General features: G+C 61.7%; 55 protein-coding genes, 1 tRNA gene and 1 pseudogene (1 of these 57 cut by a window edge). 13 read left to right on the top strand and 44 right to left on the bottom strand.

Features of this window, described 5'->3' with window-relative positions:
- The 7 genes from ABHR75_RS04090 to ABHR75_RS04060 form a co-directional block, all read right to left on the bottom strand.
- Positions 1–1,368, bottom strand: the 5' portion of a protein-coding gene (locus tag ABHR75_RS04090) for a DNA topoisomerase I (protein ID WP_195624870.1). 1,227 nt of this gene lie to the left of the window's left edge; 1,368 of the gene's 2,595 nt are visible here — the first part of the coding sequence; the start codon lies at positions 1,366–1,368; its stop codon lies beyond the left edge, outside the window.
- Between the two features lie 54 nt (positions 1,369–1,422).
- Positions 1,423–2,106 carry a hydrogenase nickel incorporation protein HypB gene (hypB, locus tag ABHR75_RS04085; RefSeq protein WP_161115879.1) on the bottom strand — a complete coding sequence of 228 codons (684 nt, stop codon included), beginning with the start codon at positions 2,104–2,106 and terminating at the stop codon, positions 1,423–1,425.
- Between the two features lie 55 nt (positions 2,107–2,161).
- Positions 2,162–2,518, bottom strand: coding sequence for a hydrogenase maturation nickel metallochaperone HypA (hypA, locus tag ABHR75_RS04080; protein WP_117565013.1), 357 nt, complete (start codon positions 2,516–2,518; stop codon positions 2,162–2,164).
- A 6-nt stretch (positions 2,519–2,524) separates the two neighbouring features.
- Positions 2,525–3,316: a twin-arginine translocase subunit TatC gene (gene tatC, locus ABHR75_RS04075; protein WP_022093860.1), complete on the bottom strand. Its 792-nt coding sequence runs from the start codon at positions 3,314–3,316 to the stop codon at positions 2,525–2,527.
- A complete protein-coding gene (locus tag ABHR75_RS04070) occupies positions 3,316–3,903 on the bottom strand; it encodes a twin-arginine translocase TatA/TatE family subunit (protein WP_195624869.1) in 588 nt (195 codons plus the stop codon). The genes tatC and ABHR75_RS04070 overlap by 1 nt, the downstream gene beginning before the upstream one ends.
- Positions 3,904–4,057: 154 nt before the next feature.
- The gene (locus ABHR75_RS04065) at positions 4,058–4,372 is read right to left on the bottom strand and encodes an STAS domain-containing protein (RefSeq protein ID WP_117769921.1); all 315 of its coding nucleotides are present in this window, start codon (positions 4,370–4,372) and stop codon (positions 4,058–4,060) included.
- 66 nt (positions 4,373–4,438) lie between these two features.
- Entirely contained in the window at positions 4,439–5,743 is a 1,305-nt protein-coding gene (locus tag ABHR75_RS04060; RefSeq protein ID WP_346963708.1) for an aspartate aminotransferase type Ic, read from the bottom strand.
- A gap of 150 nt (positions 5,744–5,893) precedes the next feature.
- Here ABHR75_RS04060 and ABHR75_RS04055 point away from each other — a divergent pair, with 150 nt between their 5' ends.
- Entirely contained in the window at positions 5,894–6,148 is a 255-nt protein-coding gene (locus ABHR75_RS04055) for a hypothetical protein (RefSeq protein ID WP_040359778.1), read from the top strand.
- A gap of 86 nt (positions 6,149–6,234) precedes the next feature.
- On the opposite strand, the gene nhaA is transcribed toward ABHR75_RS04055, so the two are convergent.
- The 7 genes from nhaA to ABHR75_RS04020 form a co-directional block, all read right to left on the bottom strand.
- Positions 6,235–7,593 (bottom strand): Na+/H+ antiporter NhaA, encoded by a 1,359-nt coding sequence (gene nhaA, locus ABHR75_RS04050; protein WP_346963707.1) that lies wholly within the window; start codon positions 7,591–7,593, stop codon positions 6,235–6,237.
- 267 nt (positions 7,594–7,860) lie between these two features.
- Complete coding sequence (locus tag ABHR75_RS04045; RefSeq protein ID WP_118226883.1) at positions 7,861–8,784, bottom strand: manganese-dependent inorganic pyrophosphatase; 924 nt, start codon at positions 8,782–8,784, stop codon at positions 7,861–7,863.
- A gap of 166 nt (positions 8,785–8,950) precedes the next feature.
- Positions 8,951–9,904 (bottom strand): ROK family protein, encoded by a 954-nt coding sequence (locus ABHR75_RS04040; RefSeq protein WP_346963706.1) that lies wholly within the window; start codon positions 9,902–9,904, stop codon positions 8,951–8,953.
- Positions 9,905–10,145: 241 nt separating this feature from the next.
- The gene (locus tag ABHR75_RS04035) at positions 10,146–10,478 is read right to left on the bottom strand and encodes a PTS sugar transporter subunit IIA (RefSeq protein WP_346963705.1); all 333 of its coding nucleotides are present in this window, start codon (positions 10,476–10,478) and stop codon (positions 10,146–10,148) included.
- Positions 10,479–10,487: 9 nt separating this feature from the next.
- Entirely contained in the window at positions 10,488–10,790 is a 303-nt protein-coding gene (locus ABHR75_RS04030; protein WP_117735519.1) for a PTS sugar transporter subunit IIB, read from the bottom strand.
- Positions 10,791–10,940: 150 nt separating this feature from the next.
- The gene (locus tag ABHR75_RS04025; protein WP_138113361.1) at positions 10,941–12,293 is read right to left on the bottom strand and encodes a PTS sugar transporter subunit IIC; all 1,353 of its coding nucleotides are present in this window, start codon (positions 12,291–12,293) and stop codon (positions 10,941–10,943) included.
- Positions 12,294–12,428: 135 nt separating this feature from the next.
- Positions 12,429–13,829 carry a glycoside hydrolase family 1 protein gene (locus tag ABHR75_RS04020; protein ID WP_346963704.1) on the bottom strand — a complete coding sequence of 467 codons (1,401 nt, stop codon included), beginning with the start codon at positions 13,827–13,829 and terminating at the stop codon, positions 12,429–12,431.
- A 301-nt stretch (positions 13,830–14,130) separates the two neighbouring features.
- Here ABHR75_RS04020 and ABHR75_RS04015 point away from each other — a divergent pair, with 301 nt between their 5' ends.
- Entirely contained in the window at positions 14,131–14,850 is a 720-nt protein-coding gene (locus ABHR75_RS04015) for a GntR family transcriptional regulator (RefSeq protein WP_346963703.1), read from the top strand.
- A gap of 74 nt (positions 14,851–14,924) precedes the next feature.
- Positions 14,925–15,857, top strand: coding sequence for a type I phosphomannose isomerase catalytic subunit (locus ABHR75_RS04010; protein WP_416378049.1), 933 nt, complete (start codon positions 14,925–14,927; stop codon positions 15,855–15,857).
- Positions 15,858–16,145: 288 nt separating this feature from the next.
- On the opposite strand, the gene ABHR75_RS04005 is transcribed toward ABHR75_RS04010, so the two are convergent.
- Complete coding sequence (locus tag ABHR75_RS04005) at positions 16,146–19,049, bottom strand: ATP-dependent helicase (protein WP_346963702.1); 2,904 nt, start codon at positions 19,047–19,049, stop codon at positions 16,146–16,148.
- 356 nt (positions 19,050–19,405) lie between these two features.
- Positions 19,406–20,386, bottom strand: a complete 981-nt coding sequence (locus ABHR75_RS04000; protein WP_346963701.1) for an undecaprenyl-diphosphate phosphatase — start codon at positions 20,384–20,386, stop codon at positions 19,406–19,408.
- Positions 20,387–20,634: 248 nt separating this feature from the next.
- Here ABHR75_RS04000 and ABHR75_RS03995 point away from each other — a divergent pair, with 248 nt between their 5' ends.
- Positions 20,635–21,072, top strand: a complete 438-nt coding sequence (locus tag ABHR75_RS03995) for a universal stress protein (protein WP_099432243.1) — start codon at positions 20,635–20,637, stop codon at positions 21,070–21,072.
- Positions 21,073–21,162: 90 nt separating this feature from the next.
- On the opposite strand, the gene ABHR75_RS03990 is transcribed toward ABHR75_RS03995, so the two are convergent.
- The 6 genes from ABHR75_RS03990 to purH all read right to left on the bottom strand — a co-directional run bounded on the left by ABHR75_RS03990 (position 21,163) and on the right by purH (position 27,298).
- A complete protein-coding gene (locus tag ABHR75_RS03990) occupies positions 21,163–22,452 on the bottom strand; it encodes a HipA domain-containing protein (protein ID WP_138374526.1) in 1,290 nt (429 codons plus the stop codon).
- Positions 22,443–22,688 carry a helix-turn-helix domain-containing protein gene (locus ABHR75_RS03985; protein ID WP_138374527.1) on the bottom strand — a complete coding sequence of 82 codons (246 nt, stop codon included), beginning with the start codon at positions 22,686–22,688 and terminating at the stop codon, positions 22,443–22,445. Before ABHR75_RS03985 ends, ABHR75_RS03990 begins: the two co-directional genes overlap by 10 nt.
- A gap of 116 nt (positions 22,689–22,804) precedes the next feature.
- Positions 22,805–23,848 carry a sensor histidine kinase gene (locus ABHR75_RS03980; RefSeq protein ID WP_346963700.1) on the bottom strand — a complete coding sequence of 348 codons (1,044 nt, stop codon included), beginning with the start codon at positions 23,846–23,848 and terminating at the stop codon, positions 22,805–22,807.
- 9 nt (positions 23,849–23,857) lie between these two features.
- The gene (locus ABHR75_RS03975; protein ID WP_346963699.1) at positions 23,858–24,529 is read right to left on the bottom strand and encodes a response regulator transcription factor; all 672 of its coding nucleotides are present in this window, start codon (positions 24,527–24,529) and stop codon (positions 23,858–23,860) included.
- A 179-nt stretch (positions 24,530–24,708) separates the two neighbouring features.
- Entirely contained in the window at positions 24,709–25,416 is a 708-nt protein-coding gene (locus tag ABHR75_RS03970) for a hypothetical protein (RefSeq protein ID WP_346963698.1), read from the bottom strand.
- 274 nt (positions 25,417–25,690) lie between these two features.
- Entirely contained in the window at positions 25,691–27,298 is a 1,608-nt protein-coding gene (gene purH, locus ABHR75_RS03965; RefSeq protein ID WP_138113377.1) for a bifunctional phosphoribosylaminoimidazolecarboxamide formyltransferase/IMP cyclohydrolase, read from the bottom strand.
- Between the two features lie 277 nt (positions 27,299–27,575).
- Here purH and ABHR75_RS03960 point away from each other — a divergent pair, with 277 nt between their 5' ends.
- The gene (locus ABHR75_RS03960; RefSeq protein ID WP_138113379.1) at positions 27,576–28,217 is read left to right on the top strand and encodes a GNAT family N-acetyltransferase; all 642 of its coding nucleotides are present in this window, start codon (positions 27,576–27,578) and stop codon (positions 28,215–28,217) included.
- Positions 28,218–28,355: 138 nt separating this feature from the next.
- Here ABHR75_RS03960 and ABHR75_RS03955 read toward each other — a convergent pair whose 3' ends face one another.
- Positions 28,356–30,299 (bottom strand): DUF2207 domain-containing protein, encoded by a 1,944-nt coding sequence (locus tag ABHR75_RS03955; protein WP_055310398.1) that lies wholly within the window; start codon positions 30,297–30,299, stop codon positions 28,356–28,358.
- Positions 30,300–30,919: 620 nt separating this feature from the next.
- Between ABHR75_RS03955 and gluQRS the strand changes: the two genes are divergently transcribed.
- Positions 30,920–31,816, top strand: coding sequence for a tRNA glutamyl-Q(34) synthetase GluQRS (gene gluQRS / locus ABHR75_RS03950; protein ID WP_229025884.1), 897 nt, complete (start codon positions 30,920–30,922; stop codon positions 31,814–31,816).
- Between the two features lie 15 nt (positions 31,817–31,831).
- Here gluQRS and ABHR75_RS03945 read toward each other — a convergent pair whose 3' ends face one another.
- Both ABHR75_RS03945 and ABHR75_RS03940 read right to left on the bottom strand, forming a co-directional pair.
- Entirely contained in the window at positions 31,832–32,557 is a 726-nt protein-coding gene (locus tag ABHR75_RS03945; protein ID WP_055310396.1) for a metallophosphoesterase family protein, read from the bottom strand.
- An 85-nt stretch (positions 32,558–32,642) separates the two neighbouring features.
- Positions 32,643–32,882 (bottom strand): hypothetical protein, encoded by a 240-nt coding sequence (locus ABHR75_RS03940; RefSeq protein WP_346963697.1) that lies wholly within the window; start codon positions 32,880–32,882, stop codon positions 32,643–32,645.
- A 358-nt stretch (positions 32,883–33,240) separates the two neighbouring features.
- Here ABHR75_RS03940 and ABHR75_RS03935 point away from each other — a divergent pair, with 358 nt between their 5' ends.
- Genes ABHR75_RS03935 through ABHR75_RS03925 form a run of 3 tightly spaced genes read left to right on the top strand, consistent with a single transcriptional unit; the run spans position 33,241 to position 35,851 of the window.
- Positions 33,241–33,783, top strand: coding sequence for a UBA domain-containing protein (locus tag ABHR75_RS03935; RefSeq protein WP_022093856.1), 543 nt, complete (start codon positions 33,241–33,243; stop codon positions 33,781–33,783).
- 18 nt (positions 33,784–33,801) lie between these two features.
- A complete protein-coding gene (locus ABHR75_RS03930; protein WP_346963696.1) occupies positions 33,802–34,572 on the top strand; it encodes a response regulator transcription factor in 771 nt (256 codons plus the stop codon).
- A complete protein-coding gene (locus ABHR75_RS03925) occupies positions 34,556–35,851 on the top strand; it encodes a sensor histidine kinase (protein ID WP_346963695.1) in 1,296 nt (431 codons plus the stop codon). Before ABHR75_RS03930 ends, ABHR75_RS03925 begins: the two co-directional genes overlap by 17 nt.
- Before the next feature lie 75 nt (positions 35,852–35,926).
- On the opposite strand, the gene ABHR75_RS03920 is transcribed toward ABHR75_RS03925, so the two are convergent.
- Both ABHR75_RS03920 and ABHR75_RS03915 read right to left on the bottom strand, forming a co-directional pair.
- On the bottom strand, positions 35,927–36,301 hold the full coding sequence (locus ABHR75_RS03920; RefSeq protein ID WP_117802785.1) for a VOC family protein: 375 nt from the start codon (positions 36,299–36,301) through the stop codon (positions 35,927–35,929).
- An 11-nt stretch (positions 36,302–36,312) separates the two neighbouring features.
- A complete protein-coding gene (locus tag ABHR75_RS03915; RefSeq protein ID WP_006235903.1) occupies positions 36,313–36,600 on the bottom strand; it encodes a PTS sugar transporter subunit IIB in 288 nt (95 codons plus the stop codon).
- Between the two features lie 163 nt (positions 36,601–36,763).
- On the opposite strand from ABHR75_RS03915, the gene ABHR75_RS03910 reads away from it, so the two are divergent.
- The 3 genes from ABHR75_RS03910 to ABHR75_RS03900 all read left to right on the top strand — a co-directional run bounded on the left by ABHR75_RS03910 (position 36,764) and on the right by ABHR75_RS03900 (position 39,245).
- Entirely contained in the window at positions 36,764–37,387 is a 624-nt protein-coding gene (locus tag ABHR75_RS03910; RefSeq protein ID WP_138113391.1) for a hypothetical protein, read from the top strand.
- Positions 37,388–37,418: 31 nt separating this feature from the next.
- Positions 37,419–37,503: transfer RNA gene (locus ABHR75_RS03905), tRNA-Leu, on the top strand.
- Between the two features lie 440 nt (positions 37,504–37,943).
- Positions 37,944–39,245: an ATP-binding protein gene (locus ABHR75_RS03900; RefSeq protein ID WP_346963694.1), complete on the top strand. Its 1,302-nt coding sequence runs from the start codon at positions 37,944–37,946 to the stop codon at positions 39,243–39,245.
- 145 nt (positions 39,246–39,390) lie between these two features.
- Here ABHR75_RS03900 and ABHR75_RS03895 read toward each other — a convergent pair whose 3' ends face one another.
- The 6 genes from ABHR75_RS03895 to larC2 all read right to left on the bottom strand — a co-directional run bounded on the left by ABHR75_RS03895 (position 39,391) and on the right by larC2 (position 44,808).
- Complete coding sequence (locus tag ABHR75_RS03895; protein ID WP_346963693.1) at positions 39,391–40,392, bottom strand: Ppx/GppA phosphatase family protein; 1,002 nt, start codon at positions 40,390–40,392, stop codon at positions 39,391–39,393.
- A gap of 20 nt (positions 40,393–40,412) precedes the next feature.
- A complete protein-coding gene (locus tag ABHR75_RS03890) occupies positions 40,413–41,174 on the bottom strand; it encodes a hypothetical protein (protein ID WP_346963692.1) in 762 nt (253 codons plus the stop codon).
- Between the two features lie 196 nt (positions 41,175–41,370).
- The gene (eno, locus tag ABHR75_RS03885) at positions 41,371–42,660 is read right to left on the bottom strand and encodes a phosphopyruvate hydratase (protein ID WP_346963691.1); all 1,290 of its coding nucleotides are present in this window, start codon (positions 42,658–42,660) and stop codon (positions 41,371–41,373) included.
- 190 nt (positions 42,661–42,850) lie between these two features.
- Positions 42,851–43,711, bottom strand: coding sequence for a nucleoside triphosphate pyrophosphohydrolase (gene mazG / locus ABHR75_RS03880; RefSeq protein ID WP_346963690.1), 861 nt, complete (start codon positions 43,709–43,711; stop codon positions 42,851–42,853).
- A 2-nt stretch (positions 43,712–43,713) separates the two neighbouring features.
- Positions 43,714–44,262: a phosphodiesterase gene (gene yfcE / locus ABHR75_RS03875; RefSeq protein WP_346963689.1), complete on the bottom strand. Its 549-nt coding sequence runs from the start codon at positions 44,260–44,262 to the stop codon at positions 43,714–43,716.
- A gap of 60 nt (positions 44,263–44,322) precedes the next feature.
- On the bottom strand, positions 44,323–44,808 hold the full coding sequence (larC2, locus tag ABHR75_RS03870; protein ID WP_230308443.1) for a nickel pincer cofactor biosynthesis protein LarC2: 486 nt from the start codon (positions 44,806–44,808) through the stop codon (positions 44,323–44,325).
- A gap of 309 nt (positions 44,809–45,117) precedes the next feature.
- On the opposite strand from larC2, the gene ABHR75_RS03865 reads away from it, so the two are divergent.
- Entirely contained in the window at positions 45,118–46,029 is a 912-nt protein-coding gene (locus tag ABHR75_RS03865; protein ID WP_346963688.1) for a PHP domain-containing protein, read from the top strand.
- 27 nt (positions 46,030–46,056) lie between these two features.
- Here ABHR75_RS03865 and hisE read toward each other — a convergent pair whose 3' ends face one another.
- The 11 genes and pseudogenes from hisE to ABHR75_RS03810 all read right to left on the bottom strand — a co-directional run.
- A complete protein-coding gene (hisE, locus tag ABHR75_RS03860) occupies positions 46,057–46,374 on the bottom strand; it encodes a phosphoribosyl-ATP diphosphatase (RefSeq protein WP_006235893.1) in 318 nt (105 codons plus the stop codon).
- A gap of 46 nt (positions 46,375–46,420) precedes the next feature.
- A complete protein-coding gene (hisI, locus tag ABHR75_RS03855) occupies positions 46,421–46,750 on the bottom strand; it encodes a phosphoribosyl-AMP cyclohydrolase (RefSeq protein ID WP_055285578.1) in 330 nt (109 codons plus the stop codon).
- Between the two features lie 142 nt (positions 46,751–46,892).
- Complete coding sequence (gene hisF, locus ABHR75_RS03850; protein ID WP_196022729.1) at positions 46,893–47,675, bottom strand: imidazole glycerol phosphate synthase subunit HisF; 783 nt, start codon at positions 47,673–47,675, stop codon at positions 46,893–46,895.
- Between the two features lie 3 nt (positions 47,676–47,678).
- Complete coding sequence (locus ABHR75_RS03845; protein ID WP_346963687.1) at positions 47,679–48,422, bottom strand: 1-(5-phosphoribosyl)-5-[(5-phosphoribosylamino)methylideneamino]imidazole-4-carboxamide isomerase; 744 nt, start codon at positions 48,420–48,422, stop codon at positions 47,679–47,681.
- Positions 48,419–49,120, bottom strand: a complete 702-nt coding sequence (locus ABHR75_RS03840) for an imidazole glycerol phosphate synthase subunit HisH (RefSeq protein WP_346963686.1) — start codon at positions 49,118–49,120, stop codon at positions 48,419–48,421. The genes ABHR75_RS03845 and ABHR75_RS03840 overlap by 4 nt, the downstream gene beginning before the upstream one ends.
- A gap of 44 nt (positions 49,121–49,164) precedes the next feature.
- Entirely contained in the window at positions 49,165–49,752 is a 588-nt protein-coding gene (gene hisB, locus ABHR75_RS03835; RefSeq protein ID WP_195568490.1) for an imidazoleglycerol-phosphate dehydratase HisB, read from the bottom strand.
- Entirely contained in the window at positions 49,753–50,868 is a 1,116-nt protein-coding gene (gene hisC, locus ABHR75_RS03830; RefSeq protein ID WP_346963685.1) for a histidinol-phosphate transaminase, read from the bottom strand.
- Position 50,869: 1 nt separating this feature from the next.
- Positions 50,870–52,309 carry a histidinol dehydrogenase gene (gene hisD / locus ABHR75_RS03825; protein WP_346963684.1) on the bottom strand — a complete coding sequence of 480 codons (1,440 nt, stop codon included), beginning with the start codon at positions 52,307–52,309 and terminating at the stop codon, positions 50,870–50,872.
- A gap of 105 nt (positions 52,310–52,414) precedes the next feature.
- Positions 52,415–54,130, bottom strand: a complete 1,716-nt coding sequence (gene hisG, locus ABHR75_RS03820; RefSeq protein WP_346963683.1) for an ATP phosphoribosyltransferase — start codon at positions 54,128–54,130, stop codon at positions 52,415–52,417.
- Positions 54,131–54,456: 326 nt separating this feature from the next.
- On the bottom strand, positions 54,457–55,293 hold the full coding sequence (locus ABHR75_RS03815) for a sugar phosphate isomerase/epimerase family protein (RefSeq protein ID WP_346963682.1): 837 nt from the start codon (positions 55,291–55,293) through the stop codon (positions 54,457–54,459).
- A gap of 73 nt (positions 55,294–55,366) precedes the next feature.
- Positions 55,367–55,555: pseudogene (locus tag ABHR75_RS03810) on the bottom strand (SIS domain-containing protein); the annotation flags it as partial.

The following is a 55,555-nucleotide window of genomic DNA, read 5'->3' as shown; positions in this document are numbered from 1 at the left end:
GTTCTCGATGGTCGCGGGACCCATAAGCGTCGCCAGGAAGCGGCGGGCGATGAGGTCGTAGAGCTTGCGCTGACCGCCGTCGAGCGTGGACGGATCGCCCTCGCCCGTGGGGTAGATAGGCGGGTGGTCGGTGGTCTCGACTTTACCGCGCGTGGGCTTCATGGGACCAGCGAGTACCTTTTTGCACACGGGCGCCAGCGCCGGGTTGATCTTTGCCAGGTCACTCACCACGGCGCCCAAATCGAGCGTCGCGGGATACACGGTGTTGTCGACACGCGGGTAGCTGATGAGGCCCGCCATGTAGAGAGACTCGGCGATGCGCATGGTACGCGCAGGCGAGATGCCCTCGGCTGCGGCGGCAGCCTGCAGCGAGGTGGTCGCAAACGGCGTGGGCGGCTGCTGCTTGCGCGAGCGCTTGGTCACCGCGGCGACGGTTGCCGTCGCGACGCCGTCAACATGGCCGTACGCCGTCTCAGCAGCATCCTTGTCGGTAAAGCGTGCCGTCTTGTGCGCAATCTTAAAGCGGTCATCCTCGGCAGCGCCCTGCGCAGCACCCATGCCGCGAATCTGCCAATAGTCCTCGGGCACAAACGCCATGCGCTCGCGCTCGCGCTCGACCACCAGGGCAAGCGTCGGCGTCTGCACGCGGCCGGCAGAGCGCACGTTACCAAAGCCGCCAAACTTGGCGAGCGTCAGGTAACGCGTGAGCACCGCACCCCAAATGAGGTCGATGTGCTGGCGGCTCTCGCCGGCGTCGGCCAGATTCTGGTCGAGCGAGACGAGATTATCGAAGGCCTGCGTGATCTCGGCCTTGGTAAACGAAGAGTACTGGGCGCGGGCGACCGGCAAGTCCGGCGCAACCTCGCGCACCTTGTTGAGGGCGTCCGAACCGATCAGCTCGCCCTCGCGATCGAAGTCCGTGGCGATGATGACACTGTCGGACTTCTTAGCCAGGTTCTTGAGCGAGCGAATGAGCTCCTTCTCGGCCGGTAGCTTAATGACGGGCGCCCAGGTGAGGTAGGGCAGGCTCTCGAGCTTCCAGCCCTTGATGGAGATACCGTCGGCAAGAAACGGCTTACGCTTGGTGTCGTAGGGCGGACGAGCCAGGCCATCGGGCATGTCGGCCGGCAGCATCTCGCCGTCCTCGGTCACCGAATACCAACCCAGCTTTTTATCGAACAGCACGCTGTCGCAAAAATCGGGCGCAAGGATGTGACCGGCGAGACCGATCGTCACACACTCCTCGCCCTTCCACTCAAAACGGTAGATGGCGGTGTTGTACACCTTGTCCTTTTTGGGTTTGCCCGTGGACAGACGCTCGGCGATCTGACGCGCGGCGTCGTTTTTCTCGGCGATGATGAGCTTCAAAAGAGGCTCCTATCTCGTGTCTCTGCGGCTACGCCCGCCCGTATGGCGGCCGATTTACGCCCTTGCTTGCTCGATCTGCCCGATGAGCCAATCGCACCAGGCATCCATGCCCTCGCCCTTGCGCGCGCTCACGGCAAACCGCGGCGCCTGCGGATTGAGGTCATCGAGTGTCCTAGTATACCTATCCATGTCAAAATCGAAAGCCGGGGCCACGTCGACCTTATTGAGCAGCTGCGCGCCGGCGTGCTGGAAGATGCCCGGGTACTTGATGGGCTTGTCGTCGCCCTCGGGCACCGAGAGAATCATGATGGACAGGTTCTCGCCCAGGTCAAAGTCGACCGGGCAGACCAGGTTGCCCACGTTTTCGATAAAGATGACGTCGATATTTTGAAGACCCACCGCCTGGTCGAACGCGTCAACGGCCTCCATGATCATGTTGCCCTCGAGGTGGCACAGGCCACCCGTGTTGATCTGGATGGCGGGCATGCCGGCTTCCTTCATGGTGATGGCGTCGACATCCGAGGCAATATCGCCCTCGATGACGGCACAGCGCAGGCCAGCCTTGTCGCGCAGGCGCTCGTTGGTGCCCAGGATCGTGGTGGTCTTGCCCGAACCGGGGCTCGACAGCACATTGATCACATAGGTGTTTGTCTCTTTAAATCGCTGTCGCAGCTGATCTGCCAGGCGCTCGTTGCGCGACAGAATCGGCGACGCGATATCAATCGTTTTCTCAGCCATACTCGGCACTCCTTACTTTGGCCCCTTTATACCCCATCACCAGATGGCTAGCGGGCTAATCGTCGGGGGTTTCGATTTCGATACTTGCGATGTCGAGCTCGCGGCCGTGCAGCAGACGCACGTTGGCGCCGCCACATTGGGGACAGCGGCAATGGAAGCGATCGTGCTCAAAGACCTCCCCGCAGTCCAGACACTCGCTTTGTGGATGGACTTCCTCCACGGCAAGCTCGCAGCCTCGCGTGAGCGGGTCCTCATCGCGAAATGTCTCCCACGCAAAGTCGAGCGCCTCGCGCACAACTTCGGTCATATCCCCGATACGCAGCGTTACCAAAACGGCGCGCGAGGCCCCCGCCCCACGCGCCGCGCGAATCACTGTATCGAGTATGCCGTTGACAATGCCAACCTCGTGCATACCGATTTACTCCTCGTCGTCCTCATCGTCCGAGAACAGGTCCAGACGGCTCACAAACAAGCCCTCCTTGCCCTCGCGCGCGGTAATGACCACGCGGGCAATGGCGAGCGAAATCTCGTAGAGCGAGAGCAGGGCACCATACATGAGGCCCAGCGTAACGGGCGAGCCGTCGGGCGTAATCACAGCCGAGCCCACAAGCAGGCCCACGTACACGTAGCGCCAGGCGCCGCGGAAGGCCGCGTAGGACACGATGTGGAAGACGGACAGGTAGAAGATGATGAGCGGCAGCTCAAACGCCACACCAAAGCCGATCATAAAGAGCAGCTCCATGTTGACGTAGTTCTCCAGGTCGGGCAGCGCGGTTGCGACGGCAGAGGTCTCGCCGATGAGCCACTCAAAGCCTGCCGGGATAATGATGAAGTAGCAAAAGATTGCGCCCAGGAAGAACAGCACCGTCGAGGCGAGCACCGTAGGCACAACCCACTTGCGCTCGTTGGGACGCAGTGCCGGCAGGAAAAATGCCAGAATCTGCCAGATGATCATGGGCGTGCACATGACCACGGCCATCTTGATGGCCAGCGAGAAGCGCAGGCCAAAGCCGCCGAGCGTGGTGGTGATGTAGAACTTACCGTCCGGCACAAAGGAGCGGATGGGGTCTTCCAGGATGTCGAGCACCACGGGCGTGGCGAAATACAGCACGATGGCGGCGGCAAACACCGACACGACCACGATAGTCAGGCGGCGACGGAGCTCTCCCAGGTGATCGAAGAGCGGCATGCGCGCAGGTCCGATAGGCATTACTCATCGCCTCCCTTCGAGGCGTCGGCGGTGGCAGCCTCGTCCTCGGCCTCGAGCTCGCGAGCGAGCTGGTCGACGACGGCCTTGCGCTTGCGGGGACGACGGGCGTAGAGGTCAGCCGTCGTGGGCTCTGCCGGCTCGGGCTCGGACTCTGGCTCTGCAGCAGGCTCGGGCTCGACGACAGGCTCGGCGGCAGCGGCAGGCTCGGCGCCCTCGGCCTCGGACTCCTCAGCAGCACCCTCGCCCTCGGCGGCAGCCTCGCTCGCGGCCTTCTCGGCGGCAAGGCGGGCACGGCGCTCGGCAAAGGTCTCCTTCTTTGCGGGCGCAGCCGTCTCGACGGCATCCTCGTCTGCATCGGAATCGTCATCGACGGCAGTCTTCTTGGGCTTGACCGGTGCCGAAGCGGCCTCACTTACCGGATCGATAATCTCGGACTGAACAACGGCCGTCATCTTTTCCTGCGTCTCGCGGAACTGACGAATGGCACGGCCGATCGTGCGGCCCATCTGTGGGAGCTTATCCGGGCCAAACAGCAAAAAGCCGAAGACCACGATGATCGCGAGCTCACCCTCTCCAATACCAAACACACATACCTCCAAGGCTCGATGTGAGTCGAGCCCGCACCGCGCCATTCGGCCGGAACTCGTCTATTCATTCGGTCAAGTATAGCGCCCGGACGCCAAAACGTCCGAGCGCATCACAAACATATGCCAAACGGCACGCCCTTTTTGGGGGCAAAGATTATGCCGCCGTGATCGAAATCTCCTGGTCGACGCCCAGCAGCTGAACCACGCGCATCACCTGGGGCTGCACATTAGTGCAGCTAAAGCGCTTACCGTGGTCGACCGCGTGGTGCGCGGCGCCCACGAGCACGCCAATGCCCGTCGAATCGATGTAGCTCACCTGGGCAAAATCGAGCTCAACGGCCTCAGTGGGCTGCTCGAGCGCCAGGTCAATGGCATTGCGCAGGCTATCGGCGTTAGAGATATCGATCTCGCCGGTCACCTTAATGGTGTAGATCTCCGGTGTGGGGTTGGTGGAAATACCCAAATCCATGTATACGCTCCTTTACGTATCGAAAGTGCGGATAGTACTGGGCGCGGACTTGCGGGGCCCTAGGCGTTAGGCGCGCTCGGCACGAGCAAGCTCGGCAGCGACGAGCTTGACGGCCAGCACCAGTACGTCGAGTGCTGCCTCCAGGTCCTCGACCGTGGGATAGCTCGGCGCGATGCGGATGTTGGTATCGCGCGGATCCTTGCCATAGGGCCAGGTGGCACCGGCCGGCGTGAGCTTGACGCCCAGGTCGGCGCAAAGCGCGGCGACCTTCTGGGCCGAGCCCTCGGGACCATCGAAGCTTACAAAGTAGCCGCCGCGGGGGTGCGTCCAGGTGGCACAGCCCGTATCGCCCAGGCCCTCGGTGAGCTTGCGCTCAACGGCCTCAAAGCGCGGACGCAGGAACTCGGCATGCTTTTTCATGTGCTCCTTGACCGCCTCGATGGTGGGAAGGAAGCGCACGTGGCGCAGCTGGTTGAGCTTGTCGGCGCTGATGAGGCCGGCCTTCAGGCGCTTGGAGAACTCCGCGATAACCGCGGGGCTCGCACCGATAAAGCCGATGCCGGCGCCCGGGAAGGTGATCTTGGACGTCGATGCAAAGGCCACCACGCGGTCCTCGGTGCCCGCCGCGCGAGCGAGGTCAAAGATGTTGGCGAGCTCGTCGGTCTCGTCGTACAGGTCGTGCACGCAGTAGGCGTTGTCCCAGAAGATGCGGAAATCGGGCGCGGCCGTGGGCATCTCGACCAGGCGACGCACGGTGTCCTCGCTAAAGGTGATGCCCGTGGGGTTGGAATACTTGGGCACGCACCAGATGCCCTTGATGGAGTCGTCGGCGGCAACCAAGTGCTCGATCTCGTCCATGTCGGGGCCGTTGTCGGTCATCGCGACGGGGACATTCTCGATACCCAAGTCGGCAGTGATGCCAAAGTGGCGGTCGTAACCGGGAACAGGGCACAGGAACTTGACCTTCTTGCCGTCATGCGCGGCCTCATAAGCCTCCCAAGGCTCGCTACCGCACGAGCCGCAGCGCCAGAACATGCCGGCGATATCGTGCTCGATCAGCAGGCTCGACGAACCCAGTACGAGCGTCTGCTCGGCGGGGCAACCCAGGAACTCCCCCGCCAGCTTGCGTGCCGAGGGAATGCCCTCAAAGCAACCGTAGTTGGAGCAGTCGACGTTGCCGTCGTGCAGATCGGCATCGGCATTGAGGATATCGAGCATGGGGCGAGAGATGCCCACCTGGGAGGGCGACGGCTTGCCGCGGGCCATGTCGAGCGCCAGGCCCTTGGCCTTGACCTCGGCGACCTCGGCTTTGAGCGCCTCGATGGCGACATCGAGTTCGGTGGTTTCCATCTTCTGGTAGATCGTCTGCATGGGTGCGACCTTTCGCGAAGCGGGACGTTGCAGTTCGTCTAAGTATAGACCGCCACTGCCGCAACGGTATGAAGCCGTGATAGATTAAGTCCATCGCAATGAATTACGACATCGCCGCGCATGCCGGCGTGGGGCGCCCAAGGAGGCACTATGGAGTACGGATCGTTCCAGGCCGAGGAATTCGGCGACCTGCAGCGCCTGGTCGACGGACTGTTTTATGACCGCCGCGCCATCGACCGCCTGGATCTCATCGTGCAGGCCGAGATCTTGGACCTCGCGCCCGACCTCATGGAAATCGTCAACCTTTTGCCGCCCGGCTACTACGACCGCCAATCGCTTTGCGACCAGCTCAACTCCGCCTTGGCCGCCCACGGCTGGGGCGCCGTCTACGGCACCGTGGAATAAACCTAGTCATTTAAGAACGTCCCCAATGACTAAAACGCCGCTTGTGACGGTGTTCACGGGCGGCGTTTTCAAACTTGTTTGTGCTTTTACTCGTTCTTGGGCGCGGGGTGTTTGCAGACCACACTCATGTAGATCATGCCGAGCACGGCCGCGGTGACCGAACCGGCAAGAATGGCAGCCTTGGCGGCAAGAACCTCAAACTCGGCCGTCGGGAAAGCGAGGCCGCTGATGAGGATCGACATCGTAAAGCCGATGCCGCCCAGAATGCCCACACCGGCAATCATGTGCCAGTTGACGTTGCGCGGCAACTGGCAAGCCTTGAGCTTGACCAGGGCAAATGTCATGCCAAAAATACCAATCGGCTTGCCCAGCAGCATGCCAAAGTACACGCCGAGCGTCACCGGGTCGGTGAGCAACGTGCTCATATCCACGCCTACCAGGCGAACCTGTGCGTTCACGAACGCAAAGATCGGCAGAATCACAAAGTTGACCGGTGTGGAGATCAGACGCTCCATGCGGATGAGCGGCGGGGTCACGCGGTGCATGACGCGCTCGACCCTGGTGGTCGAGACGGTAAAGTCATGCTGGCCCAAGATGTGCGCCTCGTCGTCGTAGCGGTCATCGAGCAGCGGCAGGCACTCGCCCAACCAATCGGTGAGGCTATCGAGCTTGACGCCGCACTTGGCCGGGATGGTAAAGGCCAAGATGACGCCAGCAAGCGTGGCATGTACGCCGCTCTTGAACATGCAGAACCACAACAGCAGGCCCAGTACCGAATACGGGGCAAGGCGGTAATGCTGCGTCTTGTTGAGCCACACGAGCGCGCAGGTCACAAGCGCGGCGGCGCCCAACCAAAACGGATTGGGGCTCTGGCCGTAGAAGATGGCGATGGCGGCGATGGAAATGAGGTCGTCGGCGATGGCGAGCGTCGAGAAGAACACGCGCACGCCGTTGGGCACGCGATTGCCCAAAAGCGACAGCACGCCCAGCGCAAAGGCAATATCGGTTGCCATGGGAATGGCCCAGCCGTTGTGCGCGCCGGCATGGTTAAAGATCAGATAGATGCAGGCGGGAACGACGACGCCGCCCACGGCCGCCAGCATGGGAAGCATAGCCTGGCGCGGGTTTTTGAGCTCGCCAACTGTCATCTCGTACTTGAGCTCAATGCCCACCAACAAAAAGAAAATCGCCATGAGGAAGTCGTTGACGAATAGCTCGACGGTGAGACCGGCCGTAAGGTTGCCCAGACCCACATACAGCGGGGTCTCCAAAAAGTGATGGATGGCCTCATAGGCATCGGTATTGGCGCAAATGACGGCGGCGATGGCGGCGAAGACCATGACGGCGGCGGAAATCGTGCCGTTCTCGGCGATGCGCTCCCAGATGTCGTGACGTTCAAAGCGCTTGCGCTCACGAACGTTGAACAGCTGCTCAGTTGCTGCCATGGGCGGCTCCTTTCACGGGAAAGCTCCCGTCTTAAAAAAGCACGGCCCGCCCAAGTGGCGGCGCCGCGCTCTAACGTATTACGCTTGCATCTAGCCTACCCTGCACGACAAGCACGCAGGCATGGCCGAAAAGCGGAACCACAGGTTGAACATTATTTGTTCAACGGCACGGGCATACCTGTCCAAGAGACGACGCGGCGCCGTGCACAAAAAACGACCGGAGCGCGGGGCGTCCGCGATCCGGTCGTGGCGTTTGGTCAACTAAACCTAGCAGGCGGCCATGATGGGGGCTGCGACCTGCTTCTTACGGGAGAGGACGCCCGGCATCCAGACGCCGTCGTGCTCGTCGGCAATGCCCAGGCCCTTCTGAGCGGCCTCGGTCTCGCCCTCGAGCAGGACCTGCGAGCCTTCCTCCATGATGTCGGTGATGCACAGAACGATGCCGTCGGCACCCTTCTCGGCGGCGTAGGCGCGCATGGCCTCGCGAATCTCGTCGATCATGCCGAGTGCGCGGGTCTTGTCGACAGTCTCGTACTGGCCGATGAGCAGCTTCTTGCCGGCGGGCTCGAACATCTTGATGTCGTTACCGACCATCTCGGCTGCGGTGAAGGAGCCGGACGGACGGGTGAGGAAGACCTCCATGCCAAACTTGACCGGGTCGACGCCCACCTGCTCGCCGAGCTTGGCGGCGACGGCGCGGTCGACATCGGTGGTGGTGGGGCTCTTGAGCATGAGCGTGTCAGTCATCATGGCCGAGAGCAGCAGCTTGGCCTGAACGTCGGAAAGCTCAACGCCGAGCACGCCGGCGAGCTTGGTGACGATGGTGCAGCTGGAGCCCCAGGGCAGGCAGATGTAGTGCAGCGGGCCGGCGGTCTCGAAGTCGCCGATGCGGTGATGATCGACAACGCCAAAGACCGTGGCGTCCTTAAGGCCGGCGACGGACTGGGCAGACTCGTTGTGGTCGGTGAGGACGACGAGCTGACCGGCCTCGACGGACTCGATCACGCGGGGCTCGGCAATGCCGGCGTCGGCGAGCAGCTTGGCAGACTCTGCCGGAAGCTGACCAAGGGCGCAGGCCTCGTAGGTGTTGCCGGCATACTCAACCTGGTTGAGCAACTGGGACAGGACGACGGCGCTCATGATAGCGTCGTTATCGGGGTTCTGGTGACCAAAGACAAGAACGTTTGCCATGGATATCCTCCACTTGATATGTGTACTTGGACGTAGCTATGGTAGCACGCCGATGCCGAGCCTTCGCAGACGGAAGGGCCACGGCATATTTTGGGGCAGGCATGGAGGCCAAGGCTGTCCCTTTTGCACCATGTTGGTGCAAAGTAACCTGTCCCCCTTGCACCAGCTATTTACCGGCGGCGCGCAGGGCTACGTAGGCGGCACCGATGATGCCGGCGTCGTTTCCGAGCGAAGCGACCTTAATGGGCGTCTCGCGCGAGGCGGAAAGCGCGTACTGCTTAAAGTACTCGCGAGCCTTGTCGAGGTAGACATCGGCCGAGGCGGAGGCGCCGCCGCCGATGAGGAACATCTCGGGATCAACCACGTTGGCAATAAGCGCCAGTGCGCGGCCGAGGTAGTCGGCCATGGTATCGGCAGCTGCCAGCGCGAGCTTGTCGCCCTCGCGGCAGGCCTGGAACACGTCCTTGGAATCGGAGGGGCCGGTCAGCTCGATGGGCTCGACGCCCGCCTTCTCGCACTCGGCAAGGTAGTTGCTCACCACGCCGGTGGCGCTGGAATACTGCTCCAGATGGCCATGGCCGCCGCAGCCGCAGGTGCGCTCCTCAGCCGGGTTCAGGCACATGTGGCCAATCTCGCCGCCGGCGCCCACAACGCCCGATACCACGTCACCGTTAACGATAACGCCGCCGCCCACGCCGGTACCAATGGTGACCATCACCACGTTCTGTACGCCCTTGGCAGAGCCGAGCCAGGCCTCGCCCATAGCAGCGGCGTTGGCGTCGTTCTCGTACTTAACGACCGCGTCGGGGCAGTGCTCCTGGATGGCAATCTTGAGCTCGGGCAGGTTAATGGCAATGTTGGCCTTGACCTTGGCATCGCCCGATGCCGGGATGGGGCACGGAACGGCCAAGCCAATGCCCGCCACAAAGGCACGCGGAACCTGGGCCTTGGCGACCACCTGGTCGATAGCCTCGGTCACCGCGGCAAAGCCCGCAGCGTCGACGATGGGAGGCGTGGGCACGCTGGCCTTGGCAAGCAGGTTTCCGTCCTCATCGAACAGACCCTCCTTGACCGAGGTACCGCCGACGTCGATGCCGATGTAATACTGCTTAGGTTCCATGGGAGCCCGCCTTTCTCGTTTAAACATTGCCTGTATGGTACCGCTCTCAAGACAAAAACCCGCCAAAAAGGGACAGGTTTGTTTTGGCAGGTTTTATCTGGGGAAACGTCCGCCCGCTCAACGAGCAATGACGCTCAGCAACTCGCCAAACAAAAAGCGCCGGGAGAGGGAGACTCCCGGCGCCTGCAAAAGGGACTGGATTGTATGCGAACCGCACGATCCGTCGCGGCGAAAACGCCAGCTAGGCCTTGAGTGCCTGTAGCTGTTTGTGGCCCTCAATGAGCTCCGTGGCCATGACGCGCATGGTCTCGGTGCCGGCCATCTGGTCCTCGGCGTGCAGCAGAATCAGCGGGGCCTCGCCGTTGCGCTCGCCATTGGCCTCCTTCTTAAGAAGTCCCATGTGAACATCGTGGCCGCCGTTATAGGCCTCGTCGCCCTGCTTAATGAGCTCCTCGGCGGCGTCGAAATCGCCCTCCTTGGCCTTCTGCACGGCGTTGATGTACATGCTCTTGGCGGTACCGACGTAGCTGATGATCTCGAAGCAGGTCATCTGCAGTTCGTTCATATCCTCCATGCGCTGCACCTAGCCCATCACGCTGACGCAGTGGTCGATGATGCCGGCGGCGTTCATGCGGCCATAGTCGACCATGTTGATGACCTCGACCGGGAAACGGCCGGCGGCCTCCTTCTCAAAGTCGCCCTTGGTGTAGCCGATCTGCGGGCCGAGCAGCAGGATGTCGCACTCGTCCAGGTGATCGTGGGCCTCATTCATAGGACGGGCTTCGACCTCGATGTCCAGACCACGGCTCGCGACCTCGGACTGCATCTTCTGGACCAGCAGACTCGTGGACATGCCGGCATTGCAGCAAAGCATGATCTTCTTCATGGTTTCCTCCTTATAACTGCGCGGCGCGCAGACGACAAACTGGATAAATCCTTGTGGTTATCTTTCCCCTGTTTTGCACGTTTAGGCAAAAAAGGAGATACGGGTACCGGTACCAAGCATCGGTACCCGCAAGGGTGGAATGGACAAACGCTAGGCGTTCTGCTCGGCGAGGGCCTCCTGCTTGGCGATGGCCTTCTCGGAGATCCTCATAAAGGGCAGGTAGACAGCCATGCCGATGACCAGCTCCAGAGCCTGCCACACGCCGGCGCGCCAGTCAAAGCCCGTAGCAAGCAGGGCGTTGATGACGGGCGGCATGGTCCAAGGCACCTGAGCGATGCAGGGGCTGATGATGCCAGCGCAGGTCAGGCCATAGGTGACACCGATGAACAGGTCGGGAAGAAGCACGAACGGAATCATGAGCGGCAGGTTGTACACGATGGGGTAACCGTAGATGACCGGCTCGTTGATGTTGAACAGGCCAGGCAGAATGGCCATCTTGGCAACGGTCTTGGAGGCCTTGTTCTTGGAGAACAGGAAGGTGTCGAGCAGCAGCATGAGGGTGCAGCCCGAGCCGCCGATGAGGGCGAAGCTGTTGACGATCTGCATGTTCATGTAGTGATCGGGCTGGATGGTACCGCCGGCGGCAAAGGTAGCCATGTTGTCGACGATGAGCATGGTCAGGATCGGCTCGACGGTAGCGCCCGAGATGGTGGACTGGTGAATACCAACGCAGAACAGCAGGTTGGCGAGGGTGTAGATGAGGATGACAGCCCACGGACCGGCGTTCATGATGCTCTTGAGCGGGTTGGAGATGCAGGTGGAGATGATGGTGCACAGGTCGGTGCCGGCGCAGACGGCGAGCAGGGCCGAGGCGATAGCGAAGATCGAGAGGTTGAGCAGCATTGGGATCATGACGTTGAAGGAGTTGGAGACCGCAGGAGGTACGCCCTCGCCCAGCTTGACCTTGAGCTTCTCGACGCCCGAGATCTTGATGAAGAGCGTCGTGGAGAGCAGGGCGATGATGATGGCCGAGAACAGGCCGTTGGTACCGGTGTTGGCGGTCGAAAGGGCACCGGTGACCTCGGCGGAGGTGATCTTGTCGGTGAGAAGCGGGCTCGTGGCGGCAAGGGTGGCGGTGATCTGCTGCGGCATCATGATGACGAAGGCAGAGATAGCGACAACCACGCAGGCAAGCGGGTTATCGAAACGCTCGTTCTTGGCGAGGCTGTAGCCAATCAGACCGGCCAGGATAATGGCGGACACGTTAAGGGTGCCCAGGGTGATTGCCGAGCCCCAGGTCTGGAGGTTGGCGAGGCCCGCCGCATCGAGCGGGAACAGAGGGAACACGACGTTGTTGATAAGAACCGCGATACCCGCAAGGATATAGAGCGGCGTGATGGTCGCGAAGGCATCGCGCAGGGAACGCAGATGAACCTGGTTTCCCACCTTCGCAGAGACCTCGGCAAATTTGTCGAGGAAGCTCTTTCCGTTGTCACTGGCCATGATTGCTCCTAACTTTCAAATCCGGCCTTTTCCTATGCGCACGGTGGTCTGTCGCCCTCTGCCACCAGATGTGCCAATGTTATTGCGCGTTTGCGCAGGGGCTGAGCGCCCGTTTTGGGGCTGAGCGCCCGATCGCTAATCCACCACGTGGGTCGTGGCGACCTGCTTGAGCCAAGCTGCCGATTTCTTAAGACGGCGCTGATAGCCGTCCATGAGGTCGACCTCGACAAAGCCATAACGGTTCTTGAAGGCATTTGCCCAGGACCAGTTGTCAATGACGGCCCAGTAGTGGTAGCCGCGGCACTTGGCCCCTTCGTCAATGGCCTTGGCGACCCACTCAAGGTGCTGGCGCACAAAGTCGACGCGATAGTCGTCCTGAATGGTTCCCTCGGCGTCACGATTCTTGTACTCGTCCATGATGCCGATGCCGTTCTCGGAGACGAACCACTCAAGATCGGGATAGTTCTTGGCGCAGTCCATGCCAAAGACGTAGAGGCCCTTCGGGTAAATCTCCCAGCCGCGGCTCTTGTTCATGACGGCATCGGGCCACACGTACTCGTCGGCAAAGTGCGGCAGACCGTACTGGTCGATCTTGCTCGCCGGCGCCTGGACGCGCGTGGGATGGTAGTAGTTGCAGCCAAGCCAGTCAACGACGCCCTGCTTGAGGATCTCCTGGTCACCGGCGCGGAACGGAAGCTTGACGCCGCCCTCGGCCAGGCTGTCGAGCACGTCGGCGGGAAGCTCGCCCTTGGTGATAAGGTCGAGCCACCAGCGATTGTTGATGCCGCTGGTCATACGCACGGCCTCGAGGTCTGCCTCGCTGGGGTTCTCCTTGGTGTAGACCGGGGTGAAGCAGTTGATCATGCCGATCTTGGCATCGGCGCGAACGGCGCCCTTGTCATAGGCCTTGCGATAGTTGGCAACAGCCAGCGCGTGCGCCAGCGAAATGTGGTACTGCACGGTGCGAGCACGGTTGAAGTCGTGGAGCTGCGGGAACCACACGCCCTCCTGGTAGCGCTGCTCGGGCTCGACGATGGGCTCGTTAAAGGTAAACCAGTACTTGATCTCTTGACCGAACTCGCGGAAGGCGACGTCGGCGTAATGCGCGTAGGCCTCGACGACCTCGCGGCTCTCCCAACCGCCACGGTCAAAGAGATAGGTGGGCATATCGAAGTGGTAAAGGTTGACGAACGGCTCCAGGCCTGCCTCGCGGGAAGCGCGGAACAGCTCGTGGTACCACGCAGCACCCTCCTCGTTGAGGTTGCCGTCGGCATCGAGCAGGCGGCTCCACTGGATGGAGGTGCGATAGGTATCCAGGCCCAGGTCCTTCATGATGCGAAGGTCGTCCTTGTACTTGGCCATAAAGTCGTTACCGGCATAGGAACCCACGCGGTTATAGAACGAGCCCAGATCCTGCATGGACCAGGTGTCCCACAGGTTCTCGAGCTTGCCGCCCTGGTTCCACTGGCCCTCGGTCTGCGGACCGGACATGGCCGCGCCAAAGAAAAAGTCGCTGGGCAGCTGATACTGTGCCATCGAAGTCCTCGCTTTCGTGTCTTTGAGCCTCCGATTGGAGGCGGGTTTGCTTTGGCGGGTAATCCGGCGCGGGCGCGCACCGGTTATCCGGATATCCGACCCACCAAAACAAATCCGTCTCCAAGCGGTACAGGCGATGCTCATGCATCTCGCTTGTTATCTATAACTATAGCGCTCTAATTTTTTATGTAAAGCGTCTTTTTTGTTTTTCTTTCTCGAACTTCTTTGATTAAAGCCATATAGATGCTTTTATAGTAGGTATACTTTCTTTTACAGGCATTCATGTTAGAAAGGGGGTTCCATGATTCCCAAATATGAGTCAATAGCTGCGGATATTCGTCGCAGTATCGAGGATGGCGCCCTTAAGCCCGGCGACAAGCTACCCACTGTCGTTGAGTTCTGCGAGCTGTATGGCGTTTCCAAGATCACCGTCAAACGAGCAATTGAGCAAATTACCGAGGAAGGCTTGGTCACGAGTCGTCGCGGATCGGGCACCTACGTCAAAGACGCCGCAGGGCTCCCCGGCAAAGCGTTTTTCCAGGGCAAGAATGACCGCGCCCAAGGCTTTTCGTACGAGCATCGCGGGGAGAAGGTGACCTCGGTGGTCTACGATTTCTCGATCGTCAATCCGCCGGCAGAGGTTGCGACCCAGCTGGGAATGGCCGAAGACGACTTTGCCTATCACATCGTGCGCGTACGCGAGGTCGATGGTCAGCCCATCGTTATCGAGTACACCTATATGCCACTCGAGCTGATTCCGGGTCTTAAGAAAAAAGACCTGTACGCGTCGGTCTACAGCTTCATCCGCGAGCAGTGCGGACTCAAGATCTCGAGTTTCCACCGCACCATTCGCGCCGTCGCGGCAACTGAGGAAGAGGCTGAGCGCCTGGATACCAAACCCGGCTCTCCCCTGCTCGAACTCAACCAGATTGGCTTCTTGGATAGCGGCACCGCGTTTGAGTACTCGATTTCGCGCAACGTGGGCGACCGCTTTGAGCTGCACAACGTAACGTTGGCTTAAGTTTGTAATCCGGCAGGCGCTCGCTTTGAGCCGTTTTTCGCGAGGTGCCCGCACAACCTGATGGGGGTATGCACATGTCCGATTTGATTAAACTCACGCCGATCTTCCACGAGAAGATTTGGGGCGGCCGCCAGCTGGAGACCGTCTTTGGCTATGACATTCCCGAGGGTCCCATCGGTGAGTGCTGGGCCATCTCGGCGCACCCCAACGGCGATTGCCAGATTGCCGAGGGTCCGTACGCCGGCCACACGCTGTCGTGGCTGTGGGCCGAGCATCGCGAGCTCTTTGGCAACTGCGAGGGCAAGGAGTTCCCGCTGCTCATTAAGATTCTGGACGCCAAGGACGACCTGTCGATCCAGATCCACCCCAACGACGAGTACGCCGCCGAGCATGAGAACGGTAGCCTGGGCAAGACCGAGTGCTGGTACGTGCTGGATTGCGAGCCCGGCGCCACGATCATCGTCGGCCAGCGCGCACATGACCGTGCCGAGGCCGCGCAGATGATCGAAGAGGGTCGCTGGGACGACATGCTCAACGTGCTGCCGATCCACAAGGGCGACTTTTTCCAAATCGACTCCGGCACCGTTCACGCCATCAAGACCGGCACGCTGATTCTGGAGACGCAGCAGTCGAGCGACGTGACGTATCGCCTGTACGACTACGACCGCCCGGGCACCGACGGCAAACTGCGCCCGCTGCACATTGAGCAGAGCCTGGACTGTATCAACTTTAACGCGCAGGCCCCGACCGACGGCACCGTGACCGCACCCGAAGTCAATGGCGTGACCGAGCTCGAGTCCAACCCCTGCTACACCGTCGACCGCGTTCGCGTGGACGGCAGCAAGACCCTGGAGCAGCGCTGGCCCTTCATGTGCCTCTCGGTCATCGACGGCAAAGGCACCGTCTGCGGCGACTCCGTCCACAAGGGCAGTCACCTACTGGCGCCGTCCACCGTGAACAAGATTGAACTCGAGGGCACCATGGAGCTGATCATCAGCCATCTGTAAGCCGCAGAAACAACCCAAAACGCAACAAGGGGCTCCCCCGTTCTTCAACGGAGGAGTCCCTTGCCATATCTATTTATCAGCCCACCCGGCTCTCCAGACCAAAAAGCGAACGAGCAGAGCGATGTTCGCGAGCTGCATGCCGTAACGCCACAAGGAAGAGGGCGCGACGGGGGCTTTGGTCGATCGCGAGTTCCGCACGAGCCGGAGAGCACTTAATGTGCTCTCCGTGCGAGCAGGACTGTCCGAGCAGGCGACCAAAGCCCCCGGCGTGCCCGGTCAACCTCGCAGTTAGGCATTCAGCTTAACGATCGGCGCAAAGCCCTTCATCAGCTTTTTGGTCTGGCCGGTCTTCTCGAATTGGACCTCGATCATGTCTCCGACGACCGAGATCACGGTACCCGTGCCAAAGGTCTTGTGGCTCACGGTGTCGCCCGCGGCAAAGTCCTGCGCCGCGCTGGCACGATCGACCTTGCGCTCCACCGTCGGCGACACCTTGGACGACGGCTTTTTGGCGCGCGGCGCGCCCGAGCCAAAGGTCGAGGCGACGCGGCCGGCATCGGGCGAAACGCCGCGATGGCGCTCGGTTCCGTAGCTGCTGCCGCCAAAGAAGTCGTCGAAACTCGAACCGCCGCGCGAACCGGAACCGCCGGTCGAGCGCGTGCGCGAGCCAAACACCTTGCCGCCGTACATGTCCGAGCCCATGCCCGAGCCAAAGGTGCCGTGACGGTCGCCACGCTTCTCCCAGCCTGTGCCCTCAAAGCCGGCAGAACCGATGCCACTAAACTCGATATCCTCAAACGGAATCTCGTTGAGGAAGCGCGAACGCGGGTTAGCCGAGGTCGAGCCGTAGGTGCGGCGCGTGGCCGCATAGGTTAGGAACAGGCGCTTGCGAGCGCGCGTGATGGCGACGTAGGCCAAGCGGCGCTCCTCCTCGAGCTTGCCCGGGTCATCGCTGCCGCCAAAGTCGTGCACGTGCGGGAAGATGCCCTCCTCCATGCCGGCCACGAAGACCGCCGGGAACTCCAGGCCCTTGGCGGAGTGAATGGTCATCATGGTGATGGCATGCGTCTCGCCGGCGAGAGAGTCCAAGTCGGAGCGCAGGGCCAGCCACTCCATGAGCGCCGGCAGCGCTTTGCAGGTGAGCGGTCCATAAGTGCGCTCAATCTCGTCGGCATGCACGGCGCCGGCCGGCAGCTCCGTCGGCGCGGCATACGCGTTGCCCGCGATGGCGGCGGCCAGGGCATCCTGCGGAGAAAGCGCCGGGGCGGCCAGGCTATCGAGCGGATTGGAACCCGCGGCATCACGCGCGCCAACGAGCGCCTCAAACGAAGACACGGGCGCAGACGGGCCAGGCTCGGGCGCAGGCGCGCTCACCACAACAGGCTCGGGCTCAACGTCGGCGGGCACATCGGCAACACCAGCAGCGCGCAGCTCTTCCAAGCTCTCGAGCGTGCCTTCGATATCCTCGTGCGTCTCCTCAAATTCGGCAGCGACACCCAGGAATTCCTGGATGTTCTCGGCGCGGCTCTCGGACTCCATGGTGCCCTCGGCGCGGAAAGCCTGCAGCAGGCCCGTCTTATCGACAATCATCTCGACAACGTCCTTGAGCTCGCCGTCCATGCGGCGACCCTCGCGCACCAGCGACACAAAGCTCGACAGGCCATTGCGCACCTTGGCGCTAAACATGCCGGTTTCGGCGCACGCGATCTCGCAAGCCTGGAAGAACGAGCAACGGTTGTCGCGCGCCAGCTGCTCAATCTTTTGGATCGAGGTGGAGCCGATACCGCGGCGCGGCGTGTTGATGACGCGCTTGACGCTCATCTCGTCTGCCGGGTTCACGATCATCTTAAGGTAGGCCATGACGTCGCGGATCTCGGCACGGTCGAAGAATCGCGTGCCACCCACGATCTTGTAGGGCACGCCCGCGCGCAGGAACATATCTTCGAGGATACGCGACTGGGCGTTGGTGCGGTAGAACACGGCGATATCGTCGTAGCTCGTGCCTTTGGCATGCAGTTTTTCGATCTCGCCGGCAATCCAGCGGCCCTCGTCGCGCTCATCGCTTGCCTGGAAGGCCTTGATCTTCTCGCCATCGCCCTCGGCCGTAAACAGACGCTTGTCCTTGCGCTGCGAGTTGTGACGCACCACGGCGTTGGCGGCGCTCAGGATATGGCCCGTAGAGCGATAGTTCTGCTCCAGCTTGACGGTCTTGCAGTCTTTAAAGTCCTTCTCAAAGTCCAGGATATTGGTGATGTCGGCGCCACGCCAGCTATAAATGGACTGATCGTCATCGCCCACGACCATGAGGTTTTGGTACTTGGCGGCCAGCAGGTTGGCGATCTCGTACTGGACGTGGTTGGTGTCCTGGTACTCGTCGACGCTAATGTAGCGGAAGCGCTCTTGGTACTTGTCGAGCACCTCGGGACGGGTGCGCAGCAGCTCGAGCGTGCGCACGAGCAGGTCGTCGAAGTCCATCGCGTTGGCGGCGCGCAGGCGGCGCTCCAGCTCCAGGTAGACCTGCGCGGCCTTTTTGTCATTAGGGCTGTCGGCGGATTTGAGCATGTCCTCGGGCCCGATCATGGCGTTTTTAGCCGAGCTAATCTTGCTGCGGATCATGTTGATGGGGAACTGCTTTTGCTCGATACCGAGCGCCTGCATAATGTCGCGCACCATGCGCTTTGAGTCATCGTCGTCGTAGATGGTGAACTGACCGGTGTAGCCCAGCAGGTCGGCGTCCTCGCGCAGCATGCGCACACACATGGCATGGAATGTGCACACCCACATGCCGCGGGTGCCGCTGGGGATGAGCGCTGCCAGACGCTCGCGCATCTCGGCCGCGGCCTTGTTGGTAAACGTGATGGCCAGGACCTGCCAGGGCTTAACGCCCAGGTCGCCGAGCATATGTGCGATGCGGAAGGTCAAGACGCGGGTCTTGCCCGAGCCGGCGCCGGCAAGGACCAGCAACGGACCCTCGGTGGTCAGGACCGCCTCGCGCTGGGCGGGATTAAGGCTGTCGATGTCGACGAGCGGCTTGGCGGGTTTGGGTGCCGGCGCGGGAGCGTCGTAGATGTCGAGCGGGACGAGCTCGGGCTCCGGCGCAGCGGGGGCGGTGTATGCATCGAGCGGCACGGGTTCCGGCGTGGGCGGCACGGGTACCGCGGCGTTCTTTTCCCAGGGCAAGGGCTGGGTCATGGGCGACTCCTCATCTGACGGACGGCGCGCCTGCGGGCAGCGCCATAGTTTGAGCCGTACCAGTATACCGAGCCGCGCGGACACCGACGCAAATCACACCACGACTCCGTCCGCCACCATCGGGCCCGCCCCAGCGGATTTGGCGCAATGGGGTCAGATTTGTCTGCACCAAGCTGGTGCAAAGTAACCTGACCCCATTGCGCCAATCACAGAGCCACCGATGTCACGGTAGCAGCAGCGAGCGGCGGCCAGAGCGAACAAATTGGCATGAAAAGAGGGCGGCATAGACCTTTTGGTCATGCCACCCTCTTTGAATGACAAGTTGTCGCTCTGGCCGCCGCGCAGCGTCAACCAAGTTACAGGCCGAGCATGGGCTCCAGAACGAAGAAGTATGCGAGCACTACGATGCCCAGGATGATGCGGTAGACGCCGAAGCACTTGAAGTCGTGACGGCGGACGAAGCCCATAAGCCACTTGATGGCGATGAGCGAAACCACAAAGGCCACAACGCAGCCCACGCCCAAGATGGCGATCTCGTTGGTGCCGAACGTGCCGCCCTTGATGAAGTACTTGACCAGCTTGAGCGCACTCGCGCCAAACATAACAGGAATAGCCAGGAAGAACGTGAACTTAGACGCCACCGAGCGCGTGCAGCCCAAAAGCAGGCCGCCGATGATGGTAGAACCGGAGCGAGACGTACCAGGCACCAGCGAAAGCACCTGAAAGCAGCCGATACCCAGCGCAGTCTTCCAGCTTAGATCCTCGAGCGTGGTGATGGAACCAAAGTCCAGATTCTCGTCATCGTCCTCATCCTCAGCGGTAGCCGTGGCGGGCGCCGCAAAGTGCGCACCGGCGGGACGTCCACCCGACACCACAGCACGCGAACCAAACGAACCGGCAACGGCCATTTCCTCGCGCTTGCTGGCGCGCCAGTTCTCGATCACGATAAACAGCACGCCGTACACAATGAGCGCCAGCGCCACGACGGGAGCGTTGTAGAAATGCTCCTCCATCCAGTCGTTGAGCGGCAGGCCGATCGCCGCCGCAGGAATGCAGCCAAGCACAATCTTGCCCCACAGCACCCAGGTGTCGCGACGGCCCTCCTTGCCCTTGCTGGGCGAGAACGGATTGAGCTCATGGAAGAACAGCACACAGACGGCCAGAATGGCGCCGAGCTGAATCACGACCAGGAACATATTCCAGAACGTCTCGCTCACGTTCATCTTGACGAACTCGTCCACCAAGATCATGTGACCGGTCGATGAAACAGGCAGCCATTCGGTGATGCCCTCGACCAGGCCCATGAAGGCAGATTTTAGAAGCTCGATAATATCCAAAGGGACCCCCTCGTTAGACACCCGCCGATATTGTTCTGCGGACGGTGCGGGCGATGTCCCATTATCAACCGTTGGCGGCGCGCCTGCGCCTACCCTTACCAAAAAACTCGCCCGTTCACAGAATTGCGAGCGGTCAAACCCAAATCCTTGGGTATAACTGCAACAAGATAAAGTGTCCGGCGGCCAACGCGCCCGCGCCCGCCCGATGCACGAGCCCCGCGCCCGTGCGATAGACCAAGGAGGAAACCATGAACGAGGGCTACACCAAGGTATTTGTTTCACTCGACGGTACTGAGCAGCAGGATTTTGTGCTCGCACGCGCCATCAAGGTCGCCGCGAACAACGGCGCCAAGCTAATCATCGGCCACGTTATCGATTCCACGGCGCTCGAGAGTGCCGGAGCCTACCCGGTCGACCTAGTTAATGGCTTGGAGGAGGCCTTTAACAACTCGATCGCCAAGCAGCTCGAGGAAGCCAAGGCCAATCCCGACATTCCCGAGGTCGAAGTTATGATTCGCGCCGGCCGCATTCGCGAAACCCTCAAGGACGAGATGCTCGACGTGGTCAAGCCCGACCTGGTGCTCTGCGGTGCCCGCGGCCTATCCTCGATTAAGTATGCGCTGCTGGGTTCGATTTCGACGTTCCTGCTGCGCAATACGGACTGCGACATCTTGGTCGTGAAGTAGCAAACGTACGCCTAACGCATCGCGGAGCGCAAGCCCACGTGCCCAAGTCTTCCAAGAGCGGGACCACCATTACGGTGGCCCCGCTTTGCTTTAGGCTGAGAATTGCTCCAGAACCCTCATTCTCTCAACGGAATCCGTCTGAATTTTCAGAGCGACCCGACCCAAATCTCCGGTTGCAGAGGCAAGTTCTGCAAGCTGGGCAGACACCTCTTCAGCCACTTCCGCCGCGATGTTCTTGATCATCTTGAGTGGCAGATGCAAATCTTGAGACATGAATTCGAAATCTTCAGGAGTCACCCCATCGATCACCCGGTGATCCCCAATATCAATCCCAAGATTATGGTCGTATCCCATTATCGTCGTGCAAACAATATCGTATGCAGGGGCCAACCTCTTTTCCCGCCAACTCGGACTATAAAGAAACGAATGGTTCTTGAGATGCGAGTCGCAATTCCCCAACGCATAATCGACCATTACCTGACGAGCGAACATTTGAGTATCAGCAATTACGTTAGACGATTGCTCTCTTATCAATCGGCCGCAAAGAGCCATATAGCAGCTATCGGGACGTGTCTCGTATTTCATATACGAAGGCCAGCCAACCGCTTGGCAAAAATCCTCCTGATGCAGCCTCAGAGGCACATCGAATCCGCTCATCGACGGCGGCTCATTGCTCCAGATTCTGTCATAACGCTCGGAAAAGAACGCACCAGGAATCGTATCCGAAGCTTCTGAACGGGCAATTTCAAGCCCAGCAGCAGACGCTGCCGTCATGCAAATTAATTCGTTGAACGGCAAATCCGGATGTTTAGTTGAAGCAATCTTGACTATGTGAGTCGAGGGGGCAGAGCCGAGCGGCAGCATCCAATCCCCCGACCCGGCCTTTTTTGCATCTTTACCGCGCGGTAAAAACCAACCGGTTTTAGACTGAGCGCCCGCCAACGACAGCCTCGAATCCTGCATATCATTTGCAATCTCAAACACTTCCGCCTTAGAAAGTGCCTCAAAATCCTCGTCTTGCAGAGGACGATAGCCCGGATCGTAGCTCGATTTCTCATCGCCGAGAAACCTCAAGGCACCAACGCACTCATCGCCCAAACGCTCGAGCATCGATAAATAGTCTGACTGGGGGATTTGAAAACGCATCGACAGCTCATGCCGAACCGGGCCCTCGGGAAGCATGCCCGAAAAGAAGGCCGAAAACTCATTGCTGGCATATGGCTCATGTCGCAAGGGAAGAGAAGCTGAGAGTGCGGCAGCATCGTCGCGTTCAAGATATCCCTCATCATATGCAAACGTCTCGTTTACGGGGTCGGCCCTCTCAAATTCTCCGACCAGCTCAAACGTTCCCCGATACTCACGATAAACCTTTAATGCCATGAGCCGTCGCCCCTCTCCCTCAGGATCAAATCGACCCCCAAGCTGTTAGCGATTTGAAGGGTTTGGCGAAGATTGGCACCCGCCTTTCCACGCTCAAGCTCGCTCACAAAGCGCAAACTGCACTGGTTGAAATCAGCCACATCGCGTTGGGTATAACCGAGCTTCTTCCGGCGCTCACGCAAATATGCACCGAGTTCAGCTGGGTCAAAAATCGTTCGCTCATTCCAGTCTTGCATGCTAATCCCCTATGATTATCCCAAACGGGATAATCATAGCACATCATGATGGAATTATCCCGTTTGGGATAATTGTCTTAACGTGAATGACGCTCCGGGACGTTACACCGCGACGACTACTCAAAGTATTGGAATTTGTTGGTCGAGAAGGCAAACGTGACGACGAAGCCTTCGCCGGGCTCGGATGCCGCGGTGACATCGATACCCATCTTGGAGCACAGACGCGCCACCAGGTAGAGGCCAATGCCCGTTGCGCGCTTGGTGGTGCGGCCGTTGTCGCCGGTAAAGCCCTTCTCGAACACGCGTGGCAGGTCTGCCGCACACACGCCGCAGCCATTGTCGGCAACGGTGAGCTCAATGCGCTCACTCGCCAGGCTCGCGTCCAGCAACGCGCCCGAAAACGTGATCTTCGCGCCGTCCTCACGCGCGTATTTAATGCTGTTCTGAATGAGCTGGCCCAGAATAAACTCGAGCCACTTCTCGTCGGTAAAGACCTCGAAGTCGAGGTTTTCGCACACCGGAGCCACGTGCGCCGCGATGAGCTCGCGCGCGTTGGCCTTAATCGCGCCCGTCACCAAGGTCTTGAGATCCCAGCGGCGAATCAGGTAGTCGCGCTCCACGACTTCCGAGCGCGCGTAGTACAGCGCCTGGTCGATATAGCGCTCCACGCGAGCCAGCTCACGGCCTAGGTCATCCACGCGCGACAGGTCGCCTTCGCTGCCGTCCAGGTTTTCCAAAATCAGATGGGCCGCCGCCAGCGGCAGCTTGGCCTCGTGGACCCAGCTCTCGATATAGTCACGATAATCATCGGTCTGACGGCGGCCTTCGGCAACCTCGTCGCAGGCAGCTTTGCCCACCCGGCGCAAGACCTCGTACTCGAGCTCGCCCTCGGCATAGGTCGGACATTGCACCATCTCCTGCACCCATGCGGGACTCTCGAGCTCCTCTGCCGCGCGCTCCAACTGACGCAGAAAACGGCGACGGCGAGCGTACTCGATCACGATGCCGAGCATACCAAAGATAAAGGACACGCCGACCGCCACGACCACGATAGAAACGGGTGCGCCGGCGACCGTCAGCACAAAGCAGCTCAGTAGCACGCCGCAGGTCCACACGGCGACGGGAAGCAGCGCATCTTTAAAGAACTTGCCAAACGACATAGCCGGCCCCTAGACCGAATAGCCTTGGCCGCGGTGCGTCGTCAAATACCCCTTGATCCCGATTTTTTCGAGCGTGGTGCGCAGGCGGTTGATGTTGACGGTAAGCGTGTTGTCGTCTACGAAGGCGTCGGAGTCCCACAAGTCCTGCATGATGGCCGAGCGCGAAACGATCTTGCCCGCACGGCTCAGAAGCAGCGAGAGGATACGCAGCTCGTTTTTGGTGAGCTCGGTACTAGTGCCGGTTTGCGTATTGGTGACCATGGAGCGGGCGAGGTCAAGCTCCAGTCCCTTGTGGACGAGCGTGCTGCGCTCGCCTGCCGCCGAGGTGCGACGCAGCAAGGCATTGATGCGCGCCACGAGCACACGGGCGCTGTAGGGCTTGGGAACAAAGTCATCCGCGCCGAGCGTCATGGCCATGACCTCGTCGATCTCGGTCGTGCGCGACGTGAGGACGATGATGGGGACCTCGGATTCGCGGCGAACCTCGTGGCAGATGTGCTGGCCATCTTTGACAGGAAGCGTGAGGTCGAGCAGCGCCAGGTCGGGCGCGGCGGCGAGAATATCGCGCGAGACATGCTCAAACGATTCGCAGGCCTCAACCTCAAAACCGGCGCGGGCAAGGATATCGGCAAGCTCGCGACGAATGGGCTCGTCGTCCTCAACGATATAGATCAGCGCCATGGATTCCGCTCCCCTCTTGGTTGTCTTGCCACCATTATGGCTGCGAACCTGCAGGTATGCACCACGAGCGGTGCCAAAGTGACAGAACTGTTCGCGAGCGGGGGCGTTTTGTCCGCCTCGCACTCGCAGCGGTGACGGGGACCAAAATGATTATTAAATCCCCGTCCCAGAAAAATCATTTAGCGGCGGGCACGGAGCTTTTCGTAGCCGTCGGCAAAGAAGGCGACCGTGGCGGCGTCGGCCTCGGCGGCCTCCGTCTCGGTTGCGGGAACCACGCCGTGCTCGTCACTCACCAGGAACAGCGCGCCCTTGAGCTGTGCGGGAATGTCCACGCGCGTAACCGGGATGCCCTTGGTCTGGGCCAGCTGCTCAATGAGCGTCGCCGTGCCGCACAGGCACTCGTCTGCCGGCGCCACAAAGGCAAGCTCACCGTCGTTGACGGCAGCGAGCAGTTCGGGCGCCACGCCGGTCTCGTCAGCTTCGGAGCGAGCCTCGGCAGAACGGGCACGCAACGCCTTGGCCGATGTGTCGGCCAGCGGCTCGTACTCCCCCACCGTCATGGCGGCGTTGCCGTTAACGTCGATCACCAGCATGAGCACACCGTCGCGGGCGGTGTAGTCGCCCTCGGCAAGCGACCACTCGACGTGCTGCTTAGCCCAGCTGAGCATGTTGTGAGTAAGAGGCTCGCCCTGCACCATGCGCTCGGACAGCGCGCGGATATGGCGATTGAGCATGGGCACCTTTTTGTGGGACATGCGCCAACGGCAGACAAGCGCGGGCTTGTCGAGCGTGAACTTCTCGACAGCCTCCTGATTGGCGCAAAAGTCCTCGTACGCACGCTGGTCCTCAACATTGCCAAACAGCTCGGCATCATCAATCTGGGGCATGGTCATACCTTTCGTATTGTCATTCCGTCCTCTTATACCAAAAAGACGGCCCTCCAAACGGAGCGACCGTCTTTTGCAGAGATTATTTAAGAAGCGAGGCCAGTCCAAGGGACGAGATCGCATCCCATCCTTCCCAGTCAACCTAACAGGTCGGCGAGGGTTGCCCAGGTGCCGTAGATTGCCGTGAAAGAGGAGTGACGCGTACTTGGGTACGCGAGCGACGAATGAACGGCAAGGTGCGGTGGCTGGGCAAGCCGCAGCGCCGCTTCTCTACTTAGTGGCGGAAATGCCTGGCACCCGTGAAGACCATCGCAATACCATGCTCGTTGCAGGCCTGGACGCTCTCGTCGTCGCGCTTGGAGCCGCCGGGCTGGATGATGCAGGTCACGCCGTGCGCGGCGAGCACGTCGACGTTGTCGCGGAACGGGAAGAACGCGTCGCTTGCACAGGCAAAGCCGCCCTTCTCCACGCCCTCGCGCTCGCAGAAGTCCTCGGCGCGCTCGCAGGCAAGCAGCGCAGAGTCAACGCGGTTGGGCTGACCCGGTCCCATGCCAATGCCGGCCTTACCCTTGGAAACCAGGATGGCGTTGGACTTGACGCCCTTGCAGACCTTCCAGGCAAACTCGAGCTCGGCCATCTCGGCGTCGGTGGGCTTGCGGTCGGTGGGGAACGTAAAGGTCGCAGGATCCTCGGTCACGTGGTCGACCTCCTGCACCAGCATGCCGCCGTCGACGGAGCGCAGCTCCACCTGGGCGCCGTGGTCCACGCCGCCGGTGGCCAGCACGCGCAGGTTGGGGCGCTTGGCCATGCGCTCGAGCGCCTCGGCAGTGTAGCTCGGAGCGATGATAACCTCGACGAACTGCTTGTTCTGATCGGCAAAGTGCTCAACCAGCTCATAGGGAACCTCGCGGTTGCAGGCGATGATGCCGCCGAAGGCGCTCTTGGGATCGCAGGCGAAGGCGCGGTCGTAGGCGGCCGTGATGTCCTCGGCCACGGCGGAGCCGCAGGGGTTCTGATGCTTGAGGATCACGCAGGCCGGCTCGTCGAACTCGCGGACTAGGTTCCAAGCGGCGTCGGCATCCAGATAGTTGTTGTAGCTGAGCGGCTTGCCCTGGATCTGCTCGGAGCCCACGAGCGGGAACTGCGAGCTCGCGGTATTCTCGCAGCCCTCGGCAAAGCGATAGACCGTGGCCTTCTGCTGAGGATTCTCGCCATAGCGCAGGTCGTCGACCTTCTCCAGCGAGATCTCGAGCTTGGCAGAGGTGTCCGCCACGTCGCTTGCGTGGGCGGCGAGCCAACGGGAGATAGCCGTGTCGTAGGCGGCGGTGGTCTGGTAGACCTTCACCTGCAGGCGACGACGGGTGGAAAGCGTGGTGCAGCCACCGGTCTCGCGCATCTCGGCCAGGACGGCATCATAGTCGGCCGGGTCGGAGATGACGGTAACGCTCGCGGCGTTCTTGGCGGCAGAGCGCAGCATGGAAGGACCGCCGATGTCGATGTGCTCGATGGCATCCGCGAAGGTGACCTCGGGGTTGGCGACGGTCTTCTCGAACTCGTACAGGTTGACGACGACCAGGTCGATCAGCTTAATGCCGTGCTGTGCCGCCTCCTGCATGTGCTGCTCGGAATCGCGGCGGGCCAGCAGCGCGCCGTGAACCTTGGGGTGCAGGGTCTTAACGCGGCCGTCCATCATCTCGGGATAGCCCGTGAACTCCTCGATGGGGGTTACGGGGACGCCCGCGTCCTCGATGGCACGAGCCGTGCCGCCCGTAGAGATGATCTCGACGCCAAAGTCATCGACCAGCGTCCGTGCGAAATCGACGACGCCCGTCTTATCGGTAACCGAAATCAACGCGCGTGCGATCTTCACATCAGATCCCATGCAGTCCTCCTGTCTGGTACGCCGCCGTGCTCTGTGAGTCGGTGATACGTCGATCTGCAGCGCTCGCGCAGCGGCATTGAAAATACTGATTCAATGTAGCGCATCGAGCGCATCGATGCACCCCGCAACGGGCGCATATGCAGAAAAAGTTTGCGAGCGGAGGGGATGGGCACGGCACCGGGCACGGTGAGTTCATGGAACACAGGGGCACCATAATTAGATGCCAATAGCGTGGTAGAACTGTGCTCGATATGCATCCGCAAAAGAAAGAGGCACCATGGTCTCGCGGGTTCTCTACCGACCGTTTGATACCGAAGACTTCGACGCCATCGCGTTGATTCTGCAGCAGCTTTGGCATAACAATTCGGATAACGATGAGTACAACCGCCTCGAGGCCGCATGCGACCTCGCCTATTGCCTTTCGTCTTCGACGTTTTCGCAGGTTGCCGTAATCGACGGCCATGCACGCGGCATTGCGCTTGCACGCGCAGGACAGAGCTCCGGCGCCACCGTTAAGGAACATTGGATGGATACCGAACGCGCGCTGCTATCGCAGATGCGTGAGCTGGAGCCCGATGCCTGCGCCGAGTATCTCTCGTTTGTGCGCGCAACCATCCGGACCAACAACCGCCTGCTCGAGAGCAGCCCGTTGCCGCACGACAACGAGGTCACGCTGCTTGCCGTGGATCGCGATGTCCATGGCCTGGGCGTTGGCACGGTTCTGCTCGATGCCGCGGTCTCACACCTATCCTCGCTTGGAGCGACGAGGGCGCACCTGTACACCGACTCCAACTGCTCGTGGAAGTTCTACGAGCTGCACGGCTTTAAGCGCACGGCCACGCACCGCGCCAACCGCGAAGAGCGTCGCCACGACATGCCGCGCGAAAGCTTCCTCTACGAACTCGATCTAACAGCCTAAACCCAGCAGCCATACCTAGTCATTTAGGGATGTTCCCAGTGATTAGTCGTTGGGGACAGCCTTCGTAGGTAGCGCATGAAAATGGGATGGATCCGTCGGCAGTCGCCGGAGAAGATCCATCCCAAAAATCAGAGCGCGCTAGAACGTTCCGCCGCCGCCTCCGCCGACGCCGCCACCACCGCCGCCAGAGAAGCCGCCGCCGCTGCCGCCGCTCGAGCTATCGGAGCTCGAAGCCAGCTCGCGGATGGTCTCGTGATACACATCGTTGAACGAATCGAGCGGAGACTCGTTGCCGTAGTGATGGTAATACCACCAGTAGCAGGGGTAGTTGTCGTAGAAATCGTCGCTGTTGCGCAGGTCCGCAGGCACGGCCTCGGCCAGCTGTCGCAGCACTTCTTTCGAAACGCCCAGGGCAACGCCCATCACCAGCAGCTTGTTCCACAGCACCAAATCGCCCGGGACGGCTTCCTTTAGGCGTGTGAAATCCTCGAGCCAATGCTTGAGCGCCTTGCAGCGAGCCGCCACCTCGGCGCCCTCCGGCGTAAAGCGGCGGAACGTAAGGCCCACGCCGATACCCACCAGCACAATCGGCACCGAGATAACCGCGGCGGTAATGTTCGCCTGTGCGCCATCGGTAAAGAAGATGGATCCCACGGGAACAAAGGCAATCAGGATACCAAGAACCAGGCAAAACACCATTGCAACAATGCCGTCTGAGGCAACGTACTCGCTATCGGCCAGCTTGCCCTTAACGGTGTTCTGATAGTCCTCGAGCTTGTCGCCCACGGGTGTAGCGTGCTGCTTGACGTAGTGCTGCAGCTCGTCGAACGTGCGCGAGCGATCGCCGTTCTCGTCAGGCTTAGTACCGGCAAAGAAGACCTTGAGCACCATGTGGTCAATGCCCTTGGCCGACTTCCAGCCCGCATCACTCACCGTCACGCGATACGTCTGCTCTTCTTTTTCACGCCCCAACAGACCCTTCTTGGCCTTGGTCACGGTCGCCTGCTCCAGCTTGATCACACGGTCGTCAGTGAGCTTCATGAGCGTGGCGATATATGCCTGATCGGGCACCTCGTTCCAGCTCATGAGGGCCGAAAGCACGGCGGGATGGTCGGCCGAAGGCACATCGCGGAAATATTCGTCCTGGAAAAGCGGCTTGGGCTTGCGCTTGCGCAGCTTGAGCATAACGATTGTGCCGGTAAAGGCCACCGCCGCAACAACACTTAGCACGGCAAGTGCATTGGCAATCATGCGAGCGTGAGCGCGGCGGGCGTTAGCTTCGTCGGCCCATTCCTTCTCTTCGCTCAGGATCGTTGACATGCGCTCTTCGCCCGAAGCGGCAAGCTGCGGCACCCAGTCGCTAGGGAAGGCGATGCGTGCCTCGGCGAATTCGCCCTGGTGCACGCAGGGAATGGTATAGGTGACCATGGGCTCGTCCTCATCGAGCGACACGTCGCCCGTCAGCGGACCATGGCCCCATGCGCGGAAGTTATCGCCCTTGACGGCCGCCGTCCCGGCAGCGGCATTCGCGAAGCACACTTCCATCTCGACGTCATCGGAATCCGCAGACCAGCCGTCACCTACGAACTTCCAGTAGAGCTCGGCGGTATCGGCCCAGTTCATAACCGCACCGGTCATGGTGTAGCTCACGTAGTAGATTGCGCTGTCGCCGCTCTCGTGAGGGCTGAACACCTTAATCCTTACGCCGTCACCGGTCTGCTCGACCGTGTAGACGCCAGAGTCGCCCTTGTTCGCGCTATCGACTTTGTTAAACGCGGTGTCCTCTTCCTCGACACTCAGCACGTCGACGCCCGCCGTGCCGCCCTGCTGGTTGGAGCCCGTATTGATCTCCCAAAACACGCCGTTGATGTCGTCGTCGAAATCAAACTGGCGTCCCTCGACAACGGTCAGCGATCCATCGGCCTCGACCGTGGCACTGATATAGGTCTGGGTCATGGAGTAGCCGTCGGCGTGCGCGGCGACAGGCAGCAGCAACAACGCAAGCGCGACGAGCACGCAGACGGAAGCGAATCGCGCAAACAGGTGGCGCTGCCGGCTGACTTTGGCGGCGAGGGTGTTCATAGGCACATCCTTTGTCTGTAAAACCAACAGCGCCATTGTCCCACGTTTGCGGGTACGCATGACGAACATCTAGGCGACCGGAGCGCCAAACGGGATGAAAGTCACACCCGCACCCCAACAGCCAGTCATTGGGGACGTTCTTAAATGACCAGTCATTAGGGACACCCTTGGCATGGCCTGCGCCAGCAATAGATACCACTTCACAGCTCCGTCACAGGTGTAGCGGCTTTGTGTGGGCGCGGCATGCGCTGACTGAGCCGCCAGCCGAGGGGCATAAAGTAGTTGAGCGAAAACGGTTTGCCCCTTTGCCGTTCGCTCGAGGATCATGTCCCCCTTTTCCGCGGAAACCCCGGCAGTTGCGAAGAGCTGCCGGGGTTTCTGTCGTTTGTGAGGCTAAGTCGGTACGCAGCGATCGAGACCTTGAGCCGCAAACCCACCGTGCGCAATGCGCACCGCCGCCAACTTGTGAGCGCGGCAACGCCTTCCCTGCCAAGCCCCGCGCTATACTCATCCGCATGGATATCAAAACACGCAACATAGCAACGCCCGCCGCGGACGCACCAGCAACGGCAGTGCCCACCCCCGTCGTGGGCCGCTTTGCCCCGTCGCCCTCGGGCCGCATGCACTTGGGCAACGTGTTCAGCTGCCTGTGCGCATGGCTTTCGGCCCGCAGCCAGGGCGGCAGCATCGTGTTGCGTATCGAGGACCTGGACGATCGCTGCAAGCGCCCGGAACTTGCCGCTCAACTGATTGACGATCTGACCTGGCTGGGGCTCGAGTGGGACGAAGGCCCCTACTACCAGCACGATCGCCTGGATCTGTACGAGGACGCCCTGCGCCAGCTGCAAGACGCCGGCCTCACCTATCCCTGTTTTTGCACGCGTGCCGAACTCCACGCCGCGAGCGCGCCGCACGCCAGCGACGGCACGCCCATCTACCGCGGCGCCTGCAGAGGTCTTTCTGCTGATGAAATCACCCGCCGCAGTGCCCTGCGTGCTCCGGCCACGCGCCTGCGCGTGCCCACCGTCGACGACCTCGCCAGCGACGTGATCGAATTCGTGGACCGCACGTACGGAGCCCAATGCGAAGCACTCGCCACCGAGTGCGGTGACTTTTTGGTGCGCCGCAGCGACGGCGTGTTTGCCTATCAGCTGGCCGTGGTGGTCGACGACGCTGCCATGGGCGTCACCGAGATCGTACGCGGATGCGACCTGCTTGGTTCCACGCCGCGCCAGATCTATCTGCAACATCTGCTGGGACTGCCCACGCCGCACTACGCGCACATTCCGCTGCTCATGTCACCGGACGGCCGCCGCCTTTCCAAGCGCGATCGCGATCTGGACCTGGGCGAGCTCCGCACCCGCTTTGGCACACCCGAGGCACTGTTGGGATGGCTCGCCGGGCAAACAGGCATCGCGCCGGACACCACGCCGCGTACCGCCGAGCAGCTGGTCGAGCACTTTAGCTGGGACGTCATCCGCGCGCATCGGGAGAACATCACTGTAACGGTCGAGTAGCCAGCCACCCCGCCTCTACGCAACATCCCAGGGCTGGAGTTCGTCGCCCAAGCGAACGATGCAGTCGTAGAGCACGGTGTGACGCTCTGCCGGGTTGGTATCCCGATGAAAATGCCCGTAGTACCAGCGCTTGTAGTCCAAGCGGTCTTCCAGCTCATCGAAAAATGCCGTAAGCCGATCAACGGAGGGGCAATTCCAGCCGGACGCTGGATAAAGCGTGGACGAAAGCATGCGCGTAGAGCAGGTGTGAGTGATCACGTAGTCGACCGTCCAGCCCACGCTGTCGAGCTTTGCCCGCGCCTCCTCAAAGTTGCGCTCGTCCGGCAGCTCCTGCGGCCACCAGCTGGAATACGGAATGCGGTATTCCTTGTCCACGCTCGTGGCGCCGCCCATGGTAAAGACCGTTGAGCCGTCGAGCTCAAAAACCTCGCCGCGCGTCAGGCGCCGTATGGGCGAGGTATCCGACAGGCGCTGCGTCAGCCCACCGTGCCACAACTCCATGGGGCGTTCCGCCCAGTGATCGAAACGCTCGTGGTTGCCGTCGACAAACAGCACGGTGTAGGGGCGCGACTCCAGCCAAGCAATATCGGCACATTCCTCGGTAGAAAAGTCCCAGGGAAAGCCAAAGTCGCCCGCGATGATGAGATAGTCGTCGCTCGCCAGGCTATCCCCAAGCTCCCAATCGCGGAGCTTTTGCATGTCAGCGCCGCCATGAATATCGCCTGTTACATAGACCGTCATCGGATTACCACTTCCCTGTAAGTCGCTAGCCCACATTCTGCACGATCACTAAGTCAACCGTTCCAGCCCTTCCATCCTTTGGGACCTACCCCTCGTTCTTCCATCCAAACGGGTCGAGCACCCAAAAAATCAGATCGAACACGCCGCCGGTCATCATGGCGCCGGCAAGGGCCATGCAAACGTGCAGAGAGCTAACACTTCGGAGCACGTCAAATGGCCCCAGAACAACCAGCAGCGCGACCGCTGCGCCGGCTACGCACAGCGCGAGGCACGGCCCCGCGTCCTTAACGCACTTCTTTGCGAGATGCTTTGCGTTGTCACTCATCGGTATCGAACTCCTTAGAGGGTCGTTATTCAGACGCATGCCGCCGCGGCAGAGCGGGGCGGCAGGGTAAGTGTCACATGCTGTGCGGACATCAATGGAGAAACCGCCTGCTCGACCAACCTTTGACGCCGTTTTGCACCGGCACCACATCCCCCGCTATCGAGGTCTAATACTTTTCCCACCGCTACTCAAAAACTCATCCAACATTAATCTTGGCTCAAGAATCGCTTAATCTATAACCTGCACTATAGAGTTCGACCAAGGGCGGGGCGGCGCCGCGCAACGCAGGCCGCCGAACGCTACGCTCGCGCCCGGGCAGATCGCCCGGCGTCGCGCCCATCGAACGAAAGGACAGGTCATGGACGACCTCGAAAAGGTTGAAACCATCCGCACCAAGTGCAACGTGAGCTACACCGATGCCAAAGCCGCGCTCGACGCCGCCGACGGCAACGTTCTGGATGCCATCATTTGGCTCGAGTCGCAGGGCAAGACACAGACCACGTCAGCGCACGCCGCCACCGAGTCCGCGCCGGTCGACGAGCCCTCGGCCGAGATGGTTGCCGCGCAGGCCGCCTACGAAAAGTCGAGCGAAAAGACCGACTTCTCCAAGAAGATGGACAGCGTGTGGGAGTACCTCAAAAAGCTCTTCCGCCTGAGCTTGGACACCAAGTTTATCGCCACGCGCCGCGACGCCATCATCCTCAACATTCCCATCCTGATCCCCATCGTCGCGCTATTTGCCTGGGGCGCCACGATATGGCTGATGCTGATTGGCCTGTTCTTTGGCATGCGCTACCGCATCGATAGCGACGGCGACGTGCCCGGCAGCATCAACAACCTTATGAATCACGCCGCCGATGCCGCGGACGACATCAAGCAAAATCTCAACGACGACAAGTAATCGCAGACGGGGGCACGCATGGCACGGATCCTGATCGTAGAGGACGAGGAGAAAATCGCCCGCTTTGTGACGCTCGAGCTGGAGCACGAGGGCTACCAGGTGGAGCACGCCGCCGACGGCCGCACCGCCGTGGACCTGGCGCTGGAGCGCAACTACGATCTGATTCTGCTCGATGTGCTGTTGCCGCAGCTCAACGGCATGGAGGTGCTGCGACGCGTCCGCAAGCACAAGGATGTACCGGTGATCATGGTCACCGCGCGCGATGCCGTGATGGACAAGGTGGCCGGGCTCGATGCCGGCGCCGACGATTACCTGACCAAGCCGTTTGCGATTGAGGAGCTGTTCGCACGGATCCGCGTGGCGTTGAAGCGCTCGGAGGCCGTGCGGGCGGCTTCGGGCGTTGGCGGCGTTGGGGCCGGGACGGGCGCTACGGGCGCCGCTGCGATACCCCCGGCTGGCGACTCGACCCAGGCATCCGCCTCGCCCTCCCCCGCCGCGCTCACCGTGGGCTCGGTCGCGCTCGACCCCGACCGCCGCGAAGTCACGGTCGGCGGCTCGCCCATCGCGCTCACTGCCCGCGAGTTCGACGTCCTCGCCCTGCTTATGGCGCACGCCGGCACCGTGCTCACGCGCGAGCGCATCGCGCACGAGGCGCTGGGCTACGAATACGTGGGCGACACCAACAACGTCGACGTGCACATCGCGCACTTGCGCGCCAAGATCGAGGACGCCGGCGGCGCCCGCATCATCCAGACCGTGCGTGGGGTGGGCTATGTCTGCCGCGCGTAACGCCGAGGCCAAGCGCGTCACATCCATCGCCCGCGCCATCAACTGGAGCTATATGTGGCGCCGCTTGATGAGCTACGTCTGGCTCGATCTGCTGCTGATGGTGATTGCGGCGGCGATCCTCGTCTATGGATACAACCAGATGCTGCCCGACGGCGCGTTTACCGCAGGATGGATCCCCGGCGTCGCCGTTCACGGCATGTCGCTGGCGCCTGCGCGCGGCTGGGACCTGGCAACGCTCACCTATACCGTCGAGCTTGCGCGTACCACCAAGACTTTCCCCCTCGCGCAGGACCTCGTCGCGCTATGGCCTCTCTACCTTGTCGTTGTGGGTTGGCAGGTCATCAGCGTGCTCGACATGCTCGGCGGCGCCCGTCGCGTGCGCCGCACCATGGCACCGCTCAACGACCTGGCCTTGCGCGTGGACGAGCTCGGCCGTATGCAGCTCTCCGGCGGCAAGATGGAAACACTGGAGCAGGCCATCGAGCGCGCAAGCGTCGACTCGCCGAGCGTCACTACCGGCGACGCCGACCTGGCAAGCATCGAGGTTGCACTCAACCGCCTACTGCGCCAGATGCAAGAGGCCAAACTGCAGCAAATGCGCTTTGTCAACGATGCGAGCCACGAGCTGCGCACGCCCATCGCGGTGATTCAGGGCTACGTAAACATGCTCGATCGCTGGGGCAAAGACGACCCGGACGTGCTGGCAGAATCTATCGCGTCCCTCAAGGCCGAAAGCGAGCACATACAAGAGCTCGTGGAGCAGCTGCTGTTTTTGGCACGCGGCGATGCCGGGCGCACGGTCCTGCGGCGCGCAAATACCAACCTTGCCGCACTGGTCGACGAGGTATGCGAGGAATCGCAGATGATCGATACCGAGCACACGTATCGGCTGGCCTTTGACGCTGCGCTTGTCAGCGACCCGCGCTGCGACGCGCCCGTCGACGTGGCGCTCGTGAAGCAGGCTCTGCGCGTGATCGTGCAAAACGCCGCCAAGTACTCGGATGCGGGAACGACCGTCACATTTGGCGTAGCGCCGGATGCGGGCGCGGGCACGATCGACATAAGCGTTGAGGACAAGGGCATCGGCATGAACCAGGAATCCGCAGCTCACGCGTTTGAACGGTTCTACCGCGCCGACAATGCACGCGATGCCGGCGCACAGGGCTCGGGTCTGGGGCTTGCCATTGCCAAGTGGATCGTCGATAGCCATGGCGGCGTCATTGGCGTGACCTCAGTCGAGGGCGTCGGCAGCCGCTTTACGATTCGCCTGCCGCGCTAGGAAGCCCCTCGGCATAAATAAAGGGATAGGGCCACACGGCCCTATCCCTTTTTGCTAGCTATGGCAGCTTGTGCGCTACTCGCGGCACAGATGCACGGCGAAACCGGCGAACTCGCGCTTAAAGTACACGAGCTTGGTGCTACCGTCGGGCAGCAGCGCGCGCGACTCTTCGTTGACCTCGAGCCCGCGCTCGGCAAACCACTTCTCGGCCGCATCAATGTCGTTGACGGCAAAGCCGATGTGGCCCTTGGTGCCACGACCATTCTGCTTCATGACCTCGACCAGCGAATCGTTAAAGTACGAAACCGGGGTCTCGATAACGGGCAGACCCATCATCGTCGAGAACAGCTCCGCGATCTCCAGGGCGTCTGCCGGGTCGGTGGCGTTAATGCCCACATGGGCAACGCGCATGCCAAAGAGCTCGACCGGATTGGCGTTCTGCTCACTCATGCAGTCAGCGCCTACTGAGCCATGACGTCAAGAACGGCCTTCTCGGCAGCGACGCGGTTCATGCCGGTCATGAAGGGCACGCCGCTCACGTACGGGCAGGTAAGGCCCTCGGGGGCAACGGTGGTGGCGATCAGCAGGTCGGCGCCCTCGTCGCAGTAGTCCTTGGCCTCGGAGATGGCGCACTGCACGATCTCGTACTTGTCGGCGTAACCGTTGGCGTCGAGCAAGGTGGCGACCTTCTGGGCAACGAGTGTGGAAGTAGCAGCGCCAGCACCGCAAGCCAAAACGATCTTCTTCATAGGTAATGTCTCCCTTCATGGTTTACTTTAGGTAAGTGTACCGCAGCGAGCGATGGCACTCAGCCTCGATGAGCTTTTATGCCAGTTTGCTTGCACGCTGCGTATAATACATCTAGTACGTGTTGTCATACCGCTCGCTTTAAGAGCGACTAAGGACTCTGAAATGCCCGATTCCCGCACCCTCTGGACCGCCGTCGTTATCATCTGCATCGCCGTGTCGGTGTTCTTTAGCGTCAAAAAACGCACCACGTTCAAACGCCTGCAGCAATTGATGGCCGCCAAGCAGTGGGACGAGTTCGATCGTTTGCTCGACGGCAAACTCACCAGCATGCTGTACCCGCGCTACAACCGCGACTACCTGCGCCTGAACTCCTATCTGCTGCGCGAGGACCATAAGCGCGCCGACGAGATGTTCGACCTGCTACTGGGACTCAACCTGCCCAAGATGCAGCGCGTCGACCTGGTAATCAAAGCTTTTAACTACTACGTTGGCCAGGAGGACCGCAAAAAGGCCAAGGAGTTGCTGCATGAGATCAAGGGCTTTGAGGGCGGTCAGGCCGAGGCAGTCGCACACGAATGCCAGCTGATGTACGACACGATGATCCTCAAGCGCCACAACGACATTCCCGAGCTGGAGCGCATGCTCGAGGATGTCGGCGACGACCCGGTCAAGCGCTGCCGACTGGAGTACCTGCTGGCCCTGCAGTATCAAAACAAGGGCGACGAGGAAAAGTTCCAAGAGTTCCTGGAGAAGTCGGGCCAACACTCGATGGCCGTCAACGCGTAACGGACGGCTTGTGCTAGACTTCTAGTCTCACGGGGGCGTGGCGGAATTGGCATACGCAGGAGACTTAAAATCTCTCGCCGCAAGGATTGTGGGTTCGAGTCCCACCGCCCCTACCATATGGAGCTTTCGAGCCCGTGTCCCCAAGGGATGCGGGCTCGCTTCTTTTAGATGCCGGTGGGACTCGAACCCGCGAGGGGGCGAGCGTTAAGCGGACGCGCAGCGTCCGAAGCCGGTGCGTATTTGCGCAGCAAATGCGCGGACGTCCCACCGCCCCTACCATATGGAGCTTTCGAGCCCGTGTCCCCAAGGGATGCGGGCTCGTTTCTTTTACACGCCGGCGGGGCTCTAAGTTGCGGTGGAATAGTTCCTGTTTTGGCAGTTTATCAGCCCATTTAGGAACTATTCCACCGCAACTTAGGTTGGTATTTACACATTTTCCGATGGAAAAACGTGGCTGTCTCGCACATTTTCCGATGGAAAAACGTGGTTGTCTCGCACATTTTCCGATGGAAACGACCAAATGGCCTTATACTAGCCGAGAGGGTTGGGAGGCAATATGCAGCGACAGCTTATGAGTGAACTTATCGCTTGGAAATCAAGGGCGAATCGCAAACCTCTCTTGCTTAGGGGAGCCCGCCAGACAGGAAAGACTTGGCTTCTTAACGAATTCGCAAGCCAGCAGTATCGAAACGTCATTCGTTTTGACTTTATGCTCGAGCCGAGCACACGCTCGCTGTTCGATGGGGACCTCGACCCCAAGCGCATCATCTCCCAGATAGAACTCCTACGTGGCCAAACCGTAACGCCGGCAGACACGCTCATCATCTTCGACGAGATCCAAGAGGCGCCACGCGGGATCACCTCACTCAAGTACTTCAACGAACTTGCACCCGAATACCACATCGTGGCAGCCGGTTCCTATATGGGCCTCGCGCTCCGACGCGAAAACGAGTCATTTCCCGTCGGCAAAATCGACCAGCTCACCATGCGTCCCATGGGGTTTGCCGAGTTCGTTCGTGCCGTCGACGGCAACCCGCTCGCCGATGCCATCCTTGCCGCAGACATGAACCTTCTGGCAAACGTTACCGAAAAGCTCGAGCGCTTGCTCAAGGAATACCTTGTTGTCGGCGGTATGCCCGAAGTTGTCTCCGCTTTCGCCGAGACACGCGACTTCATCGAAGCCCGAAGGCTTCAGCAGCAAATCATCGAGGCTTACGAATCCGATTTTGGCAAACATGCACCCGCCCGCATCGTCGAGCGCATGAGGTTGGCTTGGAAATCCCTTCCCGGCCAGCTTGCAAAGGAGAACAAGAAGTTTGTCTATGGCGCCCTTCGTCCCGGAGCGCGCGCACGCGATTTCAAGGAAAGCCTCCAGTGGCTCACGGACTACGGAATCGTTCATAAGGTGCCACGTGTCTCCGCTCTAAAGGCGCCGCTCTCGAGCTATGAAGACCTCTCGGGCTTCAAACTGTTCTGCATCGACACCGGCATCCTCGGAGCGCTCTCCGGTCTCTCTCCGGCCATCGTTCTTAACGGATCCGCTGTTTTTACCGAGTTCAAAGGTTCGCTGACCGAACAATACGTCGCGCAGGAGCTTTTGCTCCAGGACAAAACTCCCGCGTATTGGTCCTCTACCTCCGGCAATGCCGAAACCGACTTTGCCATCGACCATGCGGGAACCGTGCTTCCGCTTGAGGTCAAGGCAGCAGAGAACCTTAAAGCGAAGAGTCTGAAAATAGCCTGCGAAAAATTCAAACTCGAGCGTTGCGTGAGGAGCTCCCTGGCGGCATATAGAGACGAGGGCATGCTCGTCAATATTCCGCTTTGGGAGATTGGGCAGATCGACAAGCTGGCATAGGCGCTGTGGGGACGCCCCGCAAGGACTGTCCCCAGGTGCCGGCAGAAAAGGAACGTCCCCAGGTGCCGGCTGTTGAGTTGCGGTGGAATAGGGACTGTTTGGTGCCCGAAAGGGCGATTTTAGTCCGTATTTCACCGCAACTTATTTAAAGGGCGCTGAGGCTGGGAGTCCAGCCGATGGTGGGGGTTGTGCCGTCGAGAGTCTCGTTGATGGTGGCGGCCATGCCAGCGAGTAGGCTGTTCTCGCTTACGGTGAGCGTCTTGTAGCCGCCGGCTCGCATGAGCTCGCGAATCACCACGGCGCCGGCCAGAATCACGCCCGCGCGCTTGGACTGCACGCCCGGCAACGCGGCAATGCCTGCAACATCCAACGCAGACATGCGCTCGATAGCGGCCGAAATCTGCTCCATCGAAAGCTCGCGCAGGTGCACAAAGTTCGAGTCGTACGGCTCCAGCTCGTGGACCAGCGCCACCAGCGTAGTCACCGTGCCACCCACCGCGACCAAGCGTTCGGCGCGCTCAAAATCGCTGGGCAGGCCTTCAAAATAGGCGGCGAACTGCTCACCTGCCCACGCGGCAGCGGCAGTAAGCTCGCCGTCCGCAGGCGGCAGCGCCGAGAAAAACCGCTCCGTCACGCGACGGCAACCGATGTCCAGCGAACGCGTGCCCTCCAGCGCAAAGACCCCACGCTCCGGCGCATAGACGCCCGTCGCGAGCTCCGTGGATCCGCCGCCCGAATCGGCAACAATGATGCGCTCGCCGGCAAAGTCGTGCGCCACGCCAAAAAACGTCAGGCGCGCCTCGACCTCGCCCGGAATCACCTGCGGTTCGAGCCCCAGCTCACGCAGACCGTCCAGCAGCAGTGCGGCATTGGATGCATCGCGCGCGGCGCTCGTGCATGTGGTGCAAATGCACGCGGCCCCAAAGGCACGCGCCTCGTCCACAAACATGCGGCATGCAGCGAGCACGCGCTCGACCGCCGCCTCGCAAAAGCGACCCGTCGCGTCCACACCCTCGCCCAGGTCGGTAATCTCGGTATGCTTGGACGATTCCACGATCGCCCCGCCCTCGACCTGCGCCAGCACCAGTCGCGACGACACCGTTCCCAGATCGATCGCCGCCACCTTATATCGTTTGCAATCTGCCATTGCGGGCTCCCCTCCGGGCGCTATTTGCCGTTGGACACGACCGTCTGGCCCTCGACACCGTTAAACCCAAACAGCATGTCGAGCGCCTGGATGTACCACGGGGCGTCCTTACCGACTTCTTCGATTTCCTTGGCAACTTCGCTGGCCTTCTTGGCGTTCGACGACTTCTGGCTCGACGAGGCATCCGAATCGCCGTCCAGGCCCTGCACTTCAATCCTCTTCTCGCCGGGCATCACCAAGCCCAGGTCCTCGGATGCCGCATCCTTAATGCCCTCCTCCGAGAGCAGTTTGTCGACGCTTTTTTGCAGCTCATCATTGTATTGCTGGCGAATCTCGACCTGCTTGGCCAAGATATCGCTCGAACGCTTTGCCACGTACAGGTCGCGCACGGGGAAATACAGGCTCACGAGCACCAGGGCAACGACGATGCCGATGAATAGCCCTCGCTGAGGACCGTGGGTAAAGTCGTAGATCGCCTTGACCACCGCGTTGTCGTTGGCGTAGTGCATAAAGTCCGAGCCCGAAAAACGGTTCGAGGGCCTGCTCGACCTATCGTGCGTTTGAGCCGACGAGCGCTGAGCATGCGACGAACGTGCCGGGCGCACCGGTCCATCTGACGAAGTATTCACTTGAGCATTGGGGCGCGAGGTACTTGTCGGGCGCTGCATGGAGCGGTCGGCGCCGGCGTAGGCGAACCCACCGAGCTGCACCGTGCGCGCACGGCGAGGCGACGGCTCACGCGAACCGGCGGAATAGTACCTGTTGTCGTAAATCTGATCCATGTGCGCCTTGTGCGGTTGAGGTTTGTTTGCGCTAAGTATTCTAGTTATAGCACGAGCGCGCGCACCGCCTTCGCCAGCCTTTGCTCGACATAAAAAAGGCGCTGAGCCATATGGCCCAGCGCCCAATGGTGCTCAACAGCGCCCGGCTGAAGCAAGGCGAATCCGAGTCTTCCCCGCCCCCGCGAGCTCCGCGTGCCTAGCGAATGTTGTAGAACGCGGCCTTGCCGGCGTAGCGCGCGCTGCCCTCGAGCTCGTCCTCGATGCGGATGAGCTGGTTGTACTTGGCGATACGGTCGCTGCGGCACGGGGCGCCCGACTTGATCTGGCCGGCGTTGACGCCCACGACCAGGTCGGCGATCGTGGAGTCCTCGGTCTCGCCGGAGCGGTGGCTCACGATGCAGGCGTAACCGGCCTCCTTGGCGGTCTCGATGGCCTCGAGCGACTCGGTAAGCGTGCCGATCTGGTTGACCTTGACCAGGATCGCGTTGGCGGCACCCAGCTCGATGCCCTTCTTGAGGCGCTCGGTGTTGGTGACGAACAGGTCGTCGCCCACCAGCTGCACCTTGTTGCCAATGCGACGGGTGAGCTCGACCCAGCCGTCCCAGTCCTCCTCGGCCATGCCGTCCTCGATGGAGATGATGGGATAGGTGTCGACGAGCTTCTCCCAGTAATCGACCATCTGAGCGCTCGTATACTCAACGCCCTCGCCCTTGAGCTCGTACATGCCGGTCTCGGCGTTGTAGAACTCGGTGGACGCCGGATCCATGGCGTACATGAAGTCGACGCCGGGCTTAAAGCCAGCCTTCTCAACGGCCTTGGTGATGTACTCGAACGGCTCGGCATTGGTCTTAAGGTTGGGGGCAAAGCCGCCCTCGTCGCCCACACCGCCGCCCAGGCCGGCCTCATGCAGCACGCCCTTGAGGGTATGGTAGACCTCGGCGCACCAACGCAGGCCCTCGGCAAAGCTCGGGGCGCCCACCGGCATGATCATGAACTCCTGGAAGTCAACGTTATTGTCAGCATGCACGCCGCCGTTGAGGATGTTCATCATGGGCGTGGGCAACAGGTGGGCGTTGACGCCGCCCAGGTACTGGTACAGCGACAGACCCGCCGACTCGGCAGCGGCGCGGGCGACGGCCAGCGACACGCCCAGGATGGCGTTGGCACCGAGCTTGGTCTTGTTGGGGGTACCGTCCGCGGCAATCAGCGCGGCATCGACGGCGCGCTGGTCGAAGGCGTCGAGGCCCACGACGGCGTTAGCGCACTCGTTGTTGACGTGCTCGACGGCCTGCAAAACACCCTTGCCCAGGTAGCGGCCCTTGTCGCCATCGCGTAGCTCGCAGGCCTCAAAGGCGCCGGTCGAAGCACCCGAAGGCACCATTGCGCGGCCAAAGCTGCCGTCCTCGAGCACAACCTCGACCTCGACGGTGGGATTGCCGCGGCTGTCGAGTACCTCGCGACCGTAGACGTCCATAATATCGCTCATGTTGTCTCCCTCTCACTTGGAAACGGGTTGAATGCTTGGCGACACGGCTTGCATGCTGCAGCGGCGCGCAGGTTCATAAGTTAGCCTTGTCGCACTTTTTGCATTATGCCCTAAGTTAGCCAAGGGATACAATCTTTTTAAAAAAATAATGGGAGCGATGGGACAAGTGCGTCCCGTCGCTCCCGCAGTCTCACTCCTCTGCCTTGGCGGCATCCCACAGGTCGTTGAGGCCGTGGGTCGAAAGCTCGGCAAGATCCACGTGAGCATCGGCCGCCATCTGCTCCATCGCGGCCCAGCGGCGGCGGAACTTTGCTGTGCTGGCACGAAGGGCGCTCTCGGCGTCAATCCCCTCCTTGCGCGCGACGTTGGCCAGGGCAAAGAGCAGGTCGCCAAACTCCATCTCGCGCTCGGGCGAGCCAGGGGCCTCGGCCTCAAACTCGGCACGTTCCTCGGCGACCTCGTCCCACACGTCCTGGACCGTCTCCCACTCAAAGCCCACGGCAGCCGCCTTGCGCGACACCTTCTGCGCCTGCATCAGCGCCGGCAGATGCGTGGGCACGCCGTCGAGCAGACCCTCAGGCGCGGCCTCGCCCGCCGCCACGGCCTTGTCCTTGGCAGCCCTCTCGGCAAGCTTGACCTCGTCCCAAATCTTGAGTACCTCGTCGGAACTGTCGGCATCTACATCGCCAAACACGTGCGGATGACGGCGGATGAGCTTGGCATCGATATCACGCGCCACGTCGGCCAGCGTAAACTCGCCGGCGTCCGCCGCAATCTGCGCATGCAGCACGACCTGCATGAGCACGTCGCCCAGCTCCTCGCGTAGGTGAACCGCGTCGTCCGCCTCGATGCAGTCGAGCGCCTCGTAGGCCTCCTCGATCATGTTCTTGCCAATGCTGCGGTGCGTCTGCTCGCGGTCCCATGGGCAGCCATCGGGCTGACGCAGACGCCAGATGGTCTGCACCAGATGCTGCAGCTCGGTCGACGCGTCTACCAGCGTAGACAGATCGCGCGATCCCTCGGCATTTTGCTGAGCCATGTGCTGCGCCATGGCTACTCCTCCTCCAGGATCACGTGGCGGAACGCGCCGTTCTCGTAGATGCCATAGCTGTGCGTGCCGTCCTTGGGAATGCTCACGCTACCGGGGTTGAAGAGCCACAGGCCCGGGTGCGCGGCGCTTTCCTCGTTGACCTTGATGTGCGTATGGCCGTAGACGAGCGCGGAGCCCTCGGGCAGCGCGGGCGCGTGGTCGACGCTGTTGTGCATGCCGGCGCCAAAGACGTGGCCGTGCGTCAGAAACAGCTCGCGGCCGGTCTCGTCGAACAGCGTGGCGTAGTCGGCCATGACGGGGAAGTCGAGCACCATCTGGTCGACCTCGGCGTCGCAGTTGCCGCGCACCGCGATGATGCGGTCGGCCAGGGCGTTGAGCAGCGGAATCACGCGCTTGGGAGCGTAGTCGCGCGGCAGGTCGTTACGCGGGCCGTGGTAGAGCAGGTCGCCCAGCAGCACAATGCGATCGGGCTGCTCGGACTCGATGGCGGCGCAGAGGCGCTCGGCCCAGTATGCCGAGCCGTGGATGTCGGAGGCGATGAGGTATTTCATGGGGAGATCCTTTCGAATGGGGTTGATATGGCTAGGCGCAGGATGTCGCCACCAGCCGCGTTATTCAAATCGCAGTGCCGCGCTCTGGGCCGCCCGCATCACGCGCTGGAGCGGCACATTATGCTCGCGAGCGAGACGGGCGCAGTCCTCGTACTCGGGCGCTGCACGCTCGCTGCCGTCGGGCAGGGTGGCCACTTTAACGGACACCTCGCCCCATGGCGTCGTTACGCGCTCAAAGCGGCGTGGCAGGCAAACGCGCTCCATGACCTGGCGACGAATGCCGTTGGTCGTGGTTTCCAAAAAGATAATCGTCTGCAGGCGCTCGATATCCTCGTAGGTGCAGATTACCTGCAGCTGCCAGCCGGGGCGGCCTTTCTTGCAATAGAGGGGCAGCCAGTGCACCTCGCGGGCGCCTGCCCCGCGCAGACGGTCGGCGGCGTAGGCGAGCACCTCGGGCGACGCATCGTCGATGTCGCATTCCAGCTTGACGATGGTTTCGGGTGCATCGGTCTCGCGGGACAGCGGGGATGTACTATCGCATGGCATACGGTCCGGCTCCTTTCCGCACGGGCTCGTTTTGTTCATCCAAACGCTAGCACATCGGACGTGGCACAAGCGTGACTTTCGTCCGTCGCCGCCCTCGCCCCCATCCAAACGTGTACGTCAGCCTCCAAACATGTCATTATTTGTCGATTTTGGAGGCTGACGTACACGTTTTGAGGCAGGGTCGATGTCGTGCGGCAGCCCTTGCGCGCCGTTTGCCCTTTCCAGTCGATTTCGACCCTCGGCGTGCCCAACGCGTCAGGGGTCGCGCCATTACAATGGAGCAGATTTGCCGAATGCAAAGGAGCCGCCATGTCCGCTTGCCCGCTGGTCGATTGCCATACTCATACTTCGTTTTCGGACGGCCATGCCTCGTTTGAGGAAAACGTCTGCGCCGCCGCGGCCGCCGGCTGTCGGGTCATGGTCTCGACCGACCACCTCACCCTGCCTGCCAGCATGGATGCTAACTGCGAGGTACAGGTCGTCGAGGGCGACTTGCCGGCACATCGCCTGGCTTTTGAGGATGCCCGCAAGCTTGCCGCGCAGATCGCGCCGGAGCTCGAGCTTATCTATGGCTTTGAATGCGATTGGTACGAAGGCTGCGAGCCCTTGGTAGAGCGCTGGTCCCAGGGCGCCGTGGTGCGCTTGGGCAGCGTGCATTGGATTGGCGACCCGGGCGATATCATGGCCGGCGCCGCGGGCACGGCGGGAACAGAGAGCGTCGCTCGTCCCGATACGCCCGACTCGCTTTGTGGCTGGATCGACGACGATACCAACCTGCATGTTTGGGAAAACCTGGGCGTGCGCGGCGTGTGGGAGCGCTACGTCGACGACTGGTGCCGCGCCTGCGAAAGCCCACTTAACTTTGATGTGATGGCTCATCCCGACCTGGTCATGCGCTTTTCGAAGGAAGGCTTTGCGCCCGACTTTGACCCCGCACCGTTTTGGCAGCAGATGGCCGAGTGCGCGCACGATACGGGTCGCCGCGTTGAGGTCTCGACCGCCGCACCCCGCAAGGGCCTCGACGACTACTATCCCGCGACTGGGCTGTTGCGTTGCTTCGCCCACGCCGAGGTACCGATTACCTTTGGCTCGGACGCGCACCGCGCCTGCGACATCTGCTGGAACATCCGCGAGGCCCAGGCCCACGCCTACGACTGCGGTTATCGAACCTTCGATATCCCCCACCCCACCGGCGAATGGCAACCCACGCCCCTCGCCTAACTAGTCGTTTAAGAACGTCCCCAATGACTAGTGGCGGCGGGCGTTGAGTTCGCCGGCTAGCTCGTCGAGGGTGATGCCGTAGCGCTCGAGCGTCACGAGCAGGTGGTAGACCAGGTCGCCGGCCTCGTAGCGGATGTGATCGTGATCGTTATCCTTGCAGGCCATGATCACCTCGCTCGCCTCCTCGGCAAGCTTCTTGAGCAGCTCGTCCTCGACGTCGGTCAACAGACGAGCGGTATAGCTCTCCTGCGGCGATGCATCACGACGACCGTGAATCACCTCGGCGAGCCCCGTCAGCGTCTCACCGATATTTCCATCCTGAACGTTTGCGGTGCGCACACCCATAGTTCAATCCTTTCTGGTTGGCCGAGCGTCTAATCGAGCGCCCGCCCTACGCGAGTTTCTTAAAGAAGCAGGTACGGTTGCCGGTATGGCAGGCCGGACCCGGCGAGTCAACCTTGACCAGCAGCGTATCGCTATCGCAGTCGGCCCAAAGCTCCTTGACCTCCTGCATATTGCCGCTCGTCGCGCCCTTGTTCCAGAGCTCCTGGCGACTGCGGCTCCAAAACCACGTGGTACCGGTCTTGAGCGTCAGCCCCACCGACTCCTCGTTCATCCAAGCAACCATAAGCACCTCGCCGGTGTCATACTGCTGAACCACACAAGGAATCAGCCCCTTGGCGTCGTATGTAAGCTTTGAAGGATCGGTTATCTCTTCCATTTCTCTTCCCAAATTCAAACTTCGCAGGTCGGTGAGGGTTGTCCAGGTGCCCGAGATTCCGAGCGACAAGCCCGACGACGCGTACTTAAGTACGCGAGGAGGGTTGGAGCCGGAAGGTCGGGTGCCTGGGCAAGCCGCAGCATTAGAAGTCCAGCCTCACAGGAATACCTTGAGAGGCCATATACTCTTTGACTTCGCGAATGCTGAACGTCCCAAAGTGAAAGACGCTCGCCGCCAGCACGGCATCGGCCTCGCCCTCAATCACGCCCTCGGCAAAATGCTCGAGCGCGCCCACACCGCCGCTCGCAATCACCGGAATCGGCACCGCGCGCGCCACGGCGCGGGTGAGCGCCAGGTCAAATCCGGCCTTGGTGCCGTCGCGGTCCATACTGGTCAGCAAGATCTCGCCGGCGCCGCGACGAGCCGCTTCCTCGGCCCACGCCACCGCGTCGATGCCCGTGGCGTTGCGGCCTCCTGCGGTAAAGACTTCCCACTTGTCGGCACCCGGCTCTCCGGGCAAACCGACGCGCTTGGCATCGATCGCCACGACCACGGCCTGACTGCCAAACGCCGCGGCAGCCTGGCTAATCAGCGACGGGTCGCGCACGGCGGCAGAGTTGAGCGACACCTTGTCAGCACCGGCTGCAACCATGGTGCGCATGCCCGCCAGGTCGCGAAAGCCGCCGCCCACGGTATAGGGAATAGCGAGCTCCTCGGCCGCATGCGCCGCCATCTCGATGGTCGTCGCGCGGTTGTCGCTCGTGGCGGTAATGTCCAGGAAGACGACCTCGTCCGCACCCTCGCGGTCGTAGGCGCGGGCCAGCTCCACCGGGTCGCCCGCATCGCGCAGGCTCACAAAGTTGACGCCCTTGACCACGCGGCCGTCCTTGACGTCTAGGCAGGGAATTACGCGTTTGGTAAGCATGGGCTACTCCTCCCCTCGGGCGGCGGCCAGCGCCTGGGCCAGCGTAAAGTTGCCTTCGTAGAGCGCACGGCCGGTAATGGCGCCTTCAATCGCGACCTCGCCCACCGCGGCCAGCGCGCGGATGTCGTCGAGCGTCGAGATACCGCCCGAAGCCACGACGGGAAAGCCCGCGACCTTGGCAACATGGCGATACGCCGCCACATCGATGCCCGTCTGCATGCCGTCACGCGCGATGTCGGTGTAGACCAGGTGCTTAAAACCCAGCTCGGTGAGCTGTGCCACGGCATCGTCGAGTGCCACGCCCGCGCCATCACGCCAGCCGTTCACCTTGACCTGGCCGTCGCGCGCGGCAATATCTGCCACCAACAGCTCGCCAAAGCCTTGGGCCGCCACCTCGGCAAAACCCGGCTCGGTCACGAGCACCGTGCCCAGCGCAATGCGACGCGCACCGTAGCCGGCCAACTCGTCGATGCGCGCGAGCGAGCGGACGCCGCCGCCCACGTCCACAGACAGACCGTCGACGCCGCAGATGGCCTTAATCGCCGCCGAGTTAGCAGCGCGCGCGTCCTCGTCCTCGCCAAAGGCGGCGGACAGGTCGACGACGTGCACCCAGCTCGCACCCTGCTCGGCAAACGAGCGGGCGACTGCCACGGGGTCGTCGGAATATACCTTGCAGCGGCTGCGGTCGCCGCGCTCCAGGCGCACGACCTTGCCGCCGATCAGATCGATTGCGGGAAACAGGATCATCGGCCAACCTCCTCGACGATGTTGACGAAGTTCTTAAGGATACGCTGCCCCAGCGCGGAGGATTTCTCGGGATGGAACTGACAACCCCACACGTTGCCGTGGCGCACGATGCACGGGAAGCTCCGCGTATAGTGCGTGCGCGCCAGCACATCGGCGGCATCGGCATCGTCGGCCACCGCGTAGCTGTGGGTGAAGTACATGTTGGCACCCTCGGCAAAACCAGTAAGCAGCGGATCGGCCGCACCGGCGGGCGTCATGTGCACCTGGTCCCAGCCCACGTGCGGCACCTTCAGGCGACTCGATTCCAAGCGCGTGCACGAGCCACGCATAATACCCAGGCCATCGACCCAGGGACCGCCAGCCTGCTCGGGGGTGTTGCCATCGGCAACCGCGCCCTCGTCCGCAGGCACGCCCTCGTTGCCGCGCTCAAAAAATAGCTGAAGGCCCAGGCAGATACCGAGCAGCGGAGTTCCGGCGGCGACGGCATCGAGCACCGCGTCCGCCTCGCCGCTCTGGCGCATAAAGGCGATCGCGTCATAGAACGCGCCCACACCCGGGATGACCAGGCCGTCGGCGCGGCGGATCTGCTCCGGATCGTCCGATGTGCAGGCGGCGGCACCGGCGCGCGCAAGCCCGCGCACAACACTCGATAAGTTGCCCTTGTGGTAGTCGACCACCACGATCTTCGGTTCGCCCACGCGACCCTCCCTTATCTCATTCAAAACCTGTCTTTTTTGGCAGGTTACAGTGAGCCCTTGGTGCTGGGGATGCCCTGTACGCGGGGGTCCAGCTCGCAGGCGTGGCGCATCGTGCGGCCCACGGCCTTAAAGGCGGCCTCGATAATGTGATGCGAGTTGCCACCCGCCAGCTCGCGCACGTGCAGTGTGAGCTTGGCATCGCGTGCAAAGGCATAAAAGAACTCGACGGCCAGCTCGGTATCGAACGTGCCCACGCGCTCGGTCGGCACGGGCAGCTCGCAATAAGCCTGGCCACGGCCCGAGATGTCCACGGCAGCCATCACGAGCGTCTCGTCCATGGCGATCGCCGCATCGGAAAAGCGCGTGATGCCCGCCTTGTCGCCCAGCGCCTGGCAAAACGCCTCGCCCAGCACAATGCCCGTATCCTCGACAGTGTGGTGAGCATCGACCTCAACGTCGCCCACCGCATGTACCGTCAGATCGAACAGGCCGTGGCGGCCAAAGGCGTTGAGCATGTGATCGAAAAACGGCACGCCGGTCGAGATATCACACACGCCGCTTCCGTCCAGGTCGAGCTTTACGACAATATCGGTCTCGCCCGTCTTGCGGGTCACCTCGGCATAACGGTCCATCTACATCTCCTCCTTCACCAGCGCGGCAAACGCAGCCAGCACCTCGTCGTTTTCTTGCGGCGTGCCCACGGTGATGCGCAGACAGTCCGCGAGACCCGGCGCGTAGCTAAAGTCGCGCACCAGAATGGAATACTCGTCGCGCAGACGCTCGCGCACACGCGTGGCATGCGGCGTACGCACGAGCACAAAGTTCGCCGAGCTCGGCCATGCCTCCACGGGCATGCCCTCGGCGGCCATCGCACGCAGCGCTGCAAGTTCGCGATCGCGCTCAGCCGCGACCTGAGCCACCACGGGCGCGTACGCATCGCGGGCACGCACGCAGGCGAGCGCCGCCGCCTGGCTCAGCACGTTAACCGAGTAGATCTGGCGAATCGCCGCGAACACGTCAATAACCTCGGGCGCTGCGATCACATAGCCCAGGCGCGCGCCGGCAGCGCCAAACGCCTTGGACAGCGTGTGCAGAATCACCAGGTTGGGATGCTCGGCGATGAGCGCCTGCGCCGTCGTGGCAGCGCCAAACGAATCATCGGCAAACTCAACATAGGCCTCGTCGACCATCACCATGCCAGGGCACGCGTCGCACAGCGCCGCGACAAAATCGAGCGGAGCCACGTCGCACGTGGGATTGTTGGGCGAGGTGACGATCGCCAGGTTGCACTCGGGTGCCGCCGCGAGCACAGCGGCCTGGTCGAGCTCGAAGGTCGCCGGGTCGCGCCACACGTCGCGCACCTCGGTCTGGCATAGCGAGGCAAAAAACGCGTATTCGCTAAAGCACGGCGGGCAGTTGAGAAGCGTGCGGCCCGCGCCGCCAAACGCCAGCAGATAGTTATAGAGCAGCTCATCGCCGCCGTTGCCCACGCAAATGTTCTCGCGTGCCACGCTATGCCAAGCAGCAAGCTCATCGCGCAGGTCGTTGGACATGGGATCGGGGTAGCGGTTGAGCGGTATGGCAGCCAGGGCGGCGTCGACCGCCTCGCGCACGCCGGCCGGCACGGGATAGGTGTTCTCGTTGGCCGAAAGGTTGATGCGCGTGGGCGTAAAGTTGGGATCGTAGGGCTCGATGCCTGCCAGATAGGGCTGGACGAGTTCCTTCATGCGCGGCGTGAGTTCGGCCATATTAGGCCTCCCCACCGGTCGCACCGGCGCCATCCGCGCCCGCAGCCGCCGTCAGGTCCACGCCCTCGGCAACCGTCGCCACGGCGTCGCCCGGCCAGGCGACCTTGGTCAGGTCGGCCGCGGCCAGCGACTCGGCACTCACGGCATCCTCGCCCTGCTCCAGCACGCGACGACGCAGGGCGGCAGAAAGCGCGTGCGCCCACAGGCCCTCAGCCTCGGCCAGGCGCTGCGTAGCGGGAGCGTCGGAGAGCAGGCCCTCGGGTGTATAGCAAATGACGCTCGAGCGCTTGACGAACTCCTCCACCGAAAGCGGGTTTGAGAACATGGCCGTGCCGCCGGTCGGCAGCGTGTGGTTGGGACCGGCAACATAATCGCCGAGCGGCTCGGAGCTCCAAGCGCCCACGAAGATGGCGCCGGCGTTGCGAATGCCGCCGAGCAGGCCCATCGCATCCTTGCAGTGCAGCTCCAGGTGCTCGGGCGCCACGGTGTTCACCGCCTCGACGGCGGCCGCCATGTCGGCGGCCACCACGATGGCGCCCTCGTTATCGAGCGAAGCGCACGTAATCTCGGCACGCGGGGACTGCGCTACCAGAATGTCGATACCCGCCTCGACCTCACGCGCAAACTGCTCGTCGCAGGTCACCAGATAGCAGGCCGCCAGCGGATCGTGCTCGGCCTGAGCCATCAGGTCGGCCGCGACCACCATAGGCTTGGCCGTGGCATCGGCCAGCACGCAGACCTCGGAGGGACCGGCGACCATGTCGATACCCACGTCACCCGAGACAATCTGCTTGGCAGCGGCAACAAAGGCGTTGCCCGGGCCGGTGATTTTGTCGACGCGCGGAATGGTCTCGGTACCGTACGCCAGCGCGGCCACGGCCTGGGCGCCGCCCACCATATAGATTTCGTCCACGCCGCCGAGCTTGGCCGCCGCGAGCGTATACGGGCTAATCAGTCCATCCTTTTGCGGCGGGGTCACCATGACCACGCGCTCAACGCCGGCAACCTTGGCGGGAATGGCGTTCATAAGCACGGTGGAAGGGTACTGCGCGCGACCGCCCGGCACGTAGATGCCGGCCGCAGCAAGCGGGGTCACCTTAACGCCGAGCATCGTGCCGTCCGGGCGCGTGGTAAACCAGCTCTGCTCGACCTCGCGCTGGTGGAACTCGCGAATCTGGCGCGCAGCCTTTTCGAGCGCGGCGACAAAGGCCGGATCGAGGCCTTCGAGCGCGGCATCGATCTGCTCCTGCGGAAGACGGAAGCTCTGCAGCTCAACACCGTCAAAACGCTGGCAGTAATCGCGCACCGCGGCATCGCCGTTGGCACGCACGTTGGCCACGATATCGCGAGCGGCGTCGACGATGTTTTGCGGCAGCACGCCCTTACGGTTGAGCTGGTTGGTAACGAGGCGCTCACCGGGAGCAAGCTTGATGGTCTTCATTTCGGTATCCCCTATCGGTCGAGGTTGTGTTCGAAAAACGAGAGACCGGGCGGCGGCGCCAGTCGGCCCGCCGCCCGGACGTTGGGGCGCCCGTGCGTGCTCGCGCTATTGCGCCGAGCCCGCAACGGGCTCAAAATGCTTGTCCTTAACAGCCGCAGCCAGGCGATCGGCCAGGTTGCGCACGCGCGGATCCAGGCGTGCGGCGCCCGGATTGACAAAGAAGCGGGCCGTGCAGTCCATGATGCGCCTGGTAATGACCAGGTCGTTATCGCGCAGCGTAGCGCCCGTGGCGGTAATGTCTACGATGCGATCGGTCATGCCGACGATGGGCCCCAGCTCAATATTGCCATGCAGCGAAACGATGTCGGCGTTCACGCCGCGCTCGGCATACCAGGCACTCGCGATGCGCGGGTATTTGGTTGCCACGCGAAGCGACCCGCGACGGGCATAGTTGCGCTCGGCCTGACCGGCGCGCCATGCGGGCTCCGCCTCAATGAAAGTGCACAGGCCGTAGCCCAGATCGACCAGCTGCAGCAGGTTGAGGTCGGCCTCGATAAGCGAGTCCCAACCGCAGATGCCGCAATCGGCACCGCCGCAGCCCACAAAGGCGGGCGCATCGCTGGGGCGCACGATGACAAACTCGATATCTCCGACCGCGCCCTCACCGGCACGCGTGTCGCGGCCGCGCACGATTAGGTGACGGCCCGGATCGCGCAACTCAGAGACGTCCAGGCCCGCGGCTTCGAGCACGTCGAGCGTATCGGCCTTGAGCGAGCCCTTGGGCACGGCGATGCGCAGCGGCCCCTCGGCGCCACGGCCCACGGCGTGGTCGCCATCGGAAGCGGCGTCCTCGGCCGAGGTGCGCACGGCCTCCAGACGCTCGAGCGAAAAGGCGAAGCCCGCCGCCGGCACCTCGATACCGTCGCCAAACGCACCGGTAAAGATGGAGTCGTAGCGTCCGCCCGAACCGACCGGATCGGGCAGGCCGCCGGCATAGGCCTTAAAGACCAGACCCGTGTAGTAATCAAAAGAATTCATGATGGAGAAGTCAAAGGACAGCACCTGGGCGTCCTCGGGAGCCAGGCCCTCGACCAGGGCACGCAGCTCGCGCGTCAGCGGCGCGACGATGCCGGCAGCCTCCAGCAGCGCATCCACGCGGTCGAGCACCTCGGCACCACCGTGCAGGCGCGGCAGCTCGCTAATGGCGGCCTTGACGGCATCGGACTCGGTGCTTGCCGCCACGCGGGCATCGAGGCCCACAAAGTCGTTGGCGTGCACGCAGCGCAGGGCCTCGGCGGCCAGCTCGCGATCCTCGCACGCCGCGAGCAGTTCCTTAAACGGACGCACGCTACCTGCGATAATGCGCGCATCGGGCAGTGCCAACTTACGCACGGCCTCGGCCACGAGCGAGACGATCTCGACATCGCCCGCGGTATCGCCCGCACCGATAAGCTCAAAGCCCAGCTGTGTAAACTGACGCGAGCCACCGGCATTGCGCTGGCACTCGCGAACCACCGGCGCCTCGTAGCGAAGGCGCAGGGGCAGGTCGGCAGCGCGCATGCGGGTCGAAACCAGGCGCACGATCGGCAGTGTGTTATCAGGACGAACCACCAGCAGACGACCATCATCGTCAAAAAGCTTAAACGGCGTGTCCGCGATGCGGCCGCCTTCCTCGAGTGAACCCTTGTCCTCGAGCAGCGGCGTTTCGACCGGAAGGTAATGATGCTCCCTGAAGCAGCCCTTCACCGTCAGCGCAATCTCCTCGCGCGCCTGAGCCTCCTCGGGCAATATGTCCCGGAATCCCCACGGTGTGGCCGTCATCTGGTGAGCCTCCTCATGCTGTGTTTCATATAGAGCAGAAGACCGGCATAGCTCCGCCGGTCTTCTGGGTACTTTAGCATACTAGAGTGTTTGCGGGGAAAATCGTCCTCCTCGTCTCATAGCGTATTCATTTGGAAACATAGGGGAAAGCGCGTCCCGCCCGTCAGCCAAAAACTGGGATGCGGTTTCCGGTTGAAGTCCTCAGCGGAAAGTGTGTCCCATTCTGAGCGCCTGTTCTGGGATGTGCTTTCCGCCAGAAGCCTCAAGCGGAAAGCACGTCCCGTTTCTCAAAAAGCGTCAAACGCCAACTCGGCGCCCTGTCCCACTTAGGCGCCAATTGCGCGTCGGTACTCCGCCATAACCTGAGCGTCGGCTGCCGCGGGATTGGCGAAATAGCGCCAGTCATAGGTCTCGGCCGAAACAACTCCGCGATAGCCGCGCGCCACCAGCCTATCCAGGTCGGCGCGCATATCGCGGTCGCCGTCACCCCAAGCAAGATGCGTCGTGCCGTCTGCCGCAACATCGACAAAATGCACGTGGGCGACATCATCGCCAAGCAGATCGAAATAATCGTTGATGGTATCCCCTGCCACCGCCATAGCGCCCAAATCCAGACACGCCTTAAGTGCCGGATGATCAACTGCCTCGATCATGCGCTTCGTGTCGGCCGCCGAGTTCACGATCATCGACTCAACCGGCTGTAGGGCCTCGAGCACCAGTCGCACGCCGCGCTCTCCCGCATGCTCGGCAATCGCACGCAGCATCGAGGCGCTGCGACCCCACGCGTCCTCGATCGGCTCGTTCAAAAATGCCCAGCCGCTCGAGACCATGACCTGCTCGGCTCCAAGTTCCGCCGCGATATCTACAACGTTCTTAAAGTACGCGAGCGTGCGGGCACGCGCCTCATTCCCGCGCGCCGCGATATTCCACGGCTTGGGGTTGTTCTGTTCGGGACAAAGCCCCACAATCCGAACCCCATACCGCTGCGACAGCTCCCGTACCCGCTCGAGCGAATCGTATCCATGGCAATCGACATACAGATGCATCGCCCCGGTCCAAAGCTCGCAACACGTGTAGCCCGAAGCCGACGCCGAAGAAAAGAACTCCTCAAGATCAAAGTAGCGATGGCTGATATTCATAACGGCAAGCTGGGGGTAGCTCATAATTACTCTCCAACCCAAACGGGGCCCCGTTCCATATAGGAGCGGGGCCCAATTACACAAACGTTATTTGCTCTTAGTAATCGAACTGGTGATAGTAACGACGGTAGTTGAGGTTGTGTTTGGTGACCGTCTCGTAGTAAGCGGCAAGGCGATCGGTAATCAGCGAGGAGAGGATCCACGGAGACACGATGACGCGGAACTCGTCGTCAAGGCCGGGGATCGCGAACTCGGCGGTGTCGATGATGTTGATGTCGGTGTCGCC

Origin of the sequence: Collinsella aerofaciens (assembly GCF_039752955.1) — a bacterium.
GTDB lineage: Bacteria > Actinomycetota > Coriobacteriia > Coriobacteriales > Coriobacteriaceae > Collinsella > Collinsella aerofaciens_BI.
This window is presented reverse-complemented; position numbering and strand designations above follow the sequence as displayed.

Coding starts and splice junctions, on each gene's coding strand:
- ABHR75_RS03925 (WP_346963695.1), top strand. CDS start 34,556: ATGTCTGCCGCGCGTAACGCCGAGGCCAAGCGCGTCACATCCATCGCC.
- purH (WP_138113377.1), bottom strand. CDS start 27,298: ATGGGATCTGATGTGAAGATCGCACGCGCGTTGATTTCGGTTACCGAT.
- yfcE (WP_346963689.1), bottom strand. CDS start 44,262: ATGAAATACCTCATCGCCTCCGACATCCACGGCTCGGCATACTGGGCC.
- ABHR75_RS03995 (WP_099432243.1), top strand. CDS start 20,635: ATGAACGAGGGCTACACCAAGGTATTTGTTTCACTCGACGGTACTGAG.
- ABHR75_RS03980 (WP_346963700.1), bottom strand. CDS start 23,848: ATGTCGTTTGGCAAGTTCTTTAAAGATGCGCTGCTTCCCGTCGCCGTG.
- hisC (WP_346963685.1), bottom strand. CDS start 50,868: ATGGCCGAACTCACGCCGCGCATGAAGGAACTCGTCCAGCCCTATCTG.
- mazG (WP_346963690.1), bottom strand. CDS start 43,711: ATGGCGCAGCACATGGCTCAGCAAAATGCCGAGGGATCGCGCGATCTG.
- eno (WP_346963691.1), bottom strand. CDS start 42,660: ATGAGCGATATTATGGACGTCTACGGTCGCGAGGTACTCGACAGCCGC.
- ABHR75_RS03935 (WP_022093856.1), top strand. CDS start 33,241: ATGGACGACCTCGAAAAGGTTGAAACCATCCGCACCAAGTGCAACGTG.
- larC2 (WP_230308443.1), bottom strand. CDS start 44,808: ATGCCATGCGATAGTACATCCCCGCTGTCCCGCGAGACCGATGCACCC.
- ABHR75_RS03940 (WP_346963697.1), bottom strand. CDS start 32,882: ATGAGTGACAACGCAAAGCATCTCGCAAAGAAGTGCGTTAAGGACGCG.
- hisF (WP_196022729.1), bottom strand. CDS start 47,675: ATGCTTACCAAACGCGTAATTCCCTGCCTAGACGTCAAGGACGGCCGC.
- ABHR75_RS03865 (WP_346963688.1), top strand. CDS start 45,118: ATGTCCGCTTGCCCGCTGGTCGATTGCCATACTCATACTTCGTTTTCG.
- ABHR75_RS04005 (WP_346963702.1), bottom strand. CDS start 19,049: ATGACCCAGCCCTTGCCCTGGGAAAAGAACGCCGCGGTACCCGTGCCG.
- ABHR75_RS03845 (WP_346963687.1), bottom strand. CDS start 48,422: ATGATCCTGTTTCCCGCAATCGATCTGATCGGCGGCAAGGTCGTGCGC.
- hisB (WP_195568490.1), bottom strand. CDS start 49,752: ATGGACCGTTATGCCGAGGTGACCCGCAAGACGGGCGAGACCGATATT.
- ABHR75_RS04065 (WP_117769921.1), bottom strand. CDS start 4,372: ATGGATTTGGGTATTTCCACCAACCCCACACCGGAGATCTACACCATT.
- ABHR75_RS03960 (WP_138113379.1), top strand. CDS start 27,576: ATGGTCTCGCGGGTTCTCTACCGACCGTTTGATACCGAAGACTTCGAC.
- ABHR75_RS04025 (WP_138113361.1), bottom strand. CDS start 12,293: ATGGCCAGTGACAACGGAAAGAGCTTCCTCGACAAATTTGCCGAGGTC.
- ABHR75_RS03890 (WP_346963692.1), bottom strand. CDS start 41,174: ATGGATCAGATTTACGACAACAGGTACTATTCCGCCGGTTCGCGTGAG.
- hisE (WP_006235893.1), bottom strand. CDS start 46,374: ATGGGTGTGCGCACCGCAAACGTTCAGGATGGAAATATCGGTGAGACG.
- ABHR75_RS03955 (WP_055310398.1), bottom strand. CDS start 30,299: ATGAACACCCTCGCCGCCAAAGTCAGCCGGCAGCGCCACCTGTTTGCG.
- ABHR75_RS03815 (WP_346963682.1), bottom strand. CDS start 55,293: ATGAGCTACCCCCAGCTTGCCGTTATGAATATCAGCCATCGCTACTTT.
- ABHR75_RS03985 (WP_138374527.1), bottom strand. CDS start 22,688: ATGCAAGACTGGAATGAGCGAACGATTTTTGACCCAGCTGAACTCGGT.
- ABHR75_RS03930 (WP_346963696.1), top strand. CDS start 33,802: ATGGCACGGATCCTGATCGTAGAGGACGAGGAGAAAATCGCCCGCTTT.
- tatC (WP_022093860.1), bottom strand. CDS start 3,316: ATGCCTATCGGACCTGCGCGCATGCCGCTCTTCGATCACCTGGGAGAG.
- ABHR75_RS03990 (WP_138374526.1), bottom strand. CDS start 22,452: ATGGCATTAAAGGTTTATCGTGAGTATCGGGGAACGTTTGAGCTGGTC.
- ABHR75_RS03975 (WP_346963699.1), bottom strand. CDS start 24,529: ATGGCGCTGATCTATATCGTTGAGGACGACGAGCCCATTCGTCGCGAG.
- hisD (WP_346963684.1), bottom strand. CDS start 52,309: ATGAAGACCATCAAGCTTGCTCCCGGTGAGCGCCTCGTTACCAACCAG.
- hisI (WP_055285578.1), bottom strand. CDS start 46,750: ATGGAAGAGATAACCGATCCTTCAAAGCTTACATACGACGCCAAGGGG.
- ABHR75_RS04035 (WP_346963705.1), bottom strand. CDS start 10,478: ATGGAGGATATGAACGAACTGCAGATGACCTGCTTCGAGATCATCAGC.
- hypB (WP_161115879.1), bottom strand. CDS start 2,106: ATGGCTGAGAAAACGATTGATATCGCGTCGCCGATTCTGTCGCGCAAC.
- ABHR75_RS04055 (WP_040359778.1), top strand. CDS start 5,894: ATGGAGTACGGATCGTTCCAGGCCGAGGAATTCGGCGACCTGCAGCGC.
- ABHR75_RS04030 (WP_117735519.1), bottom strand. CDS start 10,790: ATGAAGAAGATCATGCTTTGCTGCAATGCCGGCATGTCCACGAGTCTG.
- ABHR75_RS04015 (WP_346963703.1), top strand. CDS start 14,131: ATGATTCCCAAATATGAGTCAATAGCTGCGGATATTCGTCGCAGTATC.
- ABHR75_RS04040 (WP_346963706.1), bottom strand. CDS start 9,904: ATGGAACCTAAGCAGTATTACATCGGCATCGACGTCGGCGGTACCTCG.
- ABHR75_RS04020 (WP_346963704.1), bottom strand. CDS start 13,829: ATGGCACAGTATCAGCTGCCCAGCGACTTTTTCTTTGGCGCGGCCATG.
- ABHR75_RS04045 (WP_118226883.1), bottom strand. CDS start 8,784: ATGGCAAACGTTCTTGTCTTTGGTCACCAGAACCCCGATAACGACGCT.
- ABHR75_RS03910 (WP_138113391.1), top strand. CDS start 36,764: ATGCCCGATTCCCGCACCCTCTGGACCGCCGTCGTTATCATCTGCATC.
- ABHR75_RS04010 (WP_416378049.1), top strand. CDS start 14,925: ATGTCCGATTTGATTAAACTCACGCCGATCTTCCACGAGAAGATTTGG.
- ABHR75_RS04060 (WP_346963708.1), bottom strand. CDS start 5,743: ATGCAGACGATCTACCAGAAGATGGAAACCACCGAACTCGATGTCGCC.
- gluQRS (WP_229025884.1), top strand. CDS start 30,920: ATGCACTTGGGCAACGTGTTCAGCTGCCTGTGCGCATGGCTTTCGGCC.
- ABHR75_RS03895 (WP_346963693.1), bottom strand. CDS start 40,392: ATGGCAGATTGCAAACGATATAAGGTGGCGGCGATCGATCTGGGAACG.
- ABHR75_RS03970 (WP_346963698.1), bottom strand. CDS start 25,416: ATGCCCCAGATTGATGATGCCGAGCTGTTTGGCAATGTTGAGGACCAG.
- nhaA (WP_346963707.1), bottom strand. CDS start 7,593: ATGGCAGCAACTGAGCAGCTGTTCAACGTTCGTGAGCGCAAGCGCTTT.
- ABHR75_RS03920 (WP_117802785.1), bottom strand. CDS start 36,301: ATGAGTGAGCAGAACGCCAATCCGGTCGAGCTCTTTGGCATGCGCGTT.
- ABHR75_RS03915 (WP_006235903.1), bottom strand. CDS start 36,600: ATGAAGAAGATCGTTTTGGCTTGCGGTGCTGGCGCTGCTACTTCCACA.
- ABHR75_RS03945 (WP_055310396.1), bottom strand. CDS start 32,557: ATGACGGTCTATGTAACAGGCGATATTCATGGCGGCGCTGACATGCAA.
- ABHR75_RS03900 (WP_346963694.1), top strand. CDS start 37,944: ATGCAGCGACAGCTTATGAGTGAACTTATCGCTTGGAAATCAAGGGCG.
- hypA (WP_117565013.1), bottom strand. CDS start 2,518: ATGCACGAGGTTGGCATTGTCAACGGCATACTCGATACAGTGATTCGC.
- hisG (WP_346963683.1), bottom strand. CDS start 54,130: ATGACGGCCACACCGTGGGGATTCCGGGACATATTGCCCGAGGAGGCT.